We start from the raw sequence: 55,938 nt of genomic DNA, 5'->3' as shown, positions 1-55,938 counted from the left end.
TGGTCGATCTCATCAACGTACTGGTCGATGGCAAATACGTGCAGGATCTTAAAGACCCGGCGCTGATCTGGCGCGGCAGCAGCAACCAGGTTGTGCATCATTTGCGTTGATCGCTAAAGCCGTTTGTTTGCATCGAGATAAACGGCCGAATGTTCTCGCTTGCCGACCGCGACAACAAACACGATCACAACCTCATCCCGAACCTGGTACACCAGACGATAGCCGGACGATTTAAGCTTAATTTTATAGCAATCTGGAAGACCGTTTAAACGGGCAGAGTCAATTCTGGGGTTCAACAACACGTCGGCCAACTTCTTCTTAAACTGAGCCTTCACCGTATCACCCAGTTTATGCCACTCTTTTAAGGCTCTCGGGTCGAATTCCAGTTCATAAGTCATCCAGACTAACCTTGATTCCTTTTTGCGGGCTGGCCAGCCTCTCCCGGACTGTCTGAATCAGTGTATCTTCGCTGTCGCTAACGGTGACGGTTTTCACTGGCATGCGCCCCGTTTCCGCGACGTACTGAAACAGTAATCGCACAGCTTCCGTTGGAGTAATGTTCAGTTTTTCCAGCACGGCATAAGCCTCATTTTTGAGTTTGTCATCCAGACGGACGTTCAGCGTGGCCATTATGCCTCCAGTAGAATCGAATGTGTAATGCAGTTTAGCATTACATACGCATTACATCGAATTATGGATAACGCCTCTCAAAAACGGCTCACGCACTCCATGGCGACCGTTTTGAACTCGGTGAAATTCCGGCATGCGCAGAGCCGTGTCATGGCGCGCTCGCGCAGGAAGGTGACGAAAATATCGTAAATGGCCATCGCTTCTTCGTACTCGCTTTTACTGATGGCGAGCAGGAAGATCACATGCGCCGTTTCATCACCCCATGCAATGCCCTGCGGTGCGAGGATAGTGTAAACCACCGTTTTCTTGGCCAGCAGACCGAGGGCGTGCGGCAGGGCAATGCTGTCACCCAGCATGGTGCTGACGATGGCCTCACGCTCAACCACTGAATCAAGGAACTCTGTGTCGACAAAACCTTCATCCTGCAACTGACGGCATAAGGTTTTGAACAACGTTTGTTGATCCATTGGCTCGTCAAGTACACGAAAATGGGCGGCATCGAAGAATTTGTTCAACATCCACGGGCGGGTTCTGTCCACCAGCACCAGTTTGCCAATTTGTTCCAGTTGATAATCGGTCGGGAACGGCGCAATCATCGCTACAGGCTTATCTTTTTCACCGATCCGCGCGGTAGAGATGACAAAATCTTCGCTGATGCTTTCCCGCTGTTCGTAGTCACGCAGCGTGACGGTATCGACGATCTCTATCTGCGGATACTTACGCGCCAGCACCGCTTCAATCATCCGCGCCATCGCATTTCCGGCATCGCATACCAGCAGAACCTTGGGCTGTCTCTGGTAACCGATGTTGTAACTACGCTCCAGCCCGACACCAATATGCAACACGAGGAAGCCGATCTCATTTTCACTGATGGTGTACGGCGTATATTTTCCCCATCCCGAGACGGCGGCCAGCGTCATGTCCCACGCCATGGGGTAGTGCTGTTTAATATTTTCCAGCAGCGGATTGGGGATCATTATCTGGTAACGCACCCGGGTGATCATCGTCTTAATATGCGTCAGCAGGTCAGCATGTAACTGTTTGTCATTCAACAGGTTGTAGTTGTACTGGGTGTTGATAAAACGCAGGATGTAATTGACCAACGCTTCGTCATCATCCGCATTGATAGCACTGGGCGCAATCTCTTGTACCTGGCGAGCAGCAATATGCACCTGTAGCCAGTTTTCTTCGGAAACGGAAAGCGGTTTGTCTGCCAGGCGGTGCAATACCGCCGCGATTTCCCGCGTGGCCAGGCACACCGATTGATCGGCCTCTTCTGCGGCAAAATCCGGGAGTGGATACCCTTCGCTAATCCGCCGTACCGCCACCGCGCAGTACAAGCGTAAAAACAGCTCGCCCTCATCGGTCAGACGAATATGAAAACGAGCGAAAATATCCTGTAAAACGGGCTGTAGCTGCTCAGGGATCCCGGCATTAAGCGCCTCCTGCATCACTAATGGGTGCTGCGGATCCTGCTGTGCCAGCGTCCACAGCAAATCGGTCAAACAGGCGCGAATCGCCATTTCGCTGCCGAATAGCTTCATGCCGTGGCGGAGACGCGTTTCCAGCGTCAGATGATAACGTTGCAGATGCTCGCGCACCTCAGCCATATCGTTTTGCAGCGTCGCGCGGCTGATAAACCATTCATCAGCCAAATCTTCCAGCTTTAGCGAGAAAGCCGACGTCAGAAAACGCACCACCAGCCAGTGTATCCGTTCCTGGCTGGTTCGAGGGATGCGAAGCAACGCGTTGGGCTGCTGCGTTTGCAGGGTGTTATAACTTGCCGGGTCGTCAATTTTGAGCTGATAACCGTTACCCCGGCTGAGGACAAACTGTGCGCCATACTGGGTGAGCAGCGCGTTTAGCGCGGTGATATCCGCCCGTACGGTGCGTGTGGAAACCGACAACCGCTGCGCCAGCTCGTCCTGTGGAAGCGCTTCGTTTTGCAACATGTCAAACAGCTGTGCTAAACGTTGGTTGGGAAATCGCACGTCAGTTTCCTCATCAGTCAGTTAGCCTACGCAGGCCCGGGTCATCGCCATCAGTTGGCGTACGTCATCCGGACGAGTGTTACCACTCACCTTATCAATAATCGAACTATAGATGTGAGGAATGATTTTACTCACTCCGGCATCGAGGGCAATCTGCAGGATTTCAGTGAAATTATCCAGATCGATACCGCCAGTTGGCTCCAGCCAGAAGTCATGACGGGCGCAGGCCTGCGCTACGGCAATGTACTCTTCACGGCATTTCAGGCCGCCCATCGGGAAGTATTTAATCGAGCTACCGCCCATGTCTTTGAGCAGCGCAATCGCGGTTTCTACCGGCACAATACCGTCCGGCGTCTGGCTGCTTAGCGGACCGGTGGAGATTTTCACCCTGCCCGGCATGCCGGTTGGCGAGACCAGACCGTTGACCACTGTCTCCTGCTGGCCCAGCAGCGCGCGACTGGTGGCCACACCGGTAAAGACCTGATTAACATGCTGGGGCTGCACCTGACGGGAAATTTCACTGACCATCGCCGACTGGTTAGGATCGCCTGCCCCCAATCCCACGGAGAGCGCATTGTCGATAAGCGCTGCGTATTCACGCATATCCGCTACTGCGCTTGCGACATCCGGGTAATTTTTTGACAACACACCAACCAACACGTGTCCTTCCGCCGCCGCGTAAATATCCCGCGCATTTTCTTTGGAGCCTGCCAGCACGTTCAGGCAGACGCGGTCGCGATAAAAGTTAGGGGTCAGTTTCATGCGTTTTTCTCCTGCGAAATCACTTCACCAATTCGACGGGCCACAATCTCCAGCTGCGCACGATCGACGCTGCGCACATCGGCTTCGATAATGCCTTCGTTAGCTTTGTAACCACGGAAGTAAATCGCGTACTCGCCTTGTTTCAGGGCTTCAACCAGTTCGCCCGTGGCGATCCCGGTTACCGCTTCATCAAACTTAATTTCCGTGCGTGCGATGTCGCGCCCTGCGCTATCCCACACCACGCGGGCGCTCACGCCGTTAAGCTGGTTCAACGCATTAATGAACGGCGTCATTTTCTCGACCATCTCCGCGCCACTCTCTTTCTGCGCGTTCAGATACAGTTCGATGGCGCAGGTTAGGCCAAGAATTCCCTCTTTCCCCACCTTCATCGCCCGGCCAATTCCCGCCGTCTGGCGTTTCACCCACTCAACGTACTGGGTTTTACCTATCACCAGACCGCTGGTTGGTCCTTCAATCGCCTTCGCGCCACTATAAATAACCAGATCTGCGCCAACCCGGTAGTAGCATTGCAAATCTTCTTCCGCCGCCGCGTCCACGATCAGCGGCAGGTTATGCGTACGCGCCACCACCGCAGCCTGCTCCACGCTGAGCATACTTTTCTGGACGCAGTGGTGAGATTTGATATACAGAATGGCCGCCGTACGCGGTGTAATGGCCGCAGCCAGCTGCGCCGCGGAACATTCGTTGGCATAACCAGCCTCCACTAACTTACCGCCGCCAAGCGCCACCATGGTACCCACCGGAGCGCCAAAGTTGACGTTGTGGCCTCTGGGCAGCACGATTTCGTTGTTCTCGATGGGCGTGACGTGTAGGTTCTCCAGCAGCCAGTCGCTGTCTTTAACCAATACGCCAGCCACCGACAGGGCGATCCCCGCCGAGGCGCAAGAGACAACGGTTGCCCCTTCCACTTCCAGCAATTTCGCGATGTAGTCGCCGGTTTTATTCACCAGGTCTTTCATCTCAAAGTATTGATTCATCCCGGCCATCGCGGCTTCAACCACTTCTGGTCGCGGCGTGGAAACGCCGAGCGCCGTCATGCGGCCGGAGGTATTAATCACCTGTTTTAAATCGTATTTCTCAAAAATCGAAGGCATGTTCCGCGCTCCCTTGTTCGGTCATATAGCCCTTGCCCGCACGTATTGCGGCAAGCGGCACCAGCAGTTGTTCAGCCTGCAGGCTGTCGTTTTCTGCATCTACCAGCACGGTTGGCTGGCGCTTAAGCGTAAAGAGGGTTAAATCAGCATCCAGACCGACCTGCAGTCGCCCCTTCTGTTTCAGGCGCAGGCCGTCGGCAGCATTGGCGGTAACGCACTCAATGACCTGCGGAAGCGACATCCCAATGGCGAGAAATTTCGACATCACATTCGCCAGAGAATGGACCGGGCCGCTGATACGGTTGCGACAGTAAATATCGGAACTGATGGTGTGTGGCAAAATCCCCAGTTCAATAGCGCGTTTTGCCACCGCAAAGCTCAGGCTGGCGGTGCCATGCCCAACGTCCAGACGCACGCCGCGTGAAATCGCCCGCGTCACTGACGCCCGCAGCTCGCCTTGCGGCGTCAGAATGCGGTTCGGCTTACCGTTGTAGCAGTGGGTAATGATGTCACCCGCGCTCAGGCGCTCGGCGATCTCATCCAGATCCGGCGGGTTGTTGCCGATGTGCACCATCAGCGGCAGGTCGCCGTTCTCTTTTTGCATCGCTTTGGCGCGATCCAGCGGCGTGATGCCATTTTCACCGACTACGCTGCTACTCATACGTGCCTTCAGACCGACGATAAAATCAGGGTGGCGTTTCACCGCCTCTCGCACCGCATCAGCGTCAATATTGGCCATGTTGGCCAGCTCGTTCTGGGCGATAAGCCCAACGCGGGAGATATTCAGCAACGCATACACCTCGGTGGCAGCTTCCCGGGTCAGGGTGTAAAAATCGTCGATGTCATCCGCCCCGGTACTGCCCGCATCCACCACGGTAGTGACGCCGGTCGCAATACCGACGCTATCCGGCTGGTCGTGGTAAATCGGGGATTTCGGGTAGCAATGAACGTGGGAGTCAATCCAGCCTGCGCTGACGTAGCACTCGCCGCCCAGCTCAATGGTTTTCAGCGCCGGGCCATCAACGTCGCCCAACGCCGCGATCTTGCCGTCTTTGAGCGCAATATCGCTCACCGTATCGTCAACGAGGCGCGCACGGCGCAGGAGTAAATCAAACATCGCTCTCTCCTATGCCGGATGGCAGCGTAACCGCCTTATCCGGCCTGCAAATCAACAGTTAGCTAATGGCAATCGGGAAGATGGACCCGAGGATCATTGCCCCAAGGATCGCCCCGCCGGTAATCGGTTTTTGCCACAGATAAAACAGCAGCGCACCCGCCAGAGAACCGATTCCGATAGGAATAGAAGCCGTCATCGCGCTGAGGATAATCAACGGTCCGAGGAAGCGGCCGGAGGCGTTACCGGCCCCCATCATGACGTCCGCACCGTAGGTTGAGTCGCTCTGGTTGATGGTGAACTTACGCGCCAGAATGATGATGTAGCCAATCGCCAAACCAATCACCAGACCAGTGACCAGCGAGGCGGCAAAGTTGGCGACCGGGAAGATAATGCCCGCGCCCAGCAGCAGCGCCGGAACACCTAACCCAACCCCGGTCTGAATCGCCCCGCCGATATCCAGAATACCCACCAGCGAACCTTCAATGATGCGGGCAAACAGGAAACTTGCGCCAAATGCCGCCACCGCCCCGTAGGAGCCGGTATCCATTCCAGCTTTCAGCATCGCCACAAAAGCCACTTCGTTAAATGCGCCAATACCGTACAGGTAGTACATGTGCGTTCCGGCAAATACGCCGGATGAGAGCAGGCCCACGAAGATCGGGAACGACCAGTCAGCGAACCAAAAACCTTTATTCTGTTCCATGATGACCTCCGTTATTTGCCGCTGAGCGAGTTGTGGATAAGTTCGAGCCAGTTAGGCACGGTCAGATGGAAGGATTCGATCATCTTCATATCGAAACCGCGGAAGAAGCCGCTCAGGACAAACAGCGCGACGATAGCTACCATCATCACTTTCGTGACGTGGTTCCAGCCGCTTTCTTCAACACCTTTGCCGATCAGAATGCCGAGCACCAGTCCCGGAACGGCGTTGCCCATGATCAGCTGCGCCGCGCCGCCAAAAACGGTGGCCCAGAAGCCGGATTTCTTACCGGCGTCGATCGCCGCCAGCCAGAAGATCACCGGCATCACGGTGTTAACCAGCAGGTTAGCCGCGGGCACCAGCACCTTGACGGCGGTAACCTGCAGCGCTTCCGGTACGGATGACGCAGTGAGGTTCAGGAAGGTCACCACGATCATCCCGATAACGCCGCAGGCAATTGCCATGCGCTTAGGATCGTGCAGCGTTTCACCGACGTTGCGATTTTTAATCATCAGCGCGGCGGCGCCCCAGTTGGGGATGATGCGATGGTCGACGTCCTGAGTGAACGCCCCCGCCGCAACGGAGGAAGCCCAGGCGTTAAAGAAGAAGCCCAGGCCGAACGAGAAGTGAGAAGCCGGATCCCCTTCGCAGGAATTCAGTTCTCCAAGAGTACGAAACGCGCCCATCCCTTGAGTGGTAGGCGCATGAAACATGCGTGCAGCCCCAGCGCCGACACCAACGCCAACCAACGCGCCGATGATGAGCGATTTTATTAATATTATCAGGAACATAATTATGCCTTTTAATAGGAAATCAGCGTTGCGTAACGAAATCCACCTTGTCGAGATTGATGGCAGTCACGTTGACGGTCACGTCCAGCTCCACGCTGAAAGTGCGTCTTTCCCGGCGCAAAAAGAGGAATAAAAACGCCTCTTTACGCACCGATTCACGCGCTTGAACAACCTGCACATCCTGTGGCTCAATACGCAGTAAGATATGCGGCGACGCTTTCATCACCGCAGCCTGAACGTGGTTCAGGGCATCGGCAAAGGCGCGAGCTTTGGTCTCGCCCTTACCCGTGACTCTCACCGTGGTGGTGAATTGCTCTTTCATGCTTAAGCGCCGTGTTTCTTTTGCCAGGCCTGCACCAGGCGCTCGCCGAGCTCTTCTTTGTCCATAAATCCGAATCCCAGTACGTTGCACCCTTCGTTGATGGCGGTTACCCCTTCATCGACCGAACGCATGCCGTATTTCGCCTTGTAGCCGTATTTGGTCTGCGCAGTAATCGCACCCGCACCACCGCTGCCGCAAAACGAGATACCAAAGGTGGCGTTTTCCGCCTTCATCACGTCACCCAGCTTCATATCTGCTGCAACACCCGGCACCACAACGGCACGGCCACCCGCTTTCTCTACGCCTGCCGCCACTTTCTGGCCTTTACCCAGACGATCGCCAATCACTACGGTAATCTGTTCCATCTTTTTCTCCTTAAAGGTTGTCTTTCGCGACTTCAAAGTGCACCGACAGCAGCCAGGCCTCTTCCTCAGGAAGATTGCCAAACTCGGCGACCACGTCGCGGGCAAGCGCCATTGACTCGGCAGATATTTCATCAAACAAGCTGGCATCGACTTCTGGTAAGGGTTCACCCGTTACCGAGCGGTGCGCCATGGCGCGAACATGCGACGTCAGCATCTGTTCCTGTACGGCGTTGGGAATAATGTTGCGTTCACGCAGCAAGGCATACACCTGCGCCAGCATGCGGTCGGCCAGTTCCACCGATTCCCCCATGTCATTCATTACAGCTCCGTTATTCACTCGTCTTACCCCGTTAATGTCTCTGAGGGTAAATTAGCGACGGAGGTTATAAGTTTGTAGCGAGTTGTTTTCCACTTCGAAGTGGAAAGGTGTGCAGCGATAGTGATCTGTGCCGCAAAAAGGGCTGGAACCACGATTTATCACCGGAAGAATGTGATTGAGATCGCAAGAGTGGGCCGCAAAATGGAAGGAAGTGCGAACAATGAATGGACGATAAAAATGAAAAAATGTGATGGGGATAGCGTTTACTTATGGGGCGTGCAGTAGCGGGGGATTTCATCCGGCCTACAGGTATGTAGGCCGGATAGCGCAGATTAGCGGAACTTCTTGTGGTTTTCGTTGCGCGTGGTTTTCAGCTCTTCCGCAACGGCTTTCGCCTCTTTAACTTTACCTTCGTTCGCCAGCTTCAGCGCGCCGTCAATCTGGCCGATCAGCGTGTCAAAGCCGTGGCGGAAATCCTTCATCTCCGGGCTGTCCGGGGATTTGTTTTCCAGCTTCGGCGGCGTACCTTTTTGCGCGTCCAGCGCGGCTGCACGCATTTTGGTTAACGCGTCTTTCAGTTCAGTCGCATTATCCGTTTTTTCGACAATTTTCAGGTTGTCGTTGAGGATCCCCATGTCATCTTCGAGATCGGCTGCAAACGCAGAAGAACCAAGAACCAGCGTTGAAGCCGCGACGATCGCTAACAGGTGTTTACGCATTGCTCACTTCCTTTTTTATTATTAAAAATTAACGCCTTAACGAGTATTACTGCCCGGCGATTTTCATCTCCGGTAACAATACCGAACCACATTGGATATTACTGCGCGTTTCAATATCGTTCCCCACGGTCACAATATTGCGCCACATCTCTTTTAAGTTACCGGCGATGGTAATTTCGCTCACCGGATACTGAATTTCACCATTTTCGACCCAGAAGCCCGCCGCGCCGCGCGAGTAATCGCCGGTAATGCCGCTTACGCCCTGTCCCATCAGCTCAGTAACCACAAGACCTGTGCCCATCTCTTTGAGCAACTGCTCGAAGCTTAGACCTTGTCCCGGAATTCGCCAGTTGTGGATCCCGCCTGCATGCCCAGTGCTCTTCAGGCCCAGCTTACGTGCGGAATAGTTAGTCAACAGCCATTGAGTCAGCACGCCTTCTTTAATGATGTCACGGCGTTCAGTCCGTACCCCTTCACTGTCGAACGGCGACGACGCCAGTCCCTTCAGCAGGTGCGGATGTTCTTCAATAGTCAGCCATTCCGGCAGAATTTGTTTGCCCAGCGAATCCAGCAGGAAGGTGGATTTGCGGTACACCGAACCGCCGGCGATCGCGCCGACCAGGTGTCCGAACAGTCCGGTCGCCACTTCGTTGGCGAAAATCACCGGCGCTTTCATGGTGGACAGCTTACGCGGCGACAAACGAGATAAGGTGCGGCGAGCACAGTCAGCCCCTACCCACTCCGGCGTTTGCAGATCGCCCATCGCCCGGCCAATGGTGTAGGCGTAATCGCGTTCCATATCGCCATTTTCTTCCGCGATTACACAGCTGGAAAGGGAATGACGCGTGGAGCAGTAGCCCTGCAGCATGCCGTGGCTGTTACCAAACACTTTGATGCCATAGTGGCTGTTAAAGCTGCCGCCTTCGGTATTGGTGATACGCTTATCAGCCTGCAGCGCCGCCTGTTCAGCACGAGCAGCCAGTTCGATGGCTTCATCAGGGGAAACTTCCGCCGGGTGGAACAGGTCCAGATCGGGCGCATCAAAGGCCAGCAGTTCTTTATCTGCCACGCCTGCGCACGGATCCGGCGAAGTGTAACGTGCAATGTCCAGCGCAGCCTGCACGGTGCGTGCAATCGCCTGCGGGCTTAAATCGGTGGACGATGCGCTGCCCTTACGGTTCTGGTGATAAACCGTAATCCCCAGTGCACCATCGCTATTGAATTCGACGTTCTCCACTTCACCATAACGGGTGCTGACGCTAATACCCGTGGTCTTGCTCACAGCGACTTCCGCGCCATCCGACTTACCTGACGCTAATTCCAGTGCCGTCGAGACTGCTTCTTCCAGAATCTTACGCTGCGCTTCAACTTGTGAGATTACTTTCATCGCAAATGCCATAATGTAGAGAGAGTTTCTCTGAAGTCTAACAGAGAACCGTTTTTCAGTGCGCATCTTAACTGGTAACATTAGCCTCTTTTTTTAAGGAGCCTGAAATGACAAAGCAGCCCGAAGACTGGCTCGACGACGTTCCCGGTGATGACATCGAAGACGAAGACGATGAAATTATCTGGGTCAGTAAAAGTGAAATTAAACGCGATGCCGAGGAGTTAAAACGCCTGGGTGCGGAACTGGTTGATCTGGGGAAAAACGCGCTGGATAAGATCCCGCTTGATGCGGATTTACGTGCCGCCATTGAGCTGGCCCAGCGTATTAAGATGGAAGGACGTCGCCGCCAGTTGCAGTTGATTGGCAAAATGTTGCGCCAGCGCGATGTTGATCCTATCCGTCAGGCGCTGGACAAGCTGAAAAATCGCCACAACCAGCAGGTCGTTGTCTTCCATAAGCTGGAGCAACTGCGTGACCGTATGGTTGACGGTAGCGATGAAGCCATCGAAGAAGTGATGAGTCTGTGGCCTGACGCCGACCGCCAGCAACTGCGTTCGCTGGTGCGTAACGCCAGGAAAGAAAAAGCGGGCAACAAGCCGCCAAAATCTTCCCGCCAGATCTTCCAGTATCTGCGTGAACTGGCGGAAAACGAGGCCTAACCTCTTTGTCCGCCGAAAGTGCCGGATGGCGGTGCAATCACCTTATCCGGCCTACAATCCGTTAACACGTTGTAGGCCCGGTAAGCGTAGCGCCACCGGGCATTTTTTTACTCTTCCGCTTCTGCCTGAGCTTTCTTCGCCAGGCCATCCAGCAGTTTTTGATGAATACCACCAAATCCGCCGTTGCTCATCACCAGAATGTGATCGCCTGGCTGCGCGGTTTTCACCACCATATCTGCCAGGGCATCAACATCGCCACTCCAGTGTGCCGGCTGAACGCAGGCTTCAGCGACTTCGGCTACCTGCCACGGAATATGCGGAGGTTGCAGCAGGAACACTTCGTCCGCACGGCCTAACGACGGCGCCAGATCGTCTTTGCACAGGCCCATTTTCATGGTGTTCGAGCGAGGCTCCAGCACTGCGATGATGCGCGCCGTACCGCCCACTTTACCGCGCAACGCCGCAAGCGTTGCCAGAATGGCCGTCGGGTGATGGGCAAAATCGTCATACACCGTCACGCCATTGGCTTCACCGCGCAGCTCGAGACGACGACGGGCGTTAATGAATGAACCGAGCGCATTAGCTGCATCTGCAGGCACGACGCCCACATGGCGCGCGGCCGCAATCGCCATCAGACCGTTATGCATATTGTGCTCGCCCACCAGGCCCCACTTCACTTCACCGACTTTTTCACCGTCCAGCCATACTTCCCACTCAGAAGCATCGGTGGTCAGTTTTTTCGCCTGCCAGTGACCTTGTTCGCCCACCAGTTCTTGTTCGCTCCAGCAGCCCATCGCCATCGTTTGTTTCAGATTGATGTCGTTTTCCGGGTAGATGATGCGTCCCTGGCCCGGCACGATACGCACCAGATGGTGGAACTGTTTCTGGATCGCTTTCAAATCGTCAAAGATGTCCGCGTGATCGAACTCAAGGTTGTTGAGGATCAGCGTACGCGGGCAGTAATGCACGAATTTAGAACGCTTGTCGAAGAACGCGCAGTCGTACTCATCCGCTTCAATCACGAAGAAGTCGCTTTCGCCCAGACGCGCAGAAACCTCGAAGTTACCCGGTACGCCGCCGATCACAAAGCCAGGCTTATAGCCGCAGGCTTCGAGGATCCAGGTCGCCATTCCGGCGGTGGTGGTTTTGCCGTGCGTACCCGCAACCGCCAGTACCCAGCGGTCGCGCAATACAAAGTCATGCAGCCACTGCGGACCAGACATGTACGGAATGTTCTTCTCGAGAACCGCTTCCACACACGGATTACCACGGGTCATGGCATTGCCGATGATCACTAAGTCCGGCTGCGGGTCGAGCTGGCTGGCATCGTAACCCTGAATCAGATCAATGCCTTGCTTCTCAAGTAAGGTACTCATCGGCGGATACACATTGGCGTCCGAACCGGTTACTTCATGACCGAGCGAGCGCGCCAGCATCGCCAGACCGCCCATGAAAGTGCCACAAATTCCCAAAATATGAATGCGCATACGTCACTATCCTTTTTTAATCTGGGGGCCATTTTACGCACATGTCCGGCAAGTGAGAAACGCATTTCAGGATATTCCGCAGTTTGCTGGCGCGATTCACCTAAGCGCAACAATGGAAATATTTGTTAATATTGTTGCGGTCGCTTTACTCCACATAAATTGCAGGGAAAGTGTTATGAAAACGTTAGGTGAATTTATTGTCGAAAAGCAGCACGAGTTTTCTCATGCTACCGGTGAACTCACTGCTTTGTTGTCGGCAATAAAGCTGGGCGCCAAGATCATCCACCGCGATATCAACAAGGCCGGTCTGGTCGATATCCTGGGTGCCAGCGGTGCTGAGAACGTGCAGGGAGAGGTTCAGCAAAAACTCGATCTGTTCGCGAACGAAAAACTGAAAGCTGCACTGAAGGCGCGCGACATTGTGGCGGGCATTGCCTCGGAAGAAGAAGATGAAATCGTCGTCTTTGAAGGCTGTGAACACGCTAAATACGTTGTGCTAATGGATCCGCTGGATGGCTCATCCAACATCGATGTTAACGTCTCTGTCGGTACGATTTTCTCTATTTACCGCCGCGTAACCCCAGTCGGCACACCGGTCACGGAAGAGGATTTCCTGCAACCGGGCAACAAGCAGGTTGCTGCAGGTTACGTGGTTTATGGTTCTTCCACCATGCTGGTGTACACCACCGGCTGTGGCGTGCACGCCTTCACCTACGATCCTTCTCTGGGCGTATTCTGCCTCAGCCAGGAACGTATGCGCTTCCCGGCGAAAGGCAGCACGTACTCCATTAACGAAGGTAACTACATCAAATTCCCGAACGGCGTGAAGAAGTACATTAAATTCTGCCAGGAAGAAGATAAGTCAACCCAGCGCCCGTACACCTCGCGCTACATTGGCTCTCTGGTTGCCGACTTCCATCGCAATCTGCTGAAAGGCGGGATCTACCTGTACCCAAGCACTGCCAGCCACCCGGAAGGGAAACTGCGTCTGCTGTATGAATGCAACCCAATGGCCCTGCTGGCCGAGCAAGCGGGCGGCAAGGCGAGCGACGGTAAAAATCGTATTCTGGATATCATCCCGGAAAGCCTGCACCAGCGCCGCTCCTTCTTCGTGGGTAACGACCATATGGTTGAAGATGTAGAACGCTTTATCCGCGAGTTCCCGGACGCGTAAGCGCAACATCCGGCCTACAGCACGCTGCAGGCCGGATAAGCGAAGTGCCATCCGGCACAATACGGTGATATTGCCGGATGGCGGCGTAAACGCCTTTATCCGGCCTACGCACGGTTAGGCTGTCTGTAGCTTAAATACGGCCATTGCTTCGATTAGCGCTGAAGACTGTTCTTCCAGCGAGCGGGTAGCCGCTGACGACTGCTGTACCAGCGCCGCATTTTGCTGCGCCGTTTCATCCATCTGAATCACCGCAATATTCACCTGCTCTATGCCGCGACTCTGTTCCTGGGACGCACTGGCAATTTCACGCATCAGTTTGGTCATGCGCATGACTTCATTGGCAATCTCATCCATGGTTTCGCCCGCCTGCTGCGCCAGCTCACTACCTTCCCCTACGTGGGTGTGTGAATCACTGATTAACGTGCGGATCTCTTTGGCCGCCTCGGCGCTGCGGCTGGCCAGATTACGTACTTCACCTGCAACAACCGCAAAGCCCCGCCCCTGCTCACCGGCGCGCGCCGCTTCAACGGAAGCGTTGAGCGCCAGGATATTGGTCTGGAAAGCAATACCGTCGATTACGCTGAGGATGTCGGCGATTCGGCTGGAGCTGCCGGAAATATCGCGCATTTTCTCGATCACATAGCACACCATTTCGCTACCGCGATCGGCGGTATCCGACACCGATTTTGCCAGTTGGTGAGCCTGTTCCGCGTTCTGCGCATTCTGTTTCACCGTCGCCGTGAGTTCTTCCATGCTGGCGGCGGTCTGCTCCAGTGAAGTGGCTGTCGATTCAGTGCGTTGCGCCAGATGCTGGTTCCCGGCCGTCAGTTCACGACTGCCAATATCAATTTGCGAACTGGCATCGCGTACGCGTTGTACCGAGTCACCCAGCGCATGGCGCATGTCATCCATTGCCGCGTTCAGTCGGTTGAATTCAGCGCTGGCCGACAGCGTGGTAACCGGTGATAAATCCCCCGTCGCCAGACGTTCCAGTTGCTCAACCATATTATCCAGCGGTTTGAGAAACTTATTTCGCAGCATAAACCAAATAACCGCCAGCAATGCGATAGCAGCCAACATCGCAGCGCTCATAATACCGTGATAAATCAATGAGGTAATGACACGCGTCGAGGCATATAGCCCCATACCACCGGTCAGTAACAGAAGGAAAGTCAGCAAAGACAATAACACCAACAAACTTGATCGAATTGAAAGGGATTTTGGCATCGTTATATTTCCGGTTGTAGGGTTAAAACAGACCTGTACAGAACCTATCGACTACAACCGGAAAAAGTTTAGGTATTTAAATGTTTTGTGCAAAATCATGATGTTACTTTGGTGTTGCCGCCGTACCCACTCGGGTAACCGGCGAGCTTTGACGATTTTCCCAAAGCACCGTCAGACCGCGTTGTAACGCTATAAAAATAAACAATAAAATGCCAATCGCGATCTTCGTCCACCAGGAACTTAATGTGCCATCAAAATTAATGTAGGTCTGGATTAACCCCTGAATGGCGACGCCAAACAACGTACCCAACACCGTTCCCACGCCGCCGCTTAGCAGCGTTCCGCCAATCACCACTGAGGCAATCGCATCCAGCTCAACGCCAACGCCCGCCAGCGCATAACCCGCCTGGGTGTAAATGGAAAACACAATGCCGGCAAGCGTCGCCAGCCCGGTAGACAGCATATAAATGCGGATCGTTGTGCTGCGAGTAGAAATGCCCATCAGGTTAGCAGAGGTGGCGTTGCCGCCAATGGCATAAACCTGATTACCAAAGCGCGTACGGTGCGCAAGGAAGATGCCAATCACCACCACGCCCAGCATTAACAACCCCATCGCGCTCAGGCGACCGCCGCCAGGAATTTTCCATGCCAGACTGGAGAGCGTGTCATAAATCGGATGGTTAATTGGGATCGACTCTTCAGAGACCAGATAGCTGACGCCGCGCAGGAAAAACATTCCCGCCAGCGTAATAATGAATGCTGGGATCTTCAGCGCATCAATCAGTAACCCCATAAACGCGCCAAACGCGCAGCCCATCAGCAAAATCAGGGGGAACGCCAGCAGCGGGGAAATACCCCAATAGCCAATGGCCTTCGCCAAAAATACGCCGGTAAACGCGATCACCGAGCCAACGGAAAGGTCGATCCCGCCAGAGAGGATCACGAAGGTCATGCCCACGGCAATAATCCCTAAAAAAGCGTTATCGGTCAGGATATTGCAAATCACCCGGGTGGAAGCAAAAGCTGGAAACTGCGTCAGGCAGTAAAGGTAGCCCAGCACAAACACGCCGAGGGTGATCATCAGCGGTAAATTACGTTTTATCATGACCACGCACTCCTTTTATCAGGCTGATAAAGCGTTGTGATTGCACGACCAGCACACACAACACCACCACGGCTTTGACCACCTGATTCAGTTCCGGCTGGAAGCCCGACAGCAAAATCCCGGTGTTCATGCCCTGAATAATCAACGCGCCTACCACCGACAGCAGCAGGTTAAAGCGCCCGCCCATTAGCGAACCGCCGCCGATAACCACCGCCAGAATGGCATCTAACTCCAGCCATAATCCGGCGTTATTGGCGTCTGCCCCACGAATATCCGCCGTGACGATAATGCCAGCGATAGCCGCGCACAGGCCGCTCAGCACATAGGTGAGCATCACGATAATGCGGGTGTTCACCCCAGCGTTTTTTGCCGCACGAATGTTGATACCCACCGCTTCGATAAACATACCCAGCGCCGTTTTCCGCGTCAGCAGCCAGAACACCACCAGCGTGAGCAGTGCAATAATTACCGGCGTAGGGAACAGTAAGAGCGAGCCGCTACCAAACCACGACAGCTCGGGCGAGTTGAAAGTGACGATTTGCCCGGAAGTGATAAGCTGCGCCACTCCACGCCCGGCCACCATCAGGATTAGCGTGGCGACAAACGGTTGGATCTTGAGTATGGCCACCAGAATCCCATTCCACAGCCCAGCCAGAATGCCGGAGCCTAAGGCGGCAAGCAGCACCACCGGTAGACTGTGCCCGGCCACCGTCATCGCCGCAGTAGTGGCGCCAGCAATAGCCATGACGGCCCCCACGGAAAGGTCGATGCCGCCGGTGGCAATCACCAGCGTCATACCAATCGCCAACAGCGCCACGGGAGCGGCGCGGTTGAGAATATCAATCGGGCTACCAAACAGCCGACCATCCTGCAAAATCACCTGGTAGAAGTGCGGGGCGACCAGGCTATCCACCAGCAGCACCAGCAGTAGCGCCACCAGTTGTGGCATCCCCTTTGGCCAACGGAACCGCCGTTTAGGCGGATTGGATTGAGGGAGAGATTGAGGCATCACCATAGTCTCCTTAGGCCGCAATGGCGTTCATGATCGCCGGTACGGACAGTTCAGCCAGTGGGATCTCGGCCACTTGTTTGCGATCGCGCATAATAATGACCCGATCGGCATAGCCCACTAACTCTTCCAGTTCGGATGAAATGACCAGCAGCGCCAGACCATCCGCGCACAGCGTTTCGATCAGGCGGATGATCTCCGCATGCGCGCCGACGTCGATCCCACGCGTGGGTTCATCGAGGATCAGGAACTGCGGTTTGGTCAGTAACCAGCGCGAGAGCAACACTTTTTGCTGATTGCCGCCGGAGAGAAACTCGATCGGCTGTTCAGCGTTGGGGGTGCGAATTCCGAGCTGGCGGATAAAACGCTCGGCAATCTCGTTTTGTTCTTTCCGTGGGATAGGCCGCAGCCAGCCGCGCTGCGCCTGCAATGCCAGAATGATGTTTTCCCGCACCGAAGCGGCGGCAATAATGCCATCCGTTTTGCGATCCTCCGGACAGAAACCGATCCCCAGACACGAAGCCTGATGCGGCGATCGCAAGGTCTGCGGTTTGCCTTTGATCAGCGCACTTCCGCTGTCGGCGGGTTTAATACCGAAGATCACCTCTGCCGTTTCCGTTCGCCCGGATCCCAGCAGTCCTGCGAGACCGACGATCTCACCGGGACGCACCTGTAGATCAAACGGCGCGATGGTGCCTTTTTTGCCAAAGTCGCTAAAGGCCGCCACCGGCTTATCGCTAAGCAATGTGCGGCCCGCACGCTGTAGCGCATGGGTATCCAGTTCGCGACCCAGCATCATTTTGACCAGTTCAATTTGCGGTAATTCCCGGGTTTCACGGCAGCCAACGAAGCCGCCGTTACGCAGAACGGTGATGCGATCGCTGACCTGATAAACCTGATCGAGGAAATGAGTGACGAAGATCAGGCTGACGCCCCGATCGCGCAGATGACGCATCAGGCCGAACAGCATTTCAACTTCCTGGGTATCGAGGCTGGCGGTCGGCTCATCGAGGATCAGCACTTTCGCGGAGAGATCGATCGCCCGACAGATGGCGACGATTTGTTGCATCGCCACGGAAAAGCGGTTCAGCGGCTCACGCACGTCAAGGGAAAAACCGTATGACGCCATCAGCTCCGTCGCGCGTTTTTCCATCTGCTTGCGCTGAAGCAGGCCAAAACGCCGCGGCTCACGGCCAATAAATAAGTTATCGGCGACCGACATATTGGGCAGCAGGTTCACTTCCTGGTACACGGTGCCAATCCCCAGTTGCTGGGCATGGGCGGTGTTTTTGGGGGAGATCGGTTGGCCTTCGAGCCAGATAGTGCCGCGATCTGCATGGTAAACGCCGGTCAGCGCTTTGATGAGCGTCGATTTGCCGGCTCCGTTTTCCCCCAGCAGCGCCATAATTTCACCGCGACGCAAGCTGAAATCCACGTTATCCAACGCTTTGACGCCGGGAAAGAACTTGCTTAATCCTTCGGTGCGGAGGATTTCCTGATGTTGGTCGGTGGTCATGATTCCCCCTGCATCACGCCGGATGGCGCTACGCTTATCCGGCCTACAAAAGAGCGTAATGTAGGCCGGGCAAGCGCAGCCCCCCGGCATTTTCATGAAGGCTTAGTAGCCCATGTTTTTCTTCTTCTCTAACTCTTCTTTCGCCGTATCCGGCAGATAAAGGATCGACTTGGTAATGGTCAGCTTCTCAGGCATCGTGCCGTCTTTTTTGAATTTCTCCAGCGCGTCGAATGCCGGACCGGCCATATTCGGCGTCAGTTCGACGCTGGCGTTGGCTTCACCGTCAATCATCGCTTTGTAGATATCCGGTACGCCGTCGATAGAACCGGTGAGAATATCTTTGCCGGGTTTCAGGCCCGCTTCTTTGATCGCCTGGATAGCACCGATCACCATGTCATCGTTGTGGGCGTAAACCATGCAGATGTTCTTGCCGTTGTTTTCTGCTTTGATAAAGCTCTCCATCACTTCTTTCCCTTTACTGCGGGTGAAGTCACCGGACTGAGAACGGATAATTTTGATGTTTGGCGCACTGGCGATGGCTTCAGCAAAGCCTTTTTTACGATCGATCGCCACGCTGGCCCCGACGGTCCCTTGCAGCTCAACGACGTTACACGGCTTGCCGTCCACTTGTTTAATCAGCCAGTCGCCGATCAATTTGCCTTCCAGCACGTTGTCGGCGGTGACAGTGGTCATATAGAGAGATTTGTCTTTTACATCGATGGAACGATCAAGCAAAAAGACCGGAATGTCGGCATCTTTCGCTTCTTTTAAAACCGGCTCCCAACCTGTTGCCACGACCGGCGCAATAAAGATGGCGTCGACGCCCTGCGCAACAAATGAGCGAACTGCTTTAATCTGGTTTTCCTGCTTTTGTTGGCCATCAGCGATTTTCAGCGTAATTCCCCGCTTTTCGGCCTCGCTTTTCGCGACGTTGGTTTCTGCTGCGCGCCAGCCGGATTCAGAGCCAACCTGCGAAAATCCTACGGTTAAAGGGGCTGCCATTGCCATAGACGACATGGCTGCCGAAACTGCTGTGACTAAAAGTAAGCGCTTCCACATAAGTGCGTCCTCGTAGGGTGATTATTGTTGGTTAATTAACCGTTGCGAAAAAACTATAGACAATTGAGCATGTAACGGATTGCGTTACATCACACTTCAAAAAAGTAAATAAAACGTTAATCACAACTTTGTAATCGCTTTCATCTCGCTATGAAAAATGCGGCTGAAGATATGGATTTTTCTGTCACGAGAGAGAGGCGAAAAGAAGAAAATGCACGCAGAGAAAGCGAAAACAAGCGGAGACATTCCGCGCGAGTTGGCTATAATACCCGCCACTTGTTTGCCATAGCTTATTTAAAGGAAACAGACATGAGCTTACTCAACGTCCCTGCCGGTAAAGACCTGCCGGAAGATATCTACGTTGTTATCGAGATCCCTGCTAACGCAGATCCGATCAAATACGAAGTTGACAAAGAGAGCGGCGCCCTGTTCGTTGACCGCTTCATGTCCACCGCGATGTTCTATCCGTGCAACTACGGTTACATCAACCACACCCTGTCTCTGGACGGTGACCCGGTAGACGTTCTGGTCCCGACTCCGTACCCGCTGGAGCCAGGTTCAGTGATTCGTTGCCGTCCGGTTGGCGTACTGAAAATGACCGACGAATCCGGTGAAGATGCGAAACTGGTTGCGGTACCGCACACCAAGCTGAGCAAAGAATACGATCACATCAAAGATGTGACCGACCTGCCGGAACTGCTGAAAGCGCAGATCACCCACTTCTTCGAGCACTACAAAGACCTCGAAGCTGGCAAATGGGTAAAAGTTGACGGTTGGGACAACGCTGAAGCTGCTAAAGCTGAAATCGTTGCTTCCTTCGAGCGCGCGAAGAAGTAATTCTTACTTTTGATGCTTAGCCCCGCATGTCGGGGCTTTTTTGTGCCCAAATGCGAGTGCAACGGGCACATAAAACAACGCCACCCGAGGGTGGCGTGTTCACATCAGTACTGGTCTCTGTCTAACCAGTTACCGCTTTCAATCAGCGTTAAGCCATCAACCGGACGTTGGTACACGTACATCCATGCACTTCCGTACGGCGTTTGAATTAACTGGCGTGCGTATTCACCGCCGCGGGTACGCAGAGCGTCAAGCTCTGCCAGCGTGGCGTTATCAATACGATAAACTTCCCCGTGTACTGTTCCATTTCCCGGAACCGCGCCTGGATAGTGGCCCAGGCTGTACAACTGGTAGTTATCGATACTGAAATTTCCCAGCAACAGGGCATTGGTCATCCAGTGGCTGTTGCCTTGTTTGGTTCGTAAACTGCCGTAGACAAATATTCGCATTGCTAAAACTCGAACTGATAGAGCAAATCAAGTGCCTGATCTACGCCAGACACTGCTTCCAGATATAGCTTAGGCATCAGACGATAACGTAGCGTGAGTGTCGCTAAGGAGTCAAATATACCCACACCATATTTCACCTGCAGACCTGGCAGTACGTATCCGCTGACAACCACCTGAGATGAGTCGCCCACCCCTTGCGTGTCCAGTGCCAGATTGCTTACGCCAAATGTCTCCCCGATTTTACCCACAACCTGACCACTTTGTGCAACCCCCAGACCAATAAGCATTGAGGTCATCGCTGCGCTATCGCTCTGCTCGCTATCCAGCCCTTGTCCGCGTAGCAGGTAGGAAAGCGCCATTTGCTGCGACATTGCCGGGTCAGAGAAGATCTCCGCCTTCGGTTCATCGGCGGTACCAGTGACGCGAACGCCAGCGATCACGTCGTCTTCGGTGGCATCAGGGTTACGAATCGCTTCGATGTTGAGCAACGGCTGATCCGGCGGACCGGAGAACAACAGCTCGCCCTTACGCACAATCAGATCCTGACCATAGGCATGGAAGCGACCGCTCGGAATATTAATTTGTCCGTTCAGCCCCAGTCCCTGCTTATCCTGCACCACTTTCAGATCGCCCGTCAGACGCGCTTTCAGACCAAAGGCGTCAAGACGCACGTTGTTACCGACGTGGATGTTCAGGTTGCTGTTGATCGGAATGCCGGCGGTCTGCGGTTTCTCGGGCTGCAGATTGTTGTTAAGCATGACCATATCGCTGGACACCCCTACTGCGCTCTCCGGCAGGTCGTGTACCACGATACGCGCCCACGGCACATCCACGTTGCCATCGAGGGTGAACAGGCTTGGCGTGGCTTCAAAGACCACGTCCGGCGAGACATCCAGGCGGACCATTGGCGGTACGGTAATACGTACCCTACTGCCTTTAGCCGCGACGCGCGCCCGCCAGTTGTCTATCTGACTCCAGTCGGCATCGCCGCTCAGGTTAATTTCTCCCTGCTGCGTACGCACCACACCCGCCAGCGTTGAGCGTGTTCCTGTGAAGTTAACGGCTAACTGGCTTGGCTGCATGTCAAACGGCATAAAGTTACCGTCTATATCCAGACCGCTCAGTTGCAGCTGTCCGAGCAACTGCGGGCTTTGCACATCGCCGCCCAGCCGCAGGTTGGCGTTGATCATCCCTGCCGCTTTTTCACCGCGCGAGAAGATGGGGTTCACCATCGCCAGATTGAAGTTGCGAATATTGACGTTACCGCCCAGATTACGGCGCCCTTGCGGGTCTGTTACCTGCACCTGTCCGTCAAACTGTCCGTTGTTGGTCAGACGAATCAGCCAGCCCAGCTCGGCACGGTTATTGTGCAGGTCGGCGGTGAGATTCAACGTTTCAAACGCCACGGGGAGCGGTGCATCATTCACGCTTTGCGTGACCTTCACGTTACGTCCGCTCAGGGTGACCTGCCCCTGTGGCAGCCCCTCTTTGGTGGTGTCCCAACTCACATCGGCTTTACCGGTGAACACACCGCTGGCCTGGGTTGTCTCCGGCATAAACGGTTTTAGCATCGCCAGGTCGAAGCGGTTTAGATTCACCACCGCGCGCCCTTCCGCACCCGCATCAATCGTCTGTGGTACGCACAGCTCCGCATTCGGGTTGTTCCAGCAGTGCGGTCCGATACTAATTTTTTGTTCCTGATTACGGTAATCCAGCGCGATAGCCCGGTTGAGCGACCACGGACCAACCGGCGTCTGGAAGCGGGTATTGCTTAACTCTCCTTTCCAGCGCTGTTCTTTGCGATCAAAGCTCCCGGCAAGATCCAGTTGCCCGGAAACCGGTTCCCCCTGAATGCGCAACTGCAGCTCGTGCTGCTTTTCACTGCCTTTGGCGTTGAGCGTCACCAGGCCAATATTCACGTCAGGTTGTACAATCCGCTCTACGCGAACATTAAGATTACCGGCGATTTGCTCGGCCGATTTAACATCCCCTTCAACACGTACCTGAGCAACGGAAAGTTCCTGCCAGCGCAGACCACGGGCGGTAATATCCGCCAGCAGCTGTGGTGCTTCAACCGTACCGCGAACTTTTACCAGCCCTTTCGCCGTACCACCCAGCCCCGGCAGCGCGTTATCCAGGCTTGGGGCATCAATCGTCGCGTCGAGGTTGAGGTCTTTAACCCCCAGTTCACCTTTTACGTCCGCACTGTTGCGTCCCAGTTCCAGATGCAGGCCCGGGATCGTCCACTGCAGGTAGCTGTTCCCCTTCAGCGAACCGTTCACATTGACCTTATTCTGCTTCACGTTGCCGGTCAGCTTCAGCTCGGGAACCTCCATCTGCCAGCTTCCGCCGTACAGACTGCCGCGAGTTTTCACCAGGCCATTCAGTTTTGACGGCCAGTCCGGGATCGCTTTTGCGGTGTTGATACCATCCAGCGTTAGCTCCCCGCGCCAGCTGATCGCCTGCTGCCAGTCCACCAGCGCTTTCAGCTCGGTTTTCCCTTCCAGTGCCGCAACGCTGAGTTTGTCGAGATTGATCTGCTGCTCGTTGCCTTTGGCGTCCAGCGTGATGGTAGCCGGTGGAATATCCTGACCTTTCACGGCGGTACGCATCGACAGTGTATAGTCGGTCATCTTACCGGTCAGTTTGAGTTTGATGTCATCGGCCTGGAACTGTTTCTCACCGGTAAACGGCCAGTAAACCTGCTTACTCACCACCTCAATGTTGAGCGGTAATCCGGCTTCAGCCAGACGCGTCTGTGCACGCAGGTCCATATCCACCGGACCAGACAGATTGACGCCGACTTCCAGCTGCTCGCGCAGCGCGCCGCCGACCTTCAGCTTCACCTTTTCGCCTTTTAATGGGTCGATGTTTAGCGTGCTGTTTAACGTAATATCAACCGGCCACGTGTCGGTCAGTTGCGCCGTGCCGCTGGCTTTTACCGTTCCCTGATTCGAGTCGATGTCCAGCGCGTCGAGCTTCATGTTGCCGTCAATGCTGCTCACTTTTAGCAGCATGTTATGGACCGTTAAATCCCTATCTCCGGTCACGCGCAGCTGCTCGCCGCGAAACTCTTCAATATTGAGATTGAGCGGCAGATGGACATCGGTAATTTCCGGCAGTACCGGCTGTGAGAACAGATCTTTTAGCGTTTCGCCGAGCGGCTTTTCATCCGGCTGCGGGTTTTGAATCTTCGGTTCGACAACCTCTTCCTGCGCCACTTCCGCCACTTTGGGCAGAGCAATCAGCAGCCCCTGTAATGACGTTGGCTTCAACGTCAGCGTTTTTTCCTGCCAGTTCAGGCCGGAGGTAAAATCCAGCACCGAAACCGTGGTGTCATCGATTTTGATATTGATGTTGTTAAGCGCCACGCGTGAAAGCGTGATGGGGTAAGGCGTGGAAAGGTTAAGCGGACCGCTCTCTTCTTCCTCATCCGGCGCGGATGGCGGCATCTTTTTGCTGTCGATCGCCACATTGATGTTTTTCAGTGCCAGATCGTTGACGCACAGACTGCTGTCCCACAGGCAGTTAAGCCCCACAGCCAGATGCACTTCGCCGGCATTCACCGCCACGCCAGGCTGGTCATAACGAATATTTTTCAGTGATAAATCCCGCCAGCCGCCGGTGACCTGACCAATCTCCAGCCCCGGAACCCAACGATTAGCTGCTTTGAAGATCAGATGCAGGCCCGAGGTGGTACCGACGAGGAACGCCACCGTGCCTAACAACAGCAGGATAAAAATCAGCACGCCGAGGCTTATCTTCTTCCATAAACTCATAATTCAGGCCCCAGACCGATGTAAAACTGTAAACCATGTTCATCTTTGTCGCCGACCGGGACGGCAAAGTCGAGCTTGATAGGCCCCACTGGTGATTGCCAGCGTACGCCGACCCCGGCACCGGTTTTGAAATCGCTTCGGCGAATATCGCTGACCGCTTCACCGCTATCGACAAACATCGCGCCCCACCATTTACCGGTCACGTTGTACTGGTATTCCAGCGAGCCAGTTGCCAGCTTGGAGGCCCCTTTCAGCTTGCCGTCGCTACCTTCCGGCGAAATAGATTTGTATTTATAGCCGCGAATACTGCGATCGCCCCCGGCGAAGAAACGCAGGTCCGGCGGTACTTTGTCGAAGTCTCCGGTCTCAATCCAGCCGAGGTTGCCGCGCATCACAAAGCGATGGCGATCGTACAGCGTGCGGATCCAGACGTTTTGCGCCTGGAAAACGGAGAAATCAACATCTGACCCCCAGGCGGTGTTGGAGTAATCAATAGAATAACGCTGAGAGTCGCCCCAGACAGGCATCAAGCCGCCGCGTGAACGCGTCCGGCTGATCATCACGCCCGGATAGAGCAGCATAGTGGTGTTGGTGACGTTACCCTGGGTAAAGTGGTCGAGGCTCCAGCGCAGGTTAATCGCGCGCTGCCAGCCGCTGGAGAGGTCCCAGTAGCGGGAAACCGCAAGCGTCGTGGAGTCCTGCTCGGTATCGTTTAAATCGGTACGCTTAAAGCCGCCTTGCACCAGGTAATACTGTTCCAGCGGGTTCTTTAACAGCGGCATTTTATAGCTGAAATCAAGAACCTGCTCTGGCGCAGAGATGCTGGCGCTGGTCGTCAGGCTGTGGCCGTAGGAGTTCATCCACGGCTTTTTCCACGAGGTCTTCACCCGTGGTCCAACATCAGTTGAATAACCGACCCCGGTTTCGATGGTGTTTTCGGTGCGCGGTGAGACCACGCCTTTCAGCGGCAGCACTTTGGTTTTGCGGGCTTTATCAAACTCCGGCGCGACGACCACGGAGTTAAACCATCCGGTCGCCGACAGACGACGGTTCAGTTCGCCCAGATCTTTCGACTCGTACTCTTCACCTTCTTTAAAGGGCACCAGATTTTGCAGATACTCATCGCGAATTTGCGAGCCTTCAAAGGTGACATGTCCAAAGCGATAGCGTTCACCGCTGTTGTAATCGATATCCCAGAACGCCTGGCGGCGCTCAAGCGCTATTCCAAGCTGGCTTTTATTAAATTCACTGTCGAAATAACCTTTGCGCAGCGCCACGCTGGTGAGTGACTTTTTGAAGTTGTCATAGTCCCCCTGATTCAGCACGGTGCCGATTGCCGGGCGCGTTTTCAACAGATCCAGATAATCTTTATCCGTACGCGCGCCACCACGCAAAATCACCTCGGTGCCACCAATCAGCACCGGCTCGCCGGGGGTCACTTTGGCGATCAGCACCTGGCGGCCTTTCGCCGGCGGTGGACGTAGTTCAAAATCAATAGTCGGCTCAAAGTAGCCCAGCGCTTTTAGCCCTTCGCGGATGGCATCATCAACGCGCGCACGAAAGCGTCGGTCTGGAGTGACTTCATCACTTTGAATCGTGGACAGCTGCGCACGGACGTTTTTCTCCAGCGGTCCTGATAATCCTTCGACCTGTAAGCGAACATTCGCGGCGGCGGCGGAGCCACTTAAGCACAGTAATCCCACCCAACATAACTGACGGATATGTGGCACATTTTCTCCTGAATATCCTTTTTTCCCACCCCTGGAAAAAAATACTATGCCGTTCCTCGGCTTAACAAAAAATCAACAATAAGAGTTGAAAAACAGACGACAACCCAAATATTTCTTATGTTTAACTCTAGACGTATTCACGCCGTTTATTGTGGGCAAAGACGCGTCTCGTTACAACCTTAACCCAAATGACTGATTTCGGGAGAACGGCCATGAGTTTATTTGATAGAAAGCATCTTGTTACTCAAGCAGATGCGCTACCTGGACGCAACACCCCGATGCCAGTGGCAACGCTGCATGCGGTTAACCAACATTCGATGACCAACGTGCCCGACGGTATGGAGACCGCTTATTTCGCCATGGGATGTTTCTGGGGCGTTGAGCGTTTATTCTGGTCATTACCCGGTGTATACAGCACGGCAGCCGGATACACCGGCGGCTACACCCCAAACCCAACCTATCGGGAAGTGTGTTCTGGCGACACCGGGCATGCCGAAGCGGTACGCATCGTCTATGACCCGCATGTTATCAGCTACGAACAACTGCTGCAGGTGTTCTGGGAAAATCACGATCCGGCGCAGGGCATGCGTCAGGGGAACGACCAGGGTACGCAGTATCGCTCCGCCATTTACCCGTTAACGCCGGAACAAACCGCTGCCGCACAGGCCAGCCTTGAGCGTTTTCAGGCAGCTATGACCGCCGCAGGCGACGAGCGCACCATTACCACAGAAATCACTACGGCAACGCCTTTCTACTATGCCGAGGACGATCACCAGCAATATCTGCATAAAAATCCTTATGGATATTGTGGCATTGGCGGAATTGGCGTTTGCCTGCCGCCACAAGGATAATTTCCCCCCTCTGGCGACTTTACAGTACCTTACGCTATACTAGCTTCTGAAATTACCGGTCCACTCCCTTCGGACCGGTTTTCATTGAATATTCCATTGGATTTATACTCTATGGATTTCGAGTTGCAGGCAGGCGGCAAACTCGTGAATCCCCAGGAGCATAGATAACTATGTGACTGGGGTGAATGAGTGCAGCTAACGCACCTGCAGCTTGAAAGACGACGAGTATCAACTTCTCCCTTCCGAGGATCTGACCTTAACGGTCGGATAAGATATGTTAAACAGTATTTTAGTCATTCTCTGCCTGATCGCCGTGAGTGCGTTTTTCTCGATATCTGAGATCTCGCTTGCTGCATCACGCAAAATAAAACTTAAACTGCTTGCCGATGAAGGCAACGTAAACGCACAACGTGTTTTGAAGATGCAGGAAAACCCCGGCATGTTTTTTACCGTCGTGCAAATTGGCCTTAACGCGGTCGCCATTCTCGGCGGTATCGTCGGTGATGCAGCATTCTCCCCGGCGTTTTACAGCCTTTTCTCGAAGTACTTCGCTCCAGAGCTGTCCGAACAGTTAAGCTTTATTCTGTCATTCTCGCTGGTTACTGGCCTGTTCATCCTGTTCGCGGATTTAACCCCGAAACGCATCGGTATGATTGCGCCAGAAGCTGTGGCTTTGCGTATCATCAACCCGATGCGCTTCTGCCTGCTGGTCTTCCGCCCGCTGGTGTGGTTCTTTAACGGTCTGGCAAACAACATTTTCCGTCTGTTTAAGATCCCAATGGTGCGAAAAGATGACATCACCTCAGACGACATTTACGCCGTGGTCGAAGCCGGTGCGCTGGCGGGTGTTCTGCGCAAACAGGAGCATGAGCTGATTGAAAATGTGTTCGAACTGGAATCGCGTACCGTCCCGTCTTCAATGACCTCGCGCGAGAATATTATCTGGTTCGATCTCCATGAAGATGAGCAAAGCCTGAAGAACAAGGTGGCGGAACATCCGCACTCCAAATTCCTGGTGTGTAACGAAGATATCGACCACATCATTGGTTATGTCGATTCAAAGGATCTCCTCAACCGCGTACTGGCGAACCAAAGCATGGCGCTGAACAGCGGCGTACAGATCCGCAATACGCTGATCGTCCCGGACACGCTGACGCTCTCTGAAGCACTGGAAAGCTTCAAAACCGCAGGCGAAGACTTTGCCGTCATCATGAACGAGTATGCGCTGGTGGTGGGAATTATCACGCTTAACGACGTGATGACCACGCTGATGGGTGATTTAGTTGGCCAGGGTCTGGAAGAGCAGATTGTGGCGCGTGATGAGAACTCATGGTTGGTTGATGGCGGTACGCCGATTGATGACGTTATGCGCGTGCTGGATATCGACGAGTTCCCGCAGTCCGGCAACTATGAAACCATCGGCGGCTTTATGATGTTCATGCTGCGTAAAATCCCGAAACGCACCGACTCGGTGAAGTATTCTGGCTACAAATTTGAAGTGGTGGATATCGATAACTACAAGATCGATCAGCTGCTGGTGACGCGTCTGGACAGCAAACCTACTGTTCTGGTACCAAAACTGCCAGATGCAAAAGAAGAGGCAAAGGCGTCGTAACGCCTTACAGAAACATCAACGGCTCCTGTCCAGGAGCCGTTTTTTTAACTACTGCATAGCACTTGATCAAGCCATCTCAGTTTGCAGACGCAAGACCTGACGGTTAACTTCGGACATCACGGAAAAATGCAGCTTGTCCTTCACTTTTGGGATAAGAATCTTACCCTTATCAAATTCAAAAGCGCCTACATCCTTGATATATAACCGTCCACGAAACAGGATCTTCACGTACTTCGCCACCTGCAGCGGGTTGTATCGTTGGAAAATTTTCATTGTTGTCTCCTGCTGAGCATTACGCCTTTGCGGTACCACAATCGGTCCGACAATCCTCAGGCGCAAATTTTAATGCCCTATGACTATAGACTATCTCGTTGATGTTTCCAGCGTGTATAAGTTTATTTACCTTCAGGTTACAATTATTCAGAATTATCTTTTCAACGCTTCGCTGTCTTCAGTATAAGCCTTCATTTTTCGCAGGATTTGTGCGCCCGTCCGCAAACTGGCATCGCGCTTGCGGGAAAAAGCATCAATCGCACATATGATTAAATTCCAGACCCAAGTGGTCGGATCACCTGCAAAATAAAAGAAAGAAGGAAAACCTATGACCTTACGAAAACTGTTGGCGCTGTCGTTTCTGCTGCTGCCGATGATTGCCTCCGCACATAAGTTTGAGACTGACCAACGCGTACCACCGGTGGGGATCGCCGATCGCGGCGAACTGATTCTCGATAACGATAAGTTTAGCTACAAAAGCTGGAATAGCGCGCAGTTGCCTGGGAAAGTGCGAATTGTGCAACACATTGCCGGACGCACCTCCGCCAAAGAGAAAAATGCGACACTGATCGAGGCAATCAAAGCCGCCAACCTGCCGCACGACAAATATCAGACCACCACTATCGTCAACACAGATGACGCCATTCCCGGCTCCGGTATGTTTGTGCGCAGCAGTCTGGAGAGCAATAAGAAGCTCTACCCGTGGTCGCAATTCATTGTCGACAGCAATGGCATTGCGCGTAAAGCCTGGCAACTGGATGAAGAGAGCTCCGCTATCGTCGTACTCGACAAGGACGGACGCGTGCAGTGGGCAAAAGATGGCGCATTAACGCAGGAAGAGGTGCAGCAGGTAATTGCCCTGCTGCACAAATTGCTCAGTAAATAGAAACGCGGAAGCCGGGGTTGAGGAACGATTCACGTGGGGTGTAATCCAGAGGTTTCCCCTGCCAGTCGTGAACGTGCGCCCCGGCTGCGGCGGCAACAGCGTGGCCCGCGGCGGTGTCCCATACGTTAGTGGGCCCAAAACGCGGGTACAGCTGTGCGTGCCCTTCCGCCACCAGGCAGAACTTCAACGATGAGCCAATCGACGTGGTCTGGTGCTCGCCCAACTGTTGCAGATACTCTTTTAACTCATTATCGGCATGCGAGCGGCTAATGACCACCAGCGGCGGACGCGCGTCACGAACCTGAATTTGTTTACGTACGCCGCACTCTTCTTTCCACGCTTTACCTTCTGCTGCGCTGTACATCACTTTCATTACCGGCGCGTAAACCACGCCCAGAACCGGCTTTCCCTTTTCGATCAGCGCAATATTGACCGTAAATTCACCGTTACGCTTAATGAACTCTTTGGTCCCGTCCAGCGGGTCCACCAGCCAATAGCGCTGCCAGTGCTGGCGGACATCCCAGCCAGGAGGCGCTTCTTCAGACAGGACGGGAATATCCGGCGTCAGCGCCAGTAATCCCTCGAGGATAACCTTGTGCGCGGCGATATCCGCCGCCGTGACCGGAGAATCATCCTGCTTGCTGGTAATCTCCATCGGTTTGATTCCATCGTAGACCTGCATAATGGCATCGCCCGCGTTCCGTGCAAGCTGGCATACATGTTCTAGCATTCTCCACCTCGTTTCTGTCAGTGGTGTTAACTCGTTGTTTTACTTATACCCGATCGTCAGGGGATCCGCCAACTGTGATAGCGTCTGCGGTTTTAAACGCTATATTCATGTCATGATTCACAGTTCTGTAAGCAAGAAGATTTATATACATTTTCTTTTGTGGCTTAGATCTTAAAAGGATGCCCCTGATGATTAAGTTTAGTGCAACGCTTCTGGCAACGCTGATTGCAGCCAGCGTCAATGCCGCGACCGTCGATCTGCGTATAATGGAAACCACTGATTTGCATAGCAATATGATGGATTTCGATTATTACAAAGATACACCGACTGAAAAATTCGGTCTGGTACGTACGGCAAGTCTTATCAACGCTGCGCGTGGAGAAGTCAAAAACAGCGTGCTGGTTGATAATGGCGATCTGATTCAGGGCAGCCCGCTCGGGGATTACATGGCGGCCAAAGGGCTGAAAGCGGGCGAAACTCACCCGGTATATAAGGCGCTGAATACCCTGGATTACGCGGTGGGTAACCTCGGCAACCATGAATTCAACTACGGCCTTGAGTATCTGCACAACGCGCTAGCAGGGGCGAAGTTCCCTTACGTTAACGCCAATATCATCGACGTTAAGACCAAAAAGCCGCTATTTACGCCTTATCTGATCAAAGACACTGAGGTTGTCGACAAAGAAGGGAACAAGCAGACGCTGAAGATTGGCTATATCGGTTTTGTGCCACCGCAGATTATGACCTGGGATAAAGCCAACCTCAGCGGTAAAGTGACGGTGAACGACATTACGGAAACTGCACGCAAATACGTTCCCGAAATGCGAGAAAAAGGTGCCGATGTCGTGGTGGTAGTTGCTCACTCCGGGCTTTCTGCCGACCCGTATCAAACCATGGCGGAAAACTCCGTTTATTACCTCAGTGAAGTCCCGGGCGTAGATGCCATTATGTTTGGTCACGCTCACGCCGTTTTCCCCGGTAAAGACTTTGCCAACATCAAAGGTGCAGATATCACAAAAGGTACGCTGAATGGGGTTCCGGCAGTGATGCCGGGCATGTGGGGCGATCATCTGGGGGTGGTGGATTTAGTGCTGAATAACGACAGCGGTAAATGGCAGGTCACCCAAGCGAAAGCCGAAGCACGTCCGATTTATGACGCGGCAGCGAAAAAATCACTGGCAGCAGAAGACAAAAAAATCGTTGAGATCCTGAAAGCCGATCACGACGCCACGCGTGAGTTTGTCAGCAAACCGATCGGTAAATCCGCCGACAATATGTACAGCTATCTGGCGCTGGTACAGGATGATCCGACCGTACAGGTGGTGAACAACGCGCAGAAAGCCTATGTGGAACACTTTATTCAGGGCGATCCGGATCTGGCAAAACTACCGGTACTTTCCGCCGCCGCGCCGTTTAAGGTCGGTGGGCGTAAGAACGATCCGGCCAGCTTTGTAGAAGTCGAAAAAGGCCAGTTAACCTTCCGTAACGCCGCTGATTTGTATCTCTATCCCAACACTCTGGTGGTGGTGAAAGCCAGCGGTAAAGAGGTGAAAGAGTGGCTGGAATGTTCCGCCGGGCAGTTCAATCAGATTGATATCCACAGCAGCAAACCACAGTCGTTGATTAACTGGGACGGCTTCCGTACCTATAATTTCGACGTGATTGATGGCGTGAATTATCAGATTGATGTTTCACAACCCGCCCGCTACGACGGGGAATGTCAGACCATTAATCCGAAAGCGGAACGTATTAAAAATCTGACCTTTAACGGCAAACCAATCGATCCGAATGCTACCTTCCTCGTCGCGACCAACAACTACCGCGCCTACGGCGGTAAGTTTGCCGGAACCGGCGACAGCCACATCGCGTTTGCTTCTCCGGATGAAAACCGCTCGGTGCTGGCCGCGTGGATTGGTGCACAGACGAAGCGTGCCGGTGAAATTCATCCGGCGGCAGATAACAACTGGCGTCTGGCGCCAATTCACAGCGATACGCCACTGGATATTCGCTTTGAAACATCACCGTCTGATAAAGCCGCGGCGTTTATTAAAGAGAAAGGCCAGTATCCGCTGAAAAAAGTCGCGACCGATGACATCGGTTTCGCCATTTACCAGTTGGATTTAAGTAAGTAATTTTCGTGCCGGATAAGGCGTTAGCCGCCATCCGGCAATACTTTACGCCGCCCGCTCTTCCCGCTGCGCTAAAACCTGCGGCAAATTCAGTTCTATCCAGTCCGCCAGCGCGGCGACTTTATCGCTCACCTGCTCACCCAACGGCGTCAAACTATATTCCACGTGCGGCGGTACTACCGGATATGACACCCGATTGATAAACCCGTCCTGCTCTAACGCTTGCAGGGATTGCGCCAGCATCTTTTCACTGACCCCGCCCATCTTACGGCGCAAATCGCTGAAACGGTGCGTACCGTCGCGCAGCGCCACCAGAATCAACACGCCCCAGCGGCTGGTGACGTGTTTTAACACCTCGCGGGAGGGACACTGTTCGGCAAACAAGTTGCCATCGCGTAACTGCTGGGAGAGCGTCGAAGCTGTCATTTTCATACTAACCTTTTTGTACGTACTTACTAAAAGTAAGTTTAGGTGTTAGCGTGATTAAACACAAGACCAATACCAAGGAGTCACCCCATGATCGCGATTACCGGCGCCACCGGCCAACTGGGCCAACACGTTATTGAATCTCTGTTGAAAACCGTTCCTGCCAGCCAGATTGTGGCAATCGTGCGTAATCCCGCTAAAGCGACGGCGCTTAGTCAGCATGGCATTACCGTTCGTCAGGCGGATTACAGCGATGAAGCCGCCTTTACAACTGCCTTACAGGGTATCGACAAGCTACTGCTGATCTCCTCCAGCGAAGTGGGACAACGTGCCCCGCAGCATCGCAACGTGATTAACGCAGCGAAAGCCGCTCACGTGAAATTTATCGCCTACACCAGCCTGCTGCACGCCGACACCTCTCCGCTGGGGCTGGCTGATGAGCATGTGGCAACCGAGCAGATGCTGGCTGAATCCGGTATCGCCCACGCGCTACTGCGTAACGGCTGGTACACCGAAAACTATCTCGCCAGCGCACCGGCTGCTCTGGAACATGGCGTGTTTATCGGGGCTGCAGGTGAAGGCAAAATTGCCTCAGCGACCCGCGCCGACTATGCCGCTGCCGCCGCGCGCGTCATCAGTGAAGACGGTCACGCCGGTAAAACCTATGAGCTGGCGGGCGACGCAGGCTGGACCCTGAGCCAGTTGGCTGCCGAGCTGGCAAAACAGAGTGGTAAAAAAGTGGTGTATCAGAACCTGAGCGAAGCTGATTTTGCCGCCGCGCTAAAAGGTGTAGGTCTGCCTGCCGGACTGGCGGACATGCTGGCTGACTCAGACACTGGCGCCTCCAAAGGCGGTCTGTTCGACGACAGCCATACGCTGAGCAAACTGATTGGTCGCCCGACCACCCCGCTGGCTGACAGCGTCAAAGGCATCGTGTAAGTGTTAAAAATTAGTTAATTGTGGTGGCATCCCCGCGCATCCTCTCTGATAATGACAGGATGATGCGTGGGGAGAGAAAACGTGCAAGGTGTACCTGAGCAGTTTATTGATGAGAAAGACAGCGCCCGCTTTCGCCATCTGGCGCAGGTGCCGGGCGTAGAGCTGTATCATGCGCACATCTCACGTTACGCCTTTGAGCCGCACACACATGAAGCATTCGGCATTGGCGCGATAGAAGCCGGAGCCGAACGTTTTCGTTATCGCGGCACGCAGTACGTGGCCCCCGCCCATTCCGTCGTAACCATGAATCCCGATGAGCTGCACACCGGCGAGGCCGAAACCGCCGATGGCTGGCGCTATCGGATGATTTATCTTGAGCCCGATCTTCTGGAAGAGGTCACTGGGATCCGCCACTGGTGGTTTCATGACGTAACGCGTCACGATCCGCTGCGCTCGCGCCAGATCTGCTCGCTGATCCACGGCCTGTGGAACACGGAAGATCCGTTGGCGCAAAAAGGACTATTGCTCGATCTGATCGACACGTTTCAGCCGCTGGCCCGCCATGCACCAGTATTGCCGGAGGGGGCGCATCGCTTTGAACGAGTACGCGAGTATCTGCACGATAATTATATGCATCCGGTCACGCTCGACGAGCTGGCGCGGGTTGCACCGCTGAGTCCCTGGCATTTTCAGCGCCAGTTTAAATCTCATTTCCACGTCACGCCGCACCAGATGTTGATGGCGATCCGCCTGTGGCGAGCCAAAGGTTTTCTCACTTGCGGTATGCCCGCCGCAGAGGTCGCCGCCGCAACCGGCCTCACCGACCAGTCGCATCTCACCCGCGCGTTTACCCATCGCTACGGCATTACGCCAGTGCGTTATCAGAAACAAGTCGTCCGGCGTTGATCAGCAATCTCATACAATACGGCGGCATTTTTCCTGCCTACACTCGACGTATTGTTAAGCGATGTGGATATCAAAAATGATTAGCGGTGTGTTGTATGCCCTGCTGGCCGGGCTGATGTGGGGATTAATTTTTGTTGGACCGCTGATCGTACCGGAATACCCGGCGGTATTGCAGTCGATGGGGCGCTATCTGGCGCTGGGGCTGATCGCATTGCCGATTGCCTGGCTGGGACGTGTGCGCCTGCGTCAACTCGGGCGGAAAGACTGGGTAACTGCGCTGACGCTAACAATGATGGGGAATCTGATTTATTACGTTTGCCTGGCAAGCGCTATCCAGCGCACCGGCGCACCGGTCTCCACGATGATTATTGGTACATTGCCGGTGGTGATCCCGGTCTTCGCTAACCTCCTCTACAGCCAGCGTGACGGCAAATTATCATGGTGGCGTTTGTCGCCTGCGCTGGTGTTGATTGGTATAGGCCTGCTGTGCGTGAATATCTCGGAGCTGAATCAGGGACTCCCTGACTTTAGCGGCTGGCGATATGGCTCTGGCATCGCACTGGCGCTGATTTCGGTGGTGTGTTGGGCGTGGTATGCGCTGCGTAATGCCCGCTGGCTGCGCGAGAATCCGGATAAGCACCCGATGATGTGGGCGACGGCCCAGGCACTGGTGACGCTGCCTGTTTCTCTGCTCGGCTATATTGCCGCCTGCCTGTGGCTGAACGGGCAAACGCCGGACTTCGCTCTGCCCTTCGGTCCGCGTCCAGCCGTGTTTATCGGCCTGATGATAGCCATTGCGGTATTGTGTTCTTGGGTTGGCGCACTGTGCTGGAACGTCGCCAGCCAGAAGCTGCCGACGGTGATCCTCGGTCCGTTGATTGTCTTCGAAACGCTGGCTGGCCTGCTGTACACCTTTATACTGCGCCAGGAATTTCCGCCGCTGCTGACGGTAAGCGGTATTACGCTGCTGATGGTTGGGGTAGTGATAGCCGTCAGAGCCAAGCCGCAGAAACCGAGCGTCATGGTGGTTTCACAATCATAATGTGCCGGATGGTGCTCCGCTTATCCGGCCTACTGGATAATATCTTGTAGGCCGGAGCAGACGTTAAACTTTAAACACCGCCACCGTCTGGTTCAACCGTGCGGCCTGCTCTTCGAGCGCGGCTGCGGCGGAAGCGGATTCCTCCACCAGCGAGGCGTTTTGCTGCGTGACGCGATCCATCTCAGCCACCGCCTGACCGACCTGATCGATACCCCGACTCTGTTCATCAGAGGCCGACGCAATTTCTCCCATAATATCGGTAACCTGGGTGACGGCACTGACAATTTCCGCCATCGTCTCACCCGCCTCATGCACCAGCGCCGTACCGGCATTGACCCGATTCCCTGAGTCATCAATCAACGCCTTAATTTCTTTTGCCGCCTGAGCGCTACGCTGCGCCAGCGTGCGGACCTCGCCTGCGACTACAGCAAAGCCACGCCCCTGTTCGCCAGCGCGCGCCGCTTCTACCGCCGCGTTCAGCGCCAGGATGTTGGTCTGGAAAGCAATACCGTCGATAACAGTGGTAATTTGCGCAATTTTGCTGGAACTGGTGGCGATTTCATCCATCGTACGCACCACGCCATCAACCACGGTTCCGCCTTTCTGCGCCGTCTGCGAAGCATTTTTTGCCAGGCTGGTCGCCTGACGCGCGTTATCTGCGTTCTGTCTCACGGTTGCAGTAAGTTGTTCCATGCTGGCTGCGGTCTCCTCCAGAGAGGCGGCCTGCTGTTCGGTACGTGAAGAGAGATCGTTACTGCCAGCGGCAATTTCACCCGCGCCGGTATAGATGGTGTCAGCCCCGTCACGCACCACGCTGACCGTGTTCGCCAGCGCCTGCTGCATGTCGCGGACGTTGCCTGCCAGCAGCGCCATTTCATTACTGCCATCGGCATTGATGCGGTGAGTCAAATCACCTGCGGCAATATGGCGAATATGTCCCATCACCTCGTGGAGCGGCTTGAGCAGCACTCGCTGCATCGCCAGCCAACTGGCGATAATCACGGTGACGACAATCAGCATCACCGCGGACAGCAGCCAGATTATCTTCTGGTAGTCACTCTCATTGTCCTGTACCCCGGCAGTGGCCAGCGCCGTTTGCGCGCTACGCCATTCCCGATAAACTTCCTGCATGGCCGTTTGCTTTTGCTCGGCGTTCTGCTTGAACATCTCTTCCAGCTTTCCTTCAGCCAGCAGCGCGTTCATTTTTGCCAGCGTCGCAGAATAGATGCCGTACTGTTCTTCCAGTCGATCGGCCAGATGCTCATCCAACCCCGGCGTTTCCGGTAGAGCGTAGTATTTATCGTAATGCTCTTTCGATTCGGCCAACAGGCGATTTGCCGTGTTCACCAGCTCCTTCAACTGACCGCCGTTAATCTCGCTAGCCATCGTTCCCTGTAAACGCAGCATGCCCCGGTTGAGCGTGACGCGAGCCTGGTTCAGGCTAATCCACGCATCGGTAAACTCGGCCACATTCTGGCTGGAAAGTTGAGACACGTTAAAGTTCTGCTTATCGTTATTGAGTGCGCCAATAAAGACGCCCGCGGAGATAAGCTGCATTGCGCCCAGGGCGAGTAACACGGTGATAAGTAAGGTTATCACTTTGATTCGTTTGAACATCTGTAGCCTTTTTATTATGCAGGTATTGTCTGAGGTCTAACTATCGGCAGCGGCGTGCGCTTATTTAATCCTGTCGAGCCGCTTTTTTCGCCGCCCCTCACCTTTCCAATAAGATTCAGCACCTTAACGAAATAAGAAATTTTCGTGACATTCATCACAAAACACCCCACCCCGAAAGGGTTATATCCTTCGCCATAAGTTGTATTTAAAATACATCTTATATTATTGAGAATGAGGTAACGGCAATGTCTTATCGCGATCAACCTTTAGGTGAACTGGCGCTCTCTATTCCTCGCGCTTCGGCCCTGTTTCGTAAATACGATATGGATTACTGCTGCGGCGGTAAGCAAACGCTGGCACGCGCTGCCGCGCGTAAAGAGCTGGATTTAGACGTTATTGAGGCGCAGCTCGCGCAGCTGGCTGAACAGCCGCTGGAGAAAGACTGGCGTACCGTGGCTCTGGCTGAAATCATCGACCATATCATCGTGCGTTATCACGACAGACACCGCGAACAGCTGCCGGAGCTGATCCTGCAGGCCACAAAAGTTGAACGCGTTCACGCAGACAAACCGAACGTACCGCGCGGTCTGGCGAAAAACCTGACCATGCTGCATGAAGAGCTGTCCAGCCACATGATGAAAGAAGAGCAGATCCTGTTCCCGATGATCAAACAGGGCATGGGTAGCCAGGCGATGGGGCCAATCAGCGTGATGGAAAGCGAACATGACGATGCGGGTGAACTGGTGGAAGTGATCAAACACATCACCCACAACGTGACGCCGCCGCCAGAAGCCTGCACCACCTGGAAAGCCATGTATAACGGCATTAACGAAATGATCGATGACCTGATGGAACACATCAGCCTGGAAAACAATGTGTTGTTCCCGCGTGCCCTCGCAGGTGAATAAAAAAAGGCGCCCGAGAGCGCCTTCCTGAAGTCCGAATTCGGCCACTGCTTATGTGGCCTTTTTTGTGTCCGATATGACAACGCTTAACGCATACCCGCCATACGTTTCTTACCGATAAACAACCAGCCCAGACCCAGCGCGATGAACCACAGCGGCGTCACCATCAACGCCTGACGGGTATCATCTTCCAGCGTCAGCAGTACCAGTACGAAGACGAAGAACGCCATACATACCCAGCACATCAGCTTGCCTAACGGCATCTTGTAAATTGATTTTTCATGCAGGTGAGGACGTTGCTTGCGGTACACCAGGTACGAGCAAAGAATGATGGTCCAGACGAACATGAACAGAATCGCCGACACGGTGGTGATCATGGTGAACGCGCCAATCACGCTCGGGTTCACGTACAGCATCACCACGCCGCCCAACAGACAGATACAGGAGAAGGTTAACCCCTTCGCCGGAACTGCGCGTTTAGACAGCTTGGCAAATGCTTTAGGCGCAACGCCTTCCTGCGCCAGGCCGAACAGCATACGGCTGGTAGAGAACACGCCGCTGTTTGCGGAAGAGGCAGCTGAAGTCAGAACCACAAAGTTGATCAGGCTCGCCGCAGCAGGCAGACCAACCAGCACAAACAGTTCAACGAATGGGCTCTTGGTTGGTACTACTGAGCTCCACGGCGTAACGGACATAATCACGATCAGCGCGAACACGTAGAACATGATAATACGGATTGGAATCGAGTTAATGGCGCGCGGCAGAGATTTCTCAGGATCCTTGGTTTCCGCAGCGGTCGTTCCCACCAGCTCAATACCCACAAACGCGAACACCGCTATCTGGAAGCCGGCAAAGAAGCCGCTCAGACCTTTCGGGAACCAGCCACCGTCATTCCACAGATGCGTGAACGATGCCTGAACGCCGGTTGGCGACTGGAAGTGCGTCAGCACCATCACCAGACCGACGACAATCAGGCCGATGATGGCGACGATTTTGATCATCGCAAACCAGAACTCCATCTCACCGAACATTTTTACGGTGGCGAGGTTGAGGCTCAGCAGCAGCACAATCACCGCCAGCGAGGCGACCCAATCTGACAGTTCGGGGAACCAGAATTGCGCATACGCGGTAATCGCGACAACGTCTGCCATCCCAGTAACGACCCAGCAGAACCAGTAGGTCCAGCCGGTAAAATACCCGGCCCATGGCCCGAGCAGGTCGGAGGCGAAATCACTAAACGATTTGTACTCCAGATTCGAGAGCAGCAATTCACCCATTGCCCGCATCACGAAAAACAGCATAAAACCGATGATCATATATACAAAGATGATCGACGGTCCGGCGAGACTGATGGTTTTACCGGAGCCCATAAACAGGCCAGTACCGATAGCACCACCAATAGCAATAAGTTGAATATGACGGTTTGTGAGATTGCGCCGTAGCGACTGTTCAGACGACGCCTCTTCAGCGGTGTCGACTTTTACCTGATCTACCATGTTTTTTCTTCCTGTACCTGTCTGTGTTGTTCAGGCTCTACGGCCTTTAGTGTGTCTATGATACGACGATCCTGTTATCAGGACTCATCGATATTAGGTAAGAATTGGCGGGATGAATACTAAGATTTAGATATAATGTTAATTTAATGTTTAAAGTGAGTGTCATATCACTCTGATAGCGCGAATCAGCTCACAAAAATACACGCTGATGCGGCATTTGCAAGATAAAATATCGACAACGACGTAACTATAGCTTTTCACGCTATTTTTTTGCTCCCCCCGGCCTCGGGGGGAACAGAAGTCACTGCTTACAGGATCTCAAGCAGCTCAACGTCGAACACCAGCGTGCTGAACGGAGGAATGGACGCGCCAGCACCACGCTCGCCGTAAGCCAGTTCCTGAGGAATAGTCAGTTCCCATTTCGAACCTACCGGCATCAGGGTCAGTGCTTCAATCCAGCCAGGGATTACGCCGTTAACCGGGAATTCAGCCGGTTCGCCACGTGCGACAGAGCTGTCAAACACGGTACCGTCGATCAGTTTACCGGTATAATGCACGCGAACGCGGTCAGTACGCGCCGGAATAGCCCCTTCGCCCTGAGTCAGAACACGGAACTGCAAACCGGATTCAGTGCTGTTCACACCCTCTTTCTCACGGTTTTCTTCCAGATATTTGACGCCATCAGCCGCCATAGCCTGGAAGCGTTCGCGACGTACTGCATCAGCGCGTTCATGGATTTCACGCAGCGCGCGATGCACAACATCAACCGGTACTGCCGGGTGCTTACCTTCCAGCGCGTCAGCGATACCCGCTACCAGCGCTTCAGGCAACAGTCCTTCCAGTCCGGATTCGCTCAGCTGTTGTCCTACCTGCAAACCAATGCCGTAGCTTGCTTGCGCTTCGATAGTGTCAAAAGTCGGGTTAGCCATCATATTTCCTTTCATCGGATGTAAAGTAGCGGGCAGCATATCAGCCATGCCGCATCCGGTAAAACTTTGTCTCGGGAACAGATGACAAATCGCGAGGAAACATAAACAATAGGAATATCCCGCGTTGACGTCACGAAAGCGGGTAATATGACGAACATCATAGCGTTAGCCATCTATACTCTATGATCGAGGAACGAGACGCGGAGCAGGAGGAAAGCCATGCCCGGGCGCTTTGAATTAAAACCAACCCTGGCGAAAATCTGGCATGCACCGGACAATTTTCGCATTATGGATCCGCTACCGCCTATGCACCGCCGCGGCATTATTATTGCTGCTATCGTGCTGGTGATAGGTTTCCTGCTTCCTTCCAGTGACACCAGCGATGCCCCTGTGGTGACGCGTACTGCCCAGCTGGATTTACAGTCACAGTCGCAGCCACCAACCGAGGCTCAGCTACAGGCACAGTTAGTCGCCCCGCAAAACGATCCCGGCCAGGTCGCTCCGGTTGCTCCAGAGCCAATCCAGGAAGGAGAACCTGATGCGCAGCCGCAGGCTCAGCAATCTCAGCCGCAGACGCAACCTTTCCAACAGGATAGCGGAATTGAGCAACAGTGGCGCTCTTATCGCGTAGACTCGGGCAAAACGCTGGCCCAGGTCTTCCGTGACCATAACCTCCCGCCAACCGATGTGTATGCAATGGCGCAGGTTGAAGGCGCGGGAAAACCGCTAAGCAACCTGAAAGACGGTCAGATGGTGCAGATCAGGCAGAATGCCAATGGCGTGGTGACGGGATTAACCATTGATACCGGGAATGGCCAGCAGGTTCTGTTCACCCGCCAGCCAAACGGCAGTTTTATTCGCGCCCGTTAAGCGACGCCATCAGGCATCAAGGTGAAGCGTCAGCGCTTCACCTTATTCACCCACCAGATCCCCGAACAGACCAGCACCAGCGCCAGTGCGTATTTCCATTCGAGAATGTTTTCGCCGAGGAATATCGCCGACAGAACCGCCCCCGAAACCGGGATCAGGAAGTTAAACGGCGCAATCATCCCCACGCGATTATGCTTGAGCAGAATACTCCACAAGGCAAAGGCGACCGAAGAGAGTAACGTCAGGTAGCCCAGAATTGCCACCGAAGACGCTCCGTGTACGGTCAGCGTGCCGCCAAAAGCGTAGCCACCGATAACCAACGCCAGACCGCCACCGCCCAACTGGTACCCTGTCATTACCGTCGGGTCCACCGTCTGAGAAATACGTTTTCCATATAGCGTGGCAGCAGAAAGAATAAAGGCCGCCATCACTACTGAGCCGTCTCCTAACAGGCTGAAACTAAAATCCATTCCGCTGCTAAAGTTCACTACCATCACCCCAGCAAAGCCGAGGATACAGCCCAGCGCTTTGTTGTAGCTCAGTTTGTCATTATGGTAGATAAAATGGGCCAGTAGCACGCTGAAGAAGGTCCCGGTCGCATTCATGATGGACCCTTTCACCCCCGTCGTGAAAGCTAGGCCAATATAGAAGAAGATGTATTGCAGCGAGGTTTGCGTCAGCCCCAACAGCGTGAGTTGGCCGTACTGACGCGGGCTTAACCGGCCAATCGGTTTTCGCTGCGCCATCGCCAGCATTAGCAGCAATATTCCCGCAAACAGAAAGCGATATCCGGCAAAGACAATCTTTGAGGGAATGTCATCCGTGGCAATCTGGAAGATCTCATATCCGCTTTTGATCGCCGGATAGGCGCTCCCCCACAGCAGGCAGCAGAACGCCGCGCTCAGATAGACAACATTTTTACGCGCAAACAGAGGTTGGTGCGTTGGTTCCATTCCATCACCACTTTGAAATAATGTTTTATTTTTGTGATTATCCCGAAAAGGATAAAGAATAGCCAGAGAGAAAAGCGGGGGAACAGAAAAGCAAAACGCCGGCACAGGGCCGGCGCTTTTACGCGGTCATCAGAATAAAAACTTATTCTGCAACTACGTTTACAGTCAGCTTAGCAAACACTTCGCTGTGAACCTGGAAGCTCACTTCGTGCTCACCAGTGGTACGCAGAACGCCGTTCGGCAGACGAACTTCGCTCTTAGCTACTTCAACGCCAGCTGCAGTTACAGCGTCAGCGATGTCGCGAGTACCGATGGAACCGAACAGTTTACCTTCGTCGCCAGCTTTAGACGCGATGGTTACGGTTTCCAGTGCGTTGATTTTCTCAGCACGAGCTTCAGCAGCGGACAGAACGTCAGCCAGTTTAGCTTCCAGCTCAGCGCGACGCGCTTCGAAAAATTCAACGTTTTTCTTGGTAGCAGGAACAGCTTTACCCTGTGGTACCAGGAAGTTACGAGCATAGCCCGCTTTAACGTTAACCTGATCACCCAGGCTACCCAGGTTTGCTACTTTATCAAGCAGAATAACTTGCATTACCTTATCCTCTCAAAGTCGTATTAATGGACCGTGACCGATTACTGATGACGATCAGTGTACGGCAGCAGGGACAGGTAGCGAGCGCGTTTGATAGCGCGAGCCAGCTGACGCTGGTATTTTGCACGGGTACCGGTGATACGGCTTGGGACAATCTTACCGCTTTCGGTGATGTAGTTTTTCAGCGTAGCGATATCTTTATAGTCGATCTCTTGAACGCCTTCCGCGGTGAAACGGCAGAACTTGCGACGACGGAAATAACGTGCCATATGGCTAGTCTCCAGAATCTATCAATTCAATCTGCTCGGCATGCAGAACCATTTTGCTCAGGCCGTTCTTTGCCTTGTGGCAAGAGATGAACCCCTGAACGGTCACTGCGCTACCGACCGTTATACTGTGAGTAATGGCCTGGTTTTCGTGTCCGCTAATAATAACGGGCATTTGGCACCACGCCTGCCGGTGAAACCCGGCTTCCTCCTGCACAGAACGATGCTCAAGCACGAACTGGCAATGAGGAATTCCTGATGGACTGACCTTTCGAAGGGGAGCCCTGCACACGGTGCCGGACAACGCCAGACGGTTGGTCATCAGAAATTACTCTTCAGAATCCCCAGCTTCAGCATCATCTGCGGTTTCGTTAGCGAAATCATCGCGACGCTCACGGCGCTCGTCTTTCGCTTTAACCATCGGAGATGCTTCGGTAACAGCGTGTTTAGTACGCATAACCATGCTGCGGATAACGGCATCGTTGAAGCGGAAGGTAGTTTCCAGCTCATCGATCACTTCCTGCGGCGCTTCAACGTTCATCAGAACGTAGTGAGCTTTGTGCAGTTTGTTGATCGGGTAAGCCAGCTGACGGCGGCCCCAGTCTTCCAGACGGTGGATCGTGCCTTCTGCACCAGTGATGGCAGCAGTGTAGCGTTCGATCATACCCGGAACCTGTTCGCTCTGGTCAGGATGGACCATAAAAACGATTTCGTAATGACGCATCGAATTGCTCCTTACGGATTATTCAGCCTCCTGTCTGGGTCAGCCGAGGCCCATGGAGGCAAGGAACGTGTTAAAGGTCGGCTGAAAAATGACGCGTCATAATACTGGGGTCAGCAGTTAAACTCAAGGTGCTTGTACGATTATTTATCATGTCGCCATTAATACATATCCAGCAGCATTTTGACGCTGATACAAATAGAGACGATGACAATCATGGGTCGGATGACTTTCTTGCCGCGCGTCAGTACGACTGTCGCACCCAGACGTGCGCCAAGGGATTGCCCGGCAAACATCACCAGCCCCAGCGACCAGATCATTTTACCGCCGAAAATGAAGAACAGAATCGAGGCAATGTTCGACGCCAGGTTGATAAAATTCGAGTGGATTTGCGCTTTATCGATACTGTACCCCCACAGCAGGATATAGCAGAGCGTATAAAAGGAGCCGGCCCCGGCACCGAGAAAACCATCATAAAACCCAATACCTCCCCCGCAGATCAACGAGAAGAGAAACAGGGATACATGCTGCTTCCTTTTCGGTTCGCTAAGATTAGGCGCAGAAATAAAGTAGATAGCGACCGCGATAATCAGGATCGGCAGCAGTTTCTTCAACACGTCCGGTTCAATAAACTGGATAAGCGTTGTGCCCATCGCAGAACCGATAAAGGCAGATAAAAAGACATATTTGTGCTCCTGCACATTAATATGTCCCCGGCGTAAAAAGTAAATTCCGGAGGTTAGCGAGCTACCCAGTGCCTGAATTTTATTGGTTGCCAGCGCATTAGCCGGGGGTAAACCAGAAATTAAGAGAGCGCCAATAGAGAGAAAACCACCGCCGCCCGACACCACGTTAATAAAGCCAGCCACCAGCGCGACCATAAACATAATCACGAAATAGCTGAAATCCATGAATGAAGTATCCATAAGTTTTTGCCTTATTATCATAAAGTTATATTAATTATCTGGCTCACTATAAACGGCGTACTCACCCGATTAAATTGACTATTTGGTAAGAGCTTATGCGCGCAAGGCAGGTATTTTTAACCGTAGCGGAAGGCATCAGCTGATTGTTAATTAAAGAAAAGATGGCTTTGCGGTAATTTTTTGAACAACTGCATCAGAAATGGTCGCTATCGACTGCGCCGGCAGCGGTTAAAATTAAATCAGAAGTTATCCACTCACAGGAGAGAGCTAACCAGAGACCGCAGTCGAGGAGGTACATATGCGAGCCCGTGTTTTGACCCTTCTGGCTGTACTTTTGCTCAGTGCAAATGCAACGGCAGCCATCAAAATTGACAATCATCAGGCCAGGAATATGGATGATGTGCAGAGCTTAGGCGTTATTTACATAAATCATAACTTCGCCACTGAAAGTGAAGCCACTCAGGCCCTGAATGAAGAAACCGATGCGCAAGGCGCAACCTACTATCACGTGATCCTCACCAGGGAACCCGGTAGTAACGGAAATATGCACGCCAGTGCAGATATTTATCGCTAGCACCAGAAACAACCAACGAGAACATTGCCACAGTTTGACTTGCCCCCTTCACTGGGGGCTTTTTTTTGCAAAACAATCCCGAAGCCAGACCGATCTCATCCCCATGAAGAGTTGGCTCCGGAACGTTTTTTCTTACTTCTGGCCGTAATAGGCATTTGGGCCGTGCTTACGCATGAAGTGCTTATTCATCAGGTAACTGTCGATGGGGCTGAGCGCCGGATTAATGCCACGCGCAATCCATGCCATTTTTGCCACCTCTTCCATCACCACAGCGTTATGTACTGCGTCGTGAGCATCTTTGCCCCAGGCAAACGGGCCATGTTGGTACACCACTACGCCAGGCGTATGTAAAGGTTCCACCTCCCCGAGCGTTTCAATAATCACCCTACCGGTATTAAGTTCATACTCCTCCTGAACTTCAGCTTCAGTTAAAGCCCGGGTACAGGGAATATCGCCAAAGAAGTAGTCAGCATGCGTCGTGCCGAGCGCAGGAATTGCCAGACCTGCCTGCGCCCATGCCGTCGCGTGGGTTGAGTGGGTATGCACCACGCCGCCGAGAGAGGAATAACGGCGATACAGCGCCAGATGGGTGGCGGTATCGGAAGAAGGACGATAGCGTCCCTCCACCACATTACCGTGCAGATCCACAACCACCATGTCATCCACTGTCATTGTTTGGTAGTCGACGCCGCTGGGCTTAATCACCACCAGCCCGCGTTCGCGGTCGATGGCGCTGACGTTACCCCAGGTAAACGTCACCAGACCGTAGCGCGGCAGATCCATGTTGGCCTCAAAAACCTGCTGTTTACGTTTTTGCATTACACTGCCTCCACCAGGCCCGCGCTGGCCATACGCGCTTTCACCCAATCGCGCGCCTTCGCCACTTCACGTGCCGGGTCGTCCGACGTTTCGCTCCACATCTCAATCAGGTATGGCCCGCAATACCCACTCTGTTTGAGCGTCGCAAAACAACGTTCAAAATCGACAACCCCTTCACCAAACGGCACATTTTTGAATACGCCAGGTTTGGTATCTTTCACGTGTACGGCAACTATATGGCCCATTCCCGCCTGCAGCTCCATCTGCACGTCGTTATCCCACGCCGATAAATTGCCAATATCGGGATACAGCTGGAACCACGGATTGTTGAGATAGTGGGCGTATCCCAGTGCCTTACTGATCGAATTCATCAGTGGATAATCCATGATTTCCATCGCCAGCGTCACCTGTGCACGGCTCGCCATCTCTACGCTCTCTTTCAGCCCATCGCGGAACCGACGACGCGTTTCGTTATTGGCCTGCTGGTAATAAACGTCGTAACCCGCCATTTGAATAACGCGAATACCGATATCCTGCGCAAACTGAATGGCTTTACGCATGATCTCCAGCCCCTGTTCGCGTACCACATCATCTTCACTACCAAGCGGAAAACGACGATGAGCGCTCAGGCACATGGACGGTACCCGTATCCCGGTGTCGGCGATAGCGGCCACCAGCGCCAGTCGCTGCTCGCGGTTCCAGTCAAGACGCGCCAGGCGAGCGTCGGTTTCATCAACCGACATTTCGACAAAGTCAAAGCCCAGTTCCTTCGCTAGTTGCAAGCGTTCCAGCCAGCACTCCCCGCCGGGGAGTGCTTTTTCATAAATACCGAGCGGGACCTGTTTCGACAACATAGTCGCTCCTCATCCCCACAGTTGGGCGATAGAACGTTTGAACTGACGGGCCGCTTCCACCGGAGAGGCGGCATCGCGAATACTGCGGCCGGCAATAAAGACGTGAATCGGAATTCCCTGGAACAGCGGCAGATCTTCCAGCGCCAGACCGCCGGTGACGGTGACTTTAAAGCCCATCTCGGACAGACGCTTGATCGCGCTGATATCCGCTTCTCCCCACGCCACGCCCGCCGCCTGCGCATCACGACTGCGGTGATATACAACTTGCCCAATCCCTGCGTCACGCCACTCTTGCGCCTGCTCCCAGGTCCAGTAACCAGTCAGTTCAATCTGTACATCACCGTTAAATTCTTTCGCCACCTCCAGCGCACCCTTGGTGGTGTTGATATCGGCACAGCAGATGACGGTGACCCAGTCAGCGTTGGCTTCGAAACACATGCGGGAGAGGATTTTTCCCGCATCGGCAATTTTGGCGTCCGCCAGCACAATTTTATGTGGGTAAAGCGCTTTCAGATCGCGAACGGCGCGCACGCCCTCTGCCACGCAAAGAATAGTGCCCACCTCAATGATATCGACCTCTTCGGCAATCAGACGCGTCGTTTCATACGCGGAAGACATTGATTGGTTATCCAGCGCAACCTGCAACATAGGTAATGACATTTTGGTATCCTTTTAAACAGCCGCCGCAGTGGCGTTATCAATTAAATCCAACACTTCCTGCGCGGTGCGGCAGGCGCGTAAACGGTCGAAATTGGCTTCGTCATCAAAGAGATTCACGATCTGCATGATGCCCACTTCCTGATGCGTGTTGGCGTCAACTGCCGCCATCGTGATCAGAATGTCGACCGGGTCGTTATCCTCGTGGTTAAACACCAGCGGCGTTTTCAGCGTCACCAGCGCAAAACCGGTTTTCTTGACCCCTTCCTCCGGACGGCCGTGCGGCATCGCCAGGCCTGGCGCAATCACAAAGTACGGGCCAAACTGCTCAACGCCATCAAGGATGGCTTGGTAGTAGCGTGGTTCAACCACATCAGCCTTAACCAGCAGATCCACGCCAAGCTTTACCGCTTCCTGCCAGGTACTGGCCTCGGCTTGCAAAAGGATGGAACTATTGTCTGCCAGCGAGTCACGTAATTTCATATGCCGCCCCTTACTTCACGTCCTGCGGAAAATGCGCTTTGATCACTTCCAGCAGTTTTGGTCCAAAATCGGCAGGAGACAGCATGTTGCGTACGCCAACGACATATTTATTGCCAGAAACGGTAATCTCACCGGCGATATGCGTAGAGGCGATGATAATATCCGCTCCGCTCAGTTCACTTTTGTATTCACCCACGGCACAGCTGTTTACCGTATGGTCAATATTTGACTGGGTTAAAAACTGGTCCACCTTCATTTTCATGATCATGGAACTGCCCTGCCCATTGCCACACACAGCCAGAATACGTACGGTCATAATCGGAACTCCTTATTAAGCAGAGTGTTCTGCCAGTTGTTTTTCTGCGTCTTCCTCAGCACGCAACGTGCGTCCTGCGAAAAACATATAAGCCAGTGCAATCAGAATAATGACGGCCATAAACACGATGCCGATGGAGGCAAAGCCTTGCATCATCGGCGGTGCCAGAATTGACCAGTCCGCCATGCCCATCCAGGCGCTCATACCGGTGAGCTTCACCGCCCAGACGCAGCCGAAGATTTCGATCATCCCCATCACCAGGCAAATCTTGAGCGCTGCGCGCCAGCCGCCAAAGTGGTTAGCAAATACGCCGATAGTGGCGTTCGAGAAGAACATCGGGATAAAGCCTGGGATAATCAGAATGGAAGAGCCGCAGGCCACAAGGATGCCCACCGCAATCAGTTGGCCGATGGTCCCCCACATAAAGCCCCAGACCACCGCGTTAGGAGCAAAGCTATAAATCGCCGCGCAGTCGATGGCCAGTACCGCGCCCGGGATCAGGCGTTGAGAGATACCGTTGAACGCTTCTGAAAGTTCAGCAACGAACATACGTACGCCCTGGGTGATGATGAAGATAGCGACAGCAAACGAAAAACCGGTTTGCAGGATATACACCGTCCAGTGGGTTTTACCCGCCATCGCCTGAACCACATCAATGCCGAAAGAGAGCAGGATCGCCCCGAAGAAGATGGTCATCACAATCGCGGTAGAAACGATGTTGTCATGGAAGATATTCAGCCAGCCTGGCAGCTTGAGATCTTCTACGCTCTCCTCTTTCTTACCCAGATACGGCGCGACTTTGTAAGCAATCCAGGAGGCGAACTGCTGCTGGTGACCGATGGAAAAACCACAGCCGTCGGTCACTTCCTGGGTCGGCTTGTACATCATATTGGAGGTAATGCCCCAGTAGAGCGACACCAGCACCGCGGTACAGATGATGGTGGTCCACATGGAATAGCCAAAGATGTAGAAAGAGACGGCGATCAGGCCCGCCTGCTGGAACATGATGTGCCCGGTCAGCATGATGGTACGAATACCGGTAATCCGCCGTAGCAGTACATAACAAATGTTTAGCGCCAGCGCCAACAGTACCGCGTACCCTACCCAGCTATAGGCATCCCCCATACGTTCGATGGTTGCCATCATAGAGGCATAGGTATCGGAAATCGCACCGTTGATACCGTAAACCTCGGACATCTTCGCCACTACCGGTTTAAACGTGCTGGTCAGAATGCCCGACCCTGCCTGCAATAACATAAAACCGATAATCGTTTTGATCGTGCCTTTGATAATGACGCTGACACTTTTACGCAACAGGATGTAGCCGAGGCAGGTCACAATACCCAACAGCAACGGTGCATTGGTCATGACCTGATTAAAAAAGACGGTAAAGATGTTGTAGAGGATCTCCATAACGATCTCCAGTAGACGAAGTTGCTGAACATTCATTACAGATGCCCAGGATGTTGTGCCCTCACTCTAATTTTCAAAAGTAATCACAACAAGATTGAATTTGATTAAATGTGATGCAGTACGCAAATAATTCTCTCACTTGCAGAGTGGATTTGCTCCGAATTCATTCACTTCAAAATAAATCCATTTAAAACAATAAAATAAAAAAATACATTTCATATAAACCATCTTGTCACGTTGTAATTTGTTAACAATTTTTCATTCAACATCAAAAATCAACGCATTGCCTTCTTGAGAAAATGATGTCAGTATCAATCAAAACAAATCACAATTTGATTCAACTTGAATAAACATGAAGGTAATTGCGATGAGTAAAGTAAAAAGCATCACGCGTGAATCATGGATCCTGAGCACATTCCCGGAGTGGGGAAGCTGGCTGAATGAAGAGATCGAGCAGGAACAGGTCGCACCAGGTACTTTCGCGATGTGGTGGCTCGGCTGCACCGGAATTTGGCTGAAGTCGGAAGGCGGGACTAACGTCTGCGTCGATTTCTGGTGCGGCACGGGCAAACAGAGTCACGGTAACCCGCTGATGAAAACCGGTCACCAGATGCAACGCATGGCAGGGGTGAAGAAGCTGCAGCCAAACCTGCGCACCACGCCGTTTGTTCTTGATCCGTTTGCCATTCGTCAGATCGATGCGGTGCTGGCCACGCACGATCATAACGATCACATCGACGTAAATGTTGCGGCAGCCGTCATGCAGAACTGTGCCGACGACGTGCCGTTTATTGGACCGCAGACTTGTGTGGATCTGTGGATCGGTTGGGGTGTACCAAAAGAGCGCTGCATCGTGGTAAAACCAGGCGATGTGGTAAAAGTGAAAGATATTGAAATTCATGCGCTTGATGCGTTCGATCGTACTGCGTTAATCACCCTGCCCGCCGATCAGAAAGCCGCTGGCGTACTGCCGGATGGTATGGATGCCCGCGCCGTAAACTATCTGTTCAAAACGCCGGGCGGTACGCTTTATCATAGCGGCGACTCACACTACTCCAACTACTATGCAAAGCATGGCAACGAGCACCAGATCGACGTCGCACTCGGATCCTACGGCGAGAACCCACGGGGTATTACGGACAAAATGACCAGTTCTGACATGCTGCGTATGGCGGAGGCCCTGAATACAAAAGTGGTGATCCCTTTCCATCATGATATCTGGTCAAACTTTCAGGCCGATCCGCAGGAGATCCGCGTACTGTGGGAGATGAAAAAAGATCGCCTTAAGTATGGCTTTAAGCCATTCATCTGGCAGGTAGGTGGCAAGTTCACCTGGCCGCTGGACAAAGATAACTTTGAATATCACTATCCGCGCGGCTTTGATGATTGCTTCACCATTGAACCGGATTTACCGTTTAAATCGTTCTTGTGATCCACACAAAATGCCGGGCCATCCCGGCATTTTTTTCCCATTTACTTTAGTATTTCCAGGCTATTTCAAATATCATCTTTTCAAATCAATTTGTATCGGAATAGCTCATGACTGAAGCACAAAGACATCAAATATTGCTGGATATGCTGGCGCAGTTGGGCTTTGTTACCGTTGAGAACGTAGTTGAGCGTCTGGGGATTTCACCCGCCACTGCGCGCCGGGACATCAACAAGCTCGACGAAAGCGGCAAACTCAAGAAAGTACGCAACGGCGCAGAAGCTATTACCCAGCAGCGGCCGCGCTGGACGCCAATGAATCTTCACCAGGCGCAGAACCACGATGAAAAAGTTCGCATTGCCAAGGCAGCATCCCAGCTTGTGAATGCGGGTGAAAGCGTAGTGATCAACTGCGGATCGACCGCTTTCCTGCTGGGTCGCGAAATGTGCGGCAAGCCGGTGCAGATCATCACCAATTATTTGCCCCTGGCGAACTATCTGATCGACCAGGAGCATGACAGCGTGATCATCATGGGAGGGCAATATAACAAAAGCCAATCCATCACGCTTAGCCCGCAAGGCAGTGAAAATAGCCTGTATGCCGGACACTGGATGTTTACCAGCGGCAAAGGGTTGACCGCGGACGGACTGTATAAAACCGATATGCTGACCGCGATGGCCGAGCAGAAGATGCTTAACGTGGTGGGTAAACTGGTGGTGCTGGTCGATAGCAGTAAAGTCGGTGAACGTGCGGGAATGCTGTTCAGTCGCGCCGATCAAATCGATATGCTCATTACCGGCAAAAATGCAAACCCTGAGATTCTGCAACAGCTTGAAGCTCAGGGCGTGAGCATTATGCGCGTTTAAAGGTGCTGGCGGAAAAACGTCACTGTTGCGGCCAACGCTTCTGGCGTGATGCGATGTCGTACACCCGCTTCCCACAGGCAGGTCAGATTGTTGTCCAAACCTGCCTGAATCAGCGCTTGCTGTAAGCGGAAGGTTTCAACAGCCGGTACAACATCATCATCCTGTCCATGCCACAGCAGCAACGGCCTGTCGGCAAGGCGTGGCAACTGATGCGTAACATCCCATTCGGCAAGCGGGGCGATAACGGCATCAAACTCCGCCTGTTGCTCTGGGGTCTGAACCTGTAAAGGAGGAAAAAGCGTCTGCGCAAGCCGGGTAAAATAGCCTGAGCCCATCAGGCTGGCTACACATTTAACCTCAGGATGGCGCGCCATTATGCCCAATGCAGTCATTCCCCCCATCGATGCCCCACCGACGGCAAGCCGCTCATCTGAAAGCCAATTTTCTGCCACCAGAGCCGCACGTAACGTCGTAAACTCCTGCATGTTTTGCTGCAATATATGCCAGAAGCGGAACATTCGCTCATGAGCATTACCTTTAAAGCGGGCGCCATGTTCGGGCGCATCTGGCATGACGACGCGAAATCCGGCCTGAGCCAGCGCAACAGCAAAATAACTGTAGACCAGACTTGAAGATGTAAACCCGTGATAAAAGAGAATACAAGGGAGTGAACATTCGCGTTTACCAGCCGGAACGGCGTGCAGGACAGGGATACCAGCTAACTGTCGTGTCTCAATTTCTATCATTTGTTGCCCCTTTTTTTCTGGTATGCCATGCAGCAATACTTAACGCAAGCGAATGTGTTCGGCAATGATTCATAATGTTGAGAACTGGGTTACGCTTTCGCAACATTTTCATTCGAAAATCGCGTGAGAGATAACAATTCGGGAACATTCCCCTAAAGGGAAATTAATAAGGCACTACACTATGGCTATCAGGAAACGAGATAGAGTTATGCGTCGGTTTGCCTCTTTGTTGCTGGTTATGTTTTTAAGCGCCTGTAGCGTGCTACAGGGAACGCCGCAACCCGCACCGCCCGTTGCCGACCACCCGCAGGAGATCCGCCGTGACCAGAGTAATGGGTTACAGCGATTAGGGACGGTTAGCGCGCTGGTAAGAGGCTCTCCGGATGATGCGCTGGCAGAGATCCGTGCCAAAGCCGTCGCGGCTAAAGCTGATTACTACGTGGTTTTATTAGTAGATGAAACCATCGTGACAGGCCAATGGTATTCACAGGCAATTTTGTATCGTAAATAACATTGGGTTGAAATTTAGTCAGCTTTACATTGCTTTGCGCCTCTATGCGTTTACCTGTGCACAATAAACCAACAGCAGGAAGCTTGAGGTTTATTATCGCGATGGAATGCCCTGCCGTGTGTAGGGGTACGAATAATGGAGCTGACGATGAAACAATCTCTTGCCTTATCCTCACTGCTGCTTTCTGCCGGACTGGCAGGCACTACGGCGCAGTCTGCCGAATTCGCCAGTGCTGACTGCGTTACTGGCCTGAACGAAATTGGCCTGATCTCTGTCAGTAACATTGCAGGGAATCCGCAGGATGTAGAACGTGTAATCGCGTTAAAAGCGGATGAACAAGGTGCCTCATGGTATCGGATCATTCAGATGTACGAAGACCAGCAGCCCGACAACTGGCGCGTACAGGCCATACTTTATGCGTAACAGATTGCCGGATGGCGTAAACTTATCTGACCTGGACTGAGCGTAGGCATGATAAGACGCACCCGCGTCGCCATCAGGCAAGTTATTACCGTAACCCCCCCGTTGCCCGCAGGAGCAAATCGTTCAGCACCTGTTCAGACAATCGTAGTCCACCCCGCGTATCAAGCATCATTTGGCACCAGGCCTGCGCCACTGGCGGAGAAGAATAACGCAACATCTGCGCCCCGCAACCGAGCAGGAAAAGCTGCTGCGTAATCTCTCGTCCCAATGCCTCACTGGGTTTACGTAAACGCTGCTGTAGCTGACGCACCATCCGATCGTAATGTCGATCCTGCCCCTTTACCTCCGCAAAGGCTTCGCTGAGCATATCGTAGATGCCGGGTTGTTTTGTCAGTACCCGCAATACATCAAGGCACATAATGTTGCCGGAGCCTTCCCAGATACTGTTTACCGGCATCTCACGATACAGGCGCGGCAGCTCACTCTCCTCGCAATAGCCAATCCCGCCCAGCACTTCCATCGCCTCAGCCACAAACGGCATACCGACCTTGCAAACGGAGAATTTCGCTGCTGGCGTGAACAACCTGGCCCACAGCGCTTCTTTGGCATCAGCACGACGGTCCCAGGCCCGCGCCAGTCGAAACAGTAGCGCCGTTTGACCTTCCAGTTGGAGCGCCATCCGGCCTAATACCTGACGCATCATCGGCTGTTCAATCAATGGTTTGCCAAAAACTTGTCGCTGGTGCGCATGATAAATCGCGACGGAAAAAGCACGTCGCATCATGCCGTGACTGCCGAGCGCGCAGTCAAAACGCGTCATCCCGCCCATCTTCAGGATATGGCGGATACCCTCCCCTTCTTCGCCCAATAGCCAGCCAATCGCATCGTGGAATTCAACCTCGCAGCTGGCGTTGGAGCGGTTGCCTAATTTATCTTTCAGTCGTTCAAGACGGATGGCATTACGCTGCCCGTCAGGTAAAAATCGCGGTACAAAAAAGCAGGATAAGCCGCCCTTTGCCTGGGCCAGCACCAAATGGGCATCGCTTTGCGGTACGGAGAAAAACCACTTATGTCCCACCAGCCGATACGAGCCGTCGACAAGACGTTCTGCCTGAGTGGTATTGCTCAGCACATCTGAACCACCCTGTTTTTCGGTCATACCCATACCAATCAGTAGCCCGCGCTTTTGCCCTCCGGGCAGTAAATGCGAGTCATAACGATCGCTTAGCAGCGGCGTCAGCCAGTCGTTAAAGGGGGCGGGTAACATTTGAAGTAACAGCGGCGTGGCGGCAAACGTCATGGTCACCGGACACAAAGTGCCTGCTTCAGCCTGCGCATGCAGCATGAAACGCGCCGCCCGGGCAACAAATGTTCCCTGCCTCGCGTCTTCTTCCCAGGCCAGATTATGTACGCGGTTGGCGCACAATCCCTGCATCAGCAAATGCCAGGCAGGATGAAAACGCACATCATCCAGCCGCTGCCCCTGCGGGTCGTAGCGCAATAGTTCAGGTGGAAAAGCATTGGCC

60 protein-coding genes (2 of these 60 cut by a window edge) are annotated in these 55,938 nt (G+C 53.5%); 18 read left to right on the top strand and 42 right to left on the bottom strand.

The window, feature by feature from the left end:
• Positions 1-110, top strand: partial view of an anaerobic ribonucleoside-triphosphate reductase-activating protein gene (nrdG, locus tag OGV57_RS12035; RefSeq protein ID WP_003839580.1) — the final stretch only. 355 nt of this gene lie to the left of the window's left edge; the window shows 110 of its 465 coding nt (coding positions 356-465); the start codon falls outside the window, past its left edge; it ends in the stop codon at positions 108-110.
• 3 nt (positions 111-113) lie between these two features.
• Here nrdG and OGV57_RS12030 read toward each other — a convergent pair whose 3' ends face one another.
• The 13 genes from OGV57_RS12030 to pmbA form a co-directional block, all read right to left on the bottom strand.
• Positions 114-398, bottom strand: a complete 285-nt coding sequence (locus OGV57_RS12030; protein ID WP_016149473.1) for a type II toxin-antitoxin system RelE family toxin — start codon at positions 396-398, stop codon at positions 114-116.
• Positions 388-630: a type II toxin-antitoxin system RelB/DinJ family antitoxin gene (locus OGV57_RS12025; protein WP_003839576.1), complete on the bottom strand. Its 243-nt coding sequence runs from the start codon at positions 628-630 to the stop codon at positions 388-390. Before OGV57_RS12025 ends, OGV57_RS12030 begins: the two co-directional genes overlap by 11 nt.
• 77 nt (positions 631-707) lie before the next feature.
• The gene (locus OGV57_RS12020; protein ID WP_286531165.1) at positions 708-2,621 is read right to left on the bottom strand and encodes a BglG family transcription antiterminator; all 1,914 of its coding nucleotides are present in this window, start codon (positions 2,619-2,621) and stop codon (positions 708-710) included.
• Between the two features lie 21 nt (positions 2,622-2,642).
• Positions 2,643-3,383 (bottom strand): 2-dehydro-3-deoxy-phosphogluconate aldolase, encoded by a 741-nt coding sequence (gene dagF, locus OGV57_RS12015; RefSeq protein WP_048216922.1) that lies wholly within the window; start codon positions 3,381-3,383, stop codon positions 2,643-2,645.
• Positions 3,380-4,498, bottom strand: coding sequence for a DgaE family pyridoxal phosphate-dependent ammonia lyase (locus tag OGV57_RS12010; protein WP_054527995.1), 1,119 nt, complete (start codon positions 4,496-4,498; stop codon positions 3,380-3,382). The genes dagF and OGV57_RS12010 overlap by 4 nt, the downstream gene beginning before the upstream one ends.
• Positions 4,482-5,615: an amidohydrolase/deacetylase family metallohydrolase gene (locus OGV57_RS12005; RefSeq protein ID WP_016149471.1), complete on the bottom strand. Its 1,134-nt coding sequence runs from the start codon at positions 5,613-5,615 to the stop codon at positions 4,482-4,484. Before OGV57_RS12005 ends, OGV57_RS12010 begins: the two co-directional genes overlap by 17 nt.
• 58 nt (positions 5,616-5,673) lie before the next feature.
• Positions 5,674-6,318, bottom strand: a complete 645-nt coding sequence (locus OGV57_RS12000) for a DUF4310 family protein (protein WP_003830379.1) — start codon at positions 6,316-6,318, stop codon at positions 5,674-5,676.
• 11 nt (positions 6,319-6,329) lie between these two features.
• Positions 6,330-7,106, bottom strand: coding sequence for a DUF4311 domain-containing protein (locus tag OGV57_RS11995; RefSeq protein WP_003025764.1), 777 nt, complete (start codon positions 7,104-7,106; stop codon positions 6,330-6,332).
• A gap of 22 nt (positions 7,107-7,128) precedes the next feature.
• Complete coding sequence (locus tag OGV57_RS11990; protein WP_003025762.1) at positions 7,129-7,428, bottom strand: DUF4312 family protein; 300 nt, start codon at positions 7,426-7,428, stop codon at positions 7,129-7,131.
• Between the two features lie 2 nt (positions 7,429-7,430).
• Positions 7,431-7,793 (bottom strand): SFCGS family glycine-rich protein, encoded by a 363-nt coding sequence (locus OGV57_RS11985; RefSeq protein ID WP_003830384.1) that lies wholly within the window; start codon positions 7,791-7,793, stop codon positions 7,431-7,433.
• A 10-nt stretch (positions 7,794-7,803) separates the two neighbouring features.
• Positions 7,804-8,112 (bottom strand): glycine dehydrogenase, encoded by a 309-nt coding sequence (locus OGV57_RS11980; RefSeq protein ID WP_003025758.1) that lies wholly within the window; start codon positions 8,110-8,112, stop codon positions 7,804-7,806.
• A gap of 332 nt (positions 8,113-8,444) precedes the next feature.
• Positions 8,445-8,831, bottom strand: a complete 387-nt coding sequence (gene cybC, locus OGV57_RS11975) for a cytochrome b562 (protein WP_003025756.1) — start codon at positions 8,829-8,831, stop codon at positions 8,445-8,447.
• Between the two features lie 46 nt (positions 8,832-8,877).
• Positions 8,878-10,230, bottom strand: a complete 1,353-nt coding sequence (pmbA, locus tag OGV57_RS11970) for a metalloprotease PmbA (protein WP_032937740.1) — start codon at positions 10,228-10,230, stop codon at positions 8,878-8,880.
• Positions 10,231-10,325: 95 nt separating this feature from the next.
• Between pmbA and yjgA the strand changes: the two genes are divergently transcribed.
• Complete coding sequence (gene yjgA, locus OGV57_RS11965; RefSeq protein ID WP_003839565.1) at positions 10,326-10,877, top strand: ribosome biogenesis factor YjgA; 552 nt, start codon at positions 10,326-10,328, stop codon at positions 10,875-10,877.
• Between the two features lie 107 nt (positions 10,878-10,984).
• Here yjgA and mpl read toward each other — a convergent pair whose 3' ends face one another.
• A complete protein-coding gene (mpl, locus tag OGV57_RS11960) occupies positions 10,985-12,364 on the bottom strand; it encodes a UDP-N-acetylmuramate:L-alanyl-gamma-D-glutamyl-meso-diaminopimelate ligase (RefSeq protein WP_003839563.1) in 1,380 nt (459 codons plus the stop codon).
• 175 nt (positions 12,365-12,539) lie between these two features.
• On the opposite strand from mpl, the gene fbp reads away from it, so the two are divergent.
• Positions 12,540-13,538, top strand: a complete 999-nt coding sequence (gene fbp, locus OGV57_RS11955) for a class 1 fructose-bisphosphatase (protein WP_003025742.1) — start codon at positions 12,540-12,542, stop codon at positions 13,536-13,538.
• A 114-nt stretch (positions 13,539-13,652) separates the two neighbouring features.
• On the opposite strand, the gene OGV57_RS11950 is transcribed toward fbp, so the two are convergent.
• From OGV57_RS11950 to ytfQ, 5 genes are all read right to left on the bottom strand, one after another.
• Positions 13,653-14,765: a methyl-accepting chemotaxis protein gene (locus tag OGV57_RS11950; protein ID WP_003839560.1), complete on the bottom strand. Its 1,113-nt coding sequence runs from the start codon at positions 14,763-14,765 to the stop codon at positions 13,653-13,655.
• 103 nt (positions 14,766-14,868) lie between these two features.
• Positions 14,869-15,870, bottom strand: a complete 1,002-nt coding sequence (gene yjfF / locus OGV57_RS11945) for a galactofuranose ABC transporter, permease protein YjfF (protein ID WP_003025736.1) — start codon at positions 15,868-15,870, stop codon at positions 14,869-14,871.
• Positions 15,857-16,879 (bottom strand): galactofuranose ABC transporter, ATP-binding protein YtfT, encoded by a 1,023-nt coding sequence (gene ytfT, locus OGV57_RS11940; RefSeq protein ID WP_008323019.1) that lies wholly within the window; start codon positions 16,877-16,879, stop codon positions 15,857-15,859. The genes yjfF and ytfT overlap by 14 nt, the downstream gene beginning before the upstream one ends.
• 13 nt (positions 16,880-16,892) lie before the next feature.
• On the bottom strand, positions 16,893-18,395 hold the full coding sequence (ytfR, locus tag OGV57_RS11935; protein ID WP_016149467.1) for a galactofuranose ABC transporter, ATP-binding protein YtfR: 1,503 nt from the start codon (positions 18,393-18,395) through the stop codon (positions 16,893-16,895).
• 102 nt (positions 18,396-18,497) lie between these two features.
• Positions 18,498-19,454 (bottom strand): galactofuranose ABC transporter substrate-binding protein YtfQ, encoded by a 957-nt coding sequence (gene ytfQ, locus OGV57_RS11930; RefSeq protein WP_003025728.1) that lies wholly within the window; start codon positions 19,452-19,454, stop codon positions 18,498-18,500.
• Positions 19,455-19,763: 309 nt separating this feature from the next.
• On the opposite strand from ytfQ, the gene ppa reads away from it, so the two are divergent.
• On the top strand, positions 19,764-20,291 hold the full coding sequence (gene ppa / locus OGV57_RS11925; protein ID WP_003025726.1) for an inorganic diphosphatase: 528 nt from the start codon (positions 19,764-19,766) through the stop codon (positions 20,289-20,291).
• Between the two features lie 104 nt (positions 20,292-20,395).
• Here ppa and OGV57_RS11920 read toward each other — a convergent pair whose 3' ends face one another.
• From OGV57_RS11920 to tamA, 3 genes are read right to left on the bottom strand one after another with little or no spacing between them, the layout of a single operon-like run.
• Positions 20,396-20,740, bottom strand: a complete 345-nt coding sequence (locus OGV57_RS11920; RefSeq protein WP_003025723.1) for a gamma-glutamylcyclotransferase family protein — start codon at positions 20,738-20,740, stop codon at positions 20,396-20,398.
• A gap of 2 nt (positions 20,741-20,742) precedes the next feature.
• Entirely contained in the window at positions 20,743-24,519 is a 3,777-nt protein-coding gene (tamB, locus tag OGV57_RS11915; protein ID WP_054527994.1) for an autotransporter assembly complex protein TamB, read from the bottom strand.
• A complete protein-coding gene (gene tamA / locus OGV57_RS11910) occupies positions 24,516-26,249 on the bottom strand; it encodes an autotransporter assembly complex protein TamA (RefSeq protein ID WP_003025718.1) in 1,734 nt (577 codons plus the stop codon). Before tamA ends, tamB begins: the two co-directional genes overlap by 4 nt.
• 212 nt (positions 26,250-26,461) lie before the next feature.
• Between tamA and msrA the strand changes: the two genes are divergently transcribed.
• Positions 26,462-27,100, top strand: coding sequence for a peptide-methionine (S)-S-oxide reductase MsrA (msrA, locus tag OGV57_RS11905; RefSeq protein ID WP_003025715.1), 639 nt, complete (start codon positions 26,462-26,464; stop codon positions 27,098-27,100).
• A gap of 274 nt (positions 27,101-27,374) precedes the next feature.
• Positions 27,375-28,715: a polyamine export protein PaeA gene (gene paeA / locus OGV57_RS11900; protein WP_003025713.1), complete on the top strand. Its 1,341-nt coding sequence runs from the start codon at positions 27,375-27,377 to the stop codon at positions 28,713-28,715.
• Between the two features lie 66 nt (positions 28,716-28,781).
• Here paeA and OGV57_RS11895 read toward each other — a convergent pair whose 3' ends face one another.
• Positions 28,782-28,988 (bottom strand): DUF1107 domain-containing protein, encoded by a 207-nt coding sequence (locus OGV57_RS11895; RefSeq protein WP_003025710.1) that lies wholly within the window; start codon positions 28,986-28,988, stop codon positions 28,782-28,784.
• Between the two features lie 328 nt (positions 28,989-29,316).
• Here OGV57_RS11895 and OGV57_RS11890 point away from each other — a divergent pair, with 328 nt between their 5' ends.
• Entirely contained in the window at positions 29,317-29,874 is a 558-nt protein-coding gene (locus tag OGV57_RS11890) for a YtfJ family protein (protein WP_003025707.1), read from the top strand.
• Here OGV57_RS11890 and cysQ read toward each other — a convergent pair.
• Entirely contained in the window at positions 29,864-30,604 is a 741-nt protein-coding gene (cysQ, locus tag OGV57_RS11885) for a 3'(2'),5'-bisphosphate nucleotidase CysQ (protein ID WP_003025705.1), read from the bottom strand. The two genes, OGV57_RS11890 and cysQ, sit on opposite strands and share 11 nt — an antisense overlap.
• A 188-nt stretch (positions 30,605-30,792) precedes the next feature.
• Between cysQ and cpdB the strand changes: the two genes are divergently transcribed.
• A complete protein-coding gene (gene cpdB / locus OGV57_RS11880) occupies positions 30,793-32,736 on the top strand; it encodes a 2',3'-cyclic-nucleotide 2'-phosphodiesterase (RefSeq protein ID WP_114070811.1) in 1,944 nt (647 codons plus the stop codon).
• A gap of 42 nt (positions 32,737-32,778) precedes the next feature.
• Here cpdB and OGV57_RS11875 read toward each other — a convergent pair whose 3' ends face one another.
• On the bottom strand, positions 32,779-33,159 hold the full coding sequence (locus OGV57_RS11875; RefSeq protein WP_003025698.1) for a winged helix-turn-helix transcriptional regulator: 381 nt from the start codon (positions 33,157-33,159) through the stop codon (positions 32,779-32,781).
• Positions 33,160-33,249: 90 nt separating this feature from the next.
• On the opposite strand from OGV57_RS11875, the gene OGV57_RS11870 reads away from it, so the two are divergent.
• The 3 genes from OGV57_RS11870 (at position 33,250) to OGV57_RS11860 (ending at position 36,046) form a co-directional block, all read left to right on the top strand.
• Positions 33,250-34,098: an SDR family oxidoreductase gene (locus OGV57_RS11870; RefSeq protein WP_054527992.1), complete on the top strand. Its 849-nt coding sequence runs from the start codon at positions 33,250-33,252 to the stop codon at positions 34,096-34,098.
• An 81-nt stretch (positions 34,099-34,179) separates the two neighbouring features.
• Entirely contained in the window at positions 34,180-35,004 is an 825-nt protein-coding gene (locus OGV57_RS11865; RefSeq protein ID WP_054528664.1) for an AraC family transcriptional regulator, read from the top strand.
• Between the two features lie 76 nt (positions 35,005-35,080).
• Positions 35,081-36,046, top strand: coding sequence for a DMT family transporter (locus OGV57_RS11860; RefSeq protein WP_003025693.1), 966 nt, complete (start codon positions 35,081-35,083; stop codon positions 36,044-36,046).
• Positions 36,047-36,109: 63 nt separating this feature from the next.
• Here OGV57_RS11860 and OGV57_RS11855 read toward each other — a convergent pair whose 3' ends face one another.
• The gene (locus OGV57_RS11855; RefSeq protein ID WP_003844953.1) at positions 36,110-37,663 is read right to left on the bottom strand and encodes a methyl-accepting chemotaxis protein; all 1,554 of its coding nucleotides are present in this window, start codon (positions 37,661-37,663) and stop codon (positions 36,110-36,112) included.
• A 245-nt stretch (positions 37,664-37,908) separates the two neighbouring features.
• On the opposite strand from OGV57_RS11855, the gene ytfE reads away from it, so the two are divergent.
• Positions 37,909-38,571 carry an iron-sulfur cluster repair protein YtfE gene (ytfE, locus tag OGV57_RS11850; protein WP_003025690.1) on the top strand — a complete coding sequence of 221 codons (663 nt, stop codon included), beginning with the start codon at positions 37,909-37,911 and terminating at the stop codon, positions 38,569-38,571.
• A gap of 83 nt (positions 38,572-38,654) precedes the next feature.
• Here the strand turns inward: ytfE and cycA are convergent, their stop codons facing one another.
• Complete coding sequence (gene cycA / locus OGV57_RS11845) at positions 38,655-40,064, bottom strand: D-serine/D-alanine/glycine transporter (RefSeq protein ID WP_003025688.1); 1,410 nt, start codon at positions 40,062-40,064, stop codon at positions 38,655-38,657.
• Positions 40,065-40,372: 308 nt separating this feature from the next.
• Positions 40,373-40,993, bottom strand: a complete 621-nt coding sequence (gene bamJ / locus OGV57_RS11840) for a BamJ family beta-barrel-assembly machinery protein (protein WP_003025685.1) — start codon at positions 40,991-40,993, stop codon at positions 40,373-40,375.
• Positions 40,994-41,212: 219 nt separating this feature from the next.
• Between bamJ and OGV57_RS11835 the strand changes: the two genes are divergently transcribed.
• Complete coding sequence (locus tag OGV57_RS11835) at positions 41,213-41,863, top strand: LysM-like peptidoglycan-binding domain-containing protein (RefSeq protein ID WP_003025681.1); 651 nt, start codon at positions 41,213-41,215, stop codon at positions 41,861-41,863.
• A gap of 29 nt (positions 41,864-41,892) precedes the next feature.
• Here the strand turns inward: OGV57_RS11835 and OGV57_RS11830 are convergent, their stop codons facing one another.
• The 6 genes from OGV57_RS11830 to OGV57_RS11805 all read right to left on the bottom strand — a co-directional run bounded on the left by OGV57_RS11830 (position 41,893) and on the right by OGV57_RS11805 (position 45,321).
• Positions 41,893-42,816 (bottom strand): DMT family transporter, encoded by a 924-nt coding sequence (locus tag OGV57_RS11830; protein WP_003844954.1) that lies wholly within the window; start codon positions 42,814-42,816, stop codon positions 41,893-41,895.
• A 142-nt stretch (positions 42,817-42,958) separates the two neighbouring features.
• Positions 42,959-43,408 carry a 50S ribosomal protein L9 gene (rplI, locus tag OGV57_RS11825; protein ID WP_003025676.1) on the bottom strand — a complete coding sequence of 150 codons (450 nt, stop codon included), beginning with the start codon at positions 43,406-43,408 and terminating at the stop codon, positions 42,959-42,961.
• A gap of 41 nt (positions 43,409-43,449) precedes the next feature.
• Positions 43,450-43,677, bottom strand: a complete 228-nt coding sequence (gene rpsR / locus OGV57_RS11820) for a 30S ribosomal protein S18 (protein ID WP_000135199.1) — start codon at positions 43,675-43,677, stop codon at positions 43,450-43,452.
• Positions 43,678-43,681: 4 nt separating this feature from the next.
• On the bottom strand, positions 43,682-43,996 hold the full coding sequence (gene priB, locus OGV57_RS11815) for a primosomal replication protein N (RefSeq protein ID WP_003025674.1): 315 nt from the start codon (positions 43,994-43,996) through the stop codon (positions 43,682-43,684).
• Between the two features lie 6 nt (positions 43,997-44,002).
• Positions 44,003-44,398 (bottom strand): 30S ribosomal protein S6, encoded by a 396-nt coding sequence (gene rpsF, locus OGV57_RS11810; protein ID WP_003025672.1) that lies wholly within the window; start codon positions 44,396-44,398, stop codon positions 44,003-44,005.
• A gap of 158 nt (positions 44,399-44,556) precedes the next feature.
• Complete coding sequence (locus OGV57_RS11805) at positions 44,557-45,321, bottom strand: TSUP family transporter (RefSeq protein WP_044713127.1); 765 nt, start codon at positions 45,319-45,321, stop codon at positions 44,557-44,559.
• Positions 45,322-45,619: 298 nt separating this feature from the next.
• Here OGV57_RS11805 and yjfY point away from each other — a divergent pair, with 298 nt between their 5' ends.
• Positions 45,620-45,895, top strand: coding sequence for a DUF1471 family protein YjfY (gene yjfY, locus OGV57_RS11800; RefSeq protein WP_003025668.1), 276 nt, complete (start codon positions 45,620-45,622; stop codon positions 45,893-45,895).
• Positions 45,896-46,027: 132 nt separating this feature from the next.
• Here yjfY and OGV57_RS11795 read toward each other — a convergent pair whose 3' ends face one another.
• The 6 genes from OGV57_RS11795 to ulaA are packed head-to-tail and all read right to left on the bottom strand — an operon-like array spanning position 46,028 to position 50,437.
• Entirely contained in the window at positions 46,028-46,714 is a 687-nt protein-coding gene (locus OGV57_RS11795) for an L-ribulose-5-phosphate 4-epimerase (protein WP_003839510.1), read from the bottom strand.
• A complete protein-coding gene (locus OGV57_RS11790; RefSeq protein ID WP_054527991.1) occupies positions 46,714-47,568 on the bottom strand; it encodes an L-ribulose-5-phosphate 3-epimerase in 855 nt (284 codons plus the stop codon). Before OGV57_RS11790 ends, OGV57_RS11795 begins: the two co-directional genes overlap by 1 nt.
• Before the next feature lie 9 nt (positions 47,569-47,577).
• On the bottom strand, positions 47,578-48,228 hold the full coding sequence (gene ulaD, locus OGV57_RS11785) for a 3-keto-L-gulonate-6-phosphate decarboxylase UlaD (protein ID WP_003025660.1): 651 nt from the start codon (positions 48,226-48,228) through the stop codon (positions 47,578-47,580).
• A gap of 12 nt (positions 48,229-48,240) precedes the next feature.
• Positions 48,241-48,708 carry a PTS ascorbate transporter subunit IIA gene (gene ulaC, locus OGV57_RS11780; RefSeq protein ID WP_003025658.1) on the bottom strand — a complete coding sequence of 156 codons (468 nt, stop codon included), beginning with the start codon at positions 48,706-48,708 and terminating at the stop codon, positions 48,241-48,243.
• A 10-nt stretch (positions 48,709-48,718) separates the two neighbouring features.
• On the bottom strand, positions 48,719-49,024 hold the full coding sequence (gene ulaB, locus OGV57_RS11775) for a PTS ascorbate transporter subunit IIB (RefSeq protein ID WP_003025655.1): 306 nt from the start codon (positions 49,022-49,024) through the stop codon (positions 48,719-48,721).
• Positions 49,025-49,039: 15 nt separating this feature from the next.
• Positions 49,040-50,437 (bottom strand): PTS ascorbate transporter subunit IIC, encoded by a 1,398-nt coding sequence (gene ulaA / locus OGV57_RS11770; protein ID WP_003025652.1) that lies wholly within the window; start codon positions 50,435-50,437, stop codon positions 49,040-49,042.
• A 367-nt stretch (positions 50,438-50,804) separates the two neighbouring features.
• Between ulaA and ulaG the strand changes: the two genes are divergently transcribed.
• Positions 50,805-51,869 carry an L-ascorbate 6-phosphate lactonase gene (ulaG, locus tag OGV57_RS11765; protein ID WP_003025649.1) on the top strand — a complete coding sequence of 355 codons (1,065 nt, stop codon included), beginning with the start codon at positions 50,805-50,807 and terminating at the stop codon, positions 51,867-51,869.
• A 107-nt stretch (positions 51,870-51,976) separates the two neighbouring features.
• Entirely contained in the window at positions 51,977-52,732 is a 756-nt protein-coding gene (ulaR, locus tag OGV57_RS11760; protein ID WP_003839504.1) for an HTH-type transcriptional regulator UlaR, read from the top strand.
• On the opposite strand, the gene yjfP is transcribed toward ulaR, so the two are convergent.
• Positions 52,729-53,478, bottom strand: a complete 750-nt coding sequence (gene yjfP, locus OGV57_RS11755) for an esterase (protein WP_054527990.1) — start codon at positions 53,476-53,478, stop codon at positions 52,729-52,731. The genes ulaR and yjfP overlap by 4 nt on opposite strands.
• A gap of 181 nt (positions 53,479-53,659) precedes the next feature.
• On the opposite strand from yjfP, the gene bsmA reads away from it, so the two are divergent.
• Together bsmA and yjfN are read left to right on the top strand one after the other, a co-directional pair.
• Positions 53,660-53,989, top strand: coding sequence for a biofilm peroxide resistance protein BsmA (bsmA, locus tag OGV57_RS11750; protein ID WP_003025640.1), 330 nt, complete (start codon positions 53,660-53,662; stop codon positions 53,987-53,989).
• 147 nt (positions 53,990-54,136) lie between these two features.
• Positions 54,137-54,412 carry a DUF1471 family protease activator YjfN gene (yjfN, locus tag OGV57_RS11745; RefSeq protein WP_003839497.1) on the top strand — a complete coding sequence of 92 codons (276 nt, stop codon included), beginning with the start codon at positions 54,137-54,139 and terminating at the stop codon, positions 54,410-54,412.
• An 85-nt stretch (positions 54,413-54,497) separates the two neighbouring features.
• On the opposite strand, the gene OGV57_RS11740 is transcribed toward yjfN, so the two are convergent.
• Positions 54,498-55,938: the 3' portion of an isovaleryl-CoA dehydrogenase gene (locus OGV57_RS11740; RefSeq protein ID WP_054527989.1), read on the bottom strand. 182 nt of this gene lie beyond the right edge of the window; the window shows 1,441 of its 1,623 coding nt (coding positions 183-1,623); its start codon lies beyond the right edge, outside the window; the stop codon is at positions 54,498-54,500.

Source organism: Citrobacter sp. Cf087, assembly GCF_030334285.1.
Lineage (GTDB): Bacteria > Pseudomonadota > Gammaproteobacteria > Enterobacterales > Enterobacteriaceae > Citrobacter > Citrobacter freundii.
The sequence above is the reverse complement of the archived record's forward strand: the minus strand, read 5'-3'. Positions and strand labels throughout refer to the sequence as shown.

Excerpts from the sequence above, each read along its gene's own strand:
- OGV57_RS12030 (WP_016149473.1), bottom strand. The coding sequence starts at position 398 with ATGACTTATGAACTGGAATTCGACCCGAGAGCCTTAAAAGAGTGGCAT.
- OGV57_RS12025 (WP_003839576.1), bottom strand. The coding sequence starts at position 630 with ATGGCCACGCTGAACGTCCGTCTGGATGACAAACTCAAAAATGAGGCT.
- dagF (WP_048216922.1), bottom strand. The coding sequence starts at position 3,383 with ATGAAACTGACCCCTAACTTTTATCGCGACCGCGTCTGCCTGAACGTG.
- OGV57_RS12010 (WP_054527995.1), bottom strand. The coding sequence starts at position 4,498 with ATGCCTTCGATTTTTGAGAAATACGATTTAAAACAGGTGATTAATACC.
- OGV57_RS12005 (WP_016149471.1), bottom strand. The coding sequence starts at position 5,615 with ATGTTTGATTTACTCCTGCGCCGTGCGCGCCTCGTTGACGATACGGTG.
- OGV57_RS12000 (WP_003830379.1), bottom strand. The coding sequence starts at position 6,318 with ATGGAACAGAATAAAGGTTTTTGGTTCGCTGACTGGTCGTTCCCGATC.
- OGV57_RS11995 (WP_003025764.1), bottom strand. The coding sequence starts at position 7,106 with ATGTTCCTGATAATATTAATAAAATCGCTCATCATCGGCGCGTTGGTT.
- OGV57_RS11990 (WP_003025762.1), bottom strand. The coding sequence starts at position 7,428 with ATGAAAGAGCAATTCACCACCACGGTGAGAGTCACGGGTAAGGGCGAG.
- OGV57_RS11985 (WP_003830384.1), bottom strand. The coding sequence starts at position 7,793 with ATGGAACAGATTACCGTAGTGATTGGCGATCGTCTGGGTAAAGGCCAG.
- OGV57_RS11980 (WP_003025758.1), bottom strand. The coding sequence starts at position 8,112 with ATGAATGACATGGGGGAATCGGTGGAACTGGCCGACCGCATGCTGGCG.
- cybC (WP_003025756.1), bottom strand. The coding sequence starts at position 8,831 with ATGCGTAAACACCTGTTAGCGATCGTCGCGGCTTCAACGCTGGTTCTT.
- pmbA (WP_032937740.1), bottom strand. The coding sequence starts at position 10,230 with ATGGCATTTGCGATGAAAGTAATCTCACAAGTTGAAGCGCAGCGTAAG.
- yjgA (WP_003839565.1), top strand. The coding sequence starts at position 10,326 with ATGACAAAGCAGCCCGAAGACTGGCTCGACGACGTTCCCGGTGATGAC.
- mpl (WP_003839563.1), bottom strand. The coding sequence starts at position 12,364 with ATGCGCATTCATATTTTGGGAATTTGTGGCACTTTCATGGGCGGTCTG.
- fbp (WP_003025742.1), top strand. The coding sequence starts at position 12,540 with ATGAAAACGTTAGGTGAATTTATTGTCGAAAAGCAGCACGAGTTTTCT.
- OGV57_RS11950 (WP_003839560.1), bottom strand. The coding sequence starts at position 14,765 with ATGCCAAAATCCCTTTCAATTCGATCAAGTTTGTTGGTGTTATTGTCT.
- yjfF (WP_003025736.1), bottom strand. The coding sequence starts at position 15,870 with ATGATAAAACGTAATTTACCGCTGATGATCACCCTCGGCGTGTTTGTG.
- ytfT (WP_008323019.1), bottom strand. The coding sequence starts at position 16,879 with ATGCCTCAATCTCTCCCTCAATCCAATCCGCCTAAACGGCGGTTCCGT.
- ytfR (WP_016149467.1), bottom strand. The coding sequence starts at position 18,395 with ATGACCACCGACCAACATCAGGAAATCCTCCGCACCGAAGGATTAAGC.
- ytfQ (WP_003025728.1), bottom strand. The coding sequence starts at position 19,454 with ATGTGGAAGCGCTTACTTTTAGTCACAGCAGTTTCGGCAGCCATGTCG.
- ppa (WP_003025726.1), top strand. The coding sequence starts at position 19,764 with ATGAGCTTACTCAACGTCCCTGCCGGTAAAGACCTGCCGGAAGATATC.
- OGV57_RS11920 (WP_003025723.1), bottom strand. The coding sequence starts at position 20,740 with ATGCGAATATTTGTCTACGGCAGTTTACGAACCAAACAAGGCAACAGC.
- tamB (WP_054527994.1), bottom strand. The coding sequence starts at position 24,519 with ATGAGTTTATGGAAGAAGATAAGCCTCGGCGTGCTGATTTTTATCCTG.
- msrA (WP_003025715.1), top strand. The coding sequence starts at position 26,462 with ATGAGTTTATTTGATAGAAAGCATCTTGTTACTCAAGCAGATGCGCTA.
- paeA (WP_003025713.1), top strand. The coding sequence starts at position 27,375 with ATGTTAAACAGTATTTTAGTCATTCTCTGCCTGATCGCCGTGAGTGCG.
- OGV57_RS11895 (WP_003025710.1), bottom strand. The coding sequence starts at position 28,988 with ATGAAAATTTTCCAACGATACAACCCGCTGCAGGTGGCGAAGTACGTG.
- OGV57_RS11890 (WP_003025707.1), top strand. The coding sequence starts at position 29,317 with ATGACCTTACGAAAACTGTTGGCGCTGTCGTTTCTGCTGCTGCCGATG.
- cysQ (WP_003025705.1), bottom strand. The coding sequence starts at position 30,604 with ATGCTAGAACATGTATGCCAGCTTGCACGGAACGCGGGCGATGCCATT.
- cpdB (WP_114070811.1), top strand. The coding sequence starts at position 30,793 with ATGATTAAGTTTAGTGCAACGCTTCTGGCAACGCTGATTGCAGCCAGC.
- OGV57_RS11875 (WP_003025698.1), bottom strand. The coding sequence starts at position 33,159 with ATGACAGCTTCGACGCTCTCCCAGCAGTTACGCGATGGCAACTTGTTT.
- OGV57_RS11870 (WP_054527992.1), top strand. The coding sequence starts at position 33,250 with ATGATCGCGATTACCGGCGCCACCGGCCAACTGGGCCAACACGTTATT.
- OGV57_RS11860 (WP_003025693.1), top strand. The coding sequence starts at position 35,081 with ATGATTAGCGGTGTGTTGTATGCCCTGCTGGCCGGGCTGATGTGGGGA.
- OGV57_RS11855 (WP_003844953.1), bottom strand. The coding sequence starts at position 37,663 with ATGTTCAAACGAATCAAAGTGATAACCTTACTTATCACCGTGTTACTC.
- ytfE (WP_003025690.1), top strand. The coding sequence starts at position 37,909 with ATGTCTTATCGCGATCAACCTTTAGGTGAACTGGCGCTCTCTATTCCT.
- cycA (WP_003025688.1), bottom strand. The coding sequence starts at position 40,064 with ATGGTAGATCAGGTAAAAGTCGACACCGCTGAAGAGGCGTCGTCTGAA.
- bamJ (WP_003025685.1), bottom strand. The coding sequence starts at position 40,993 with ATGGCTAACCCGACTTTTGACACTATCGAAGCGCAAGCAAGCTACGGC.
- OGV57_RS11835 (WP_003025681.1), top strand. The coding sequence starts at position 41,213 with ATGCCCGGGCGCTTTGAATTAAAACCAACCCTGGCGAAAATCTGGCAT.
- OGV57_RS11830 (WP_003844954.1), bottom strand. The coding sequence starts at position 42,816 with ATGGAACCAACGCACCAACCTCTGTTTGCGCGTAAAAATGTTGTCTAT.
- rplI (WP_003025676.1), bottom strand. The coding sequence starts at position 43,408 with ATGCAAGTTATTCTGCTTGATAAAGTAGCAAACCTGGGTAGCCTGGGT.
- rpsR (WP_000135199.1), bottom strand. The coding sequence starts at position 43,677 with ATGGCACGTTATTTCCGTCGTCGCAAGTTCTGCCGTTTCACCGCGGAA.
- priB (WP_003025674.1), bottom strand. The coding sequence starts at position 43,996 with ATGACCAACCGTCTGGCGTTGTCCGGCACCGTGTGCAGGGCTCCCCTT.
- rpsF (WP_003025672.1), bottom strand. The coding sequence starts at position 44,398 with ATGCGTCATTACGAAATCGTTTTTATGGTCCATCCTGACCAGAGCGAA.
- OGV57_RS11805 (WP_044713127.1), bottom strand. The coding sequence starts at position 45,321 with ATGGATACTTCATTCATGGATTTCAGCTATTTCGTGATTATGTTTATG.
- yjfY (WP_003025668.1), top strand. The coding sequence starts at position 45,620 with ATGCGAGCCCGTGTTTTGACCCTTCTGGCTGTACTTTTGCTCAGTGCA.
- OGV57_RS11795 (WP_003839510.1), bottom strand. The coding sequence starts at position 46,714 with ATGCAAAAACGTAAACAGCAGGTTTTTGAGGCCAACATGGATCTGCCG.
- OGV57_RS11790 (WP_054527991.1), bottom strand. The coding sequence starts at position 47,568 with ATGTTGTCGAAACAGGTCCCGCTCGGTATTTATGAAAAAGCACTCCCC.
- ulaD (WP_003025660.1), bottom strand. The coding sequence starts at position 48,228 with ATGTCATTACCTATGTTGCAGGTTGCGCTGGATAACCAATCAATGTCT.
- ulaC (WP_003025658.1), bottom strand. The coding sequence starts at position 48,708 with ATGAAATTACGTGACTCGCTGGCAGACAATAGTTCCATCCTTTTGCAA.
- ulaB (WP_003025655.1), bottom strand. The coding sequence starts at position 49,024 with ATGACCGTACGTATTCTGGCTGTGTGTGGCAATGGGCAGGGCAGTTCC.
- ulaA (WP_003025652.1), bottom strand. The coding sequence starts at position 50,437 with ATGGAGATCCTCTACAACATCTTTACCGTCTTTTTTAATCAGGTCATG.
- ulaG (WP_003025649.1), top strand. The coding sequence starts at position 50,805 with ATGAGTAAAGTAAAAAGCATCACGCGTGAATCATGGATCCTGAGCACA.
- ulaR (WP_003839504.1), top strand. The coding sequence starts at position 51,977 with ATGACTGAAGCACAAAGACATCAAATATTGCTGGATATGCTGGCGCAG.
- yjfP (WP_054527990.1), bottom strand. The coding sequence starts at position 53,478 with ATGATAGAAATTGAGACACGACAGTTAGCTGGTATCCCTGTCCTGCAC.
- bsmA (WP_003025640.1), top strand. The coding sequence starts at position 53,660 with ATGGCTATCAGGAAACGAGATAGAGTTATGCGTCGGTTTGCCTCTTTG.
- yjfN (WP_003839497.1), top strand. The coding sequence starts at position 54,137 with ATGAAACAATCTCTTGCCTTATCCTCACTGCTGCTTTCTGCCGGACTG.